This is a genomic window from Pseudomonas sp. A25(2017) (genome assembly GCF_002001065.1).
In the GTDB taxonomy this organism is placed as follows: Bacteria; Pseudomonadota; Gammaproteobacteria; order Pseudomonadales; family Pseudomonadaceae; genus Aquipseudomonas; species Aquipseudomonas kilonensis.
The window spans coordinates 1-47,219 of the sequence record NZ_MUOA01000070.1; the positions used below are offsets into that span (position 1 = coordinate 1).

General features: G+C 61.2%; 48 protein-coding genes. 24 read left to right on the forward strand and 24 right to left on the reverse strand.

The annotated features are described in order from the left end of the window. Positions 1-856, reverse strand: an 856-nt coding sequence (locus B0E42_RS17285) for a DUF808 domain-containing protein (protein ID WP_077506906.1), incomplete at its 3' end; no start/stop codon positions are given. 131 nt (positions 857-987) lie between these two features. Here B0E42_RS17285 and B0E42_RS17290 point away from each other — a divergent pair. Further along, the gene (locus B0E42_RS17290; RefSeq protein WP_046065644.1) at positions 988-1,596 is read left to right on the forward strand and encodes a TetR/AcrR family transcriptional regulator; all 609 of its coding nucleotides are present in this window, start codon (positions 988-990) and stop codon (positions 1,594-1,596) included. 133 nt (positions 1,597-1,729) lie between these two features. On the opposite strand, the gene B0E42_RS17295 is transcribed toward B0E42_RS17290, so the two are convergent. Next, a complete protein-coding gene (locus tag B0E42_RS17295; RefSeq protein ID WP_077506907.1) occupies positions 1,730-2,188 on the reverse strand; it encodes a transposase in 459 nt (152 codons plus the stop codon). Positions 2,189-2,403: 215 nt separating this feature from the next. Next, a complete protein-coding gene (locus B0E42_RS17300; RefSeq protein ID WP_077506908.1) occupies positions 2,404-2,838 on the reverse strand; it encodes a heme-binding protein in 435 nt (144 codons plus the stop codon). A gap of 268 nt (positions 2,839-3,106) precedes the next feature. Between B0E42_RS17300 and gcl the strand changes: the two genes are divergently transcribed. From gcl to B0E42_RS17345, 9 genes are all read left to right on the forward strand, one after another. Then, positions 3,107-4,882, forward strand: a complete 1,776-nt coding sequence (gene gcl / locus B0E42_RS17305; protein WP_018604654.1) for a glyoxylate carboligase — start codon at positions 3,107-3,109, stop codon at positions 4,880-4,882. A gap of 125 nt (positions 4,883-5,007) precedes the next feature. Continuing rightward, complete coding sequence (hyi, locus tag B0E42_RS17310) at positions 5,008-5,802, forward strand: hydroxypyruvate isomerase (RefSeq protein WP_077506909.1); 795 nt, start codon at positions 5,008-5,010, stop codon at positions 5,800-5,802. 116 nt (positions 5,803-5,918) lie between these two features. Next, complete coding sequence (locus B0E42_RS17315) at positions 5,919-6,809, forward strand: 2-hydroxy-3-oxopropionate reductase (protein ID WP_077506910.1); 891 nt, start codon at positions 5,919-5,921, stop codon at positions 6,807-6,809. Between the two features lie 151 nt (positions 6,810-6,960). Then, positions 6,961-8,241 carry a glycerate kinase gene (locus tag B0E42_RS17320; RefSeq protein WP_077506911.1) on the forward strand — a complete coding sequence of 427 codons (1,281 nt, stop codon included), beginning with the start codon at positions 6,961-6,963 and terminating at the stop codon, positions 8,239-8,241. Beyond that, positions 8,231-9,646, forward strand: a complete 1,416-nt coding sequence (pyk, locus tag B0E42_RS17325) for a pyruvate kinase (protein WP_077506912.1) — start codon at positions 8,231-8,233, stop codon at positions 9,644-9,646. The genes B0E42_RS17320 and pyk overlap by 11 nt, the downstream gene beginning before the upstream one ends. A 191-nt stretch (positions 9,647-9,837) precedes the next feature. Continuing rightward, complete coding sequence (locus B0E42_RS17330) at positions 9,838-10,752, forward strand: urea transporter (protein ID WP_077506913.1); 915 nt, start codon at positions 9,838-9,840, stop codon at positions 10,750-10,752. Between the two features lie 20 nt (positions 10,753-10,772). Further along, a complete protein-coding gene (locus B0E42_RS17335) occupies positions 10,773-11,597 on the forward strand; it encodes an ion transporter (RefSeq protein WP_077506914.1) in 825 nt (274 codons plus the stop codon). Positions 11,598-11,690: 93 nt separating this feature from the next. Then, entirely contained in the window at positions 11,691-12,689 is a 999-nt protein-coding gene (locus B0E42_RS17340) for a sulfate ABC transporter substrate-binding protein (RefSeq protein ID WP_053182310.1), read from the forward strand. A 306-nt stretch (positions 12,690-12,995) separates the two neighbouring features. Beyond that, positions 12,996-14,195: an MFS transporter gene (locus tag B0E42_RS17345; protein ID WP_018604668.1), complete on the forward strand. Its 1,200-nt coding sequence runs from the start codon at positions 12,996-12,998 to the stop codon at positions 14,193-14,195. 60 nt (positions 14,196-14,255) lie between these two features. Here the strand turns inward: B0E42_RS17345 and B0E42_RS17350 are convergent, their stop codons facing one another. From B0E42_RS17350 to B0E42_RS17365, 4 genes are all read right to left on the reverse strand, one after another. After that, positions 14,256-14,447, reverse strand: a complete 192-nt coding sequence (locus B0E42_RS17350; RefSeq protein ID WP_014339608.1) for a PLDc N-terminal domain-containing protein — start codon at positions 14,445-14,447, stop codon at positions 14,256-14,258. 71 nt (positions 14,448-14,518) lie between these two features. Then, entirely contained in the window at positions 14,519-15,049 is a 531-nt protein-coding gene (locus tag B0E42_RS17355) for a hypothetical protein (protein WP_018604671.1), read from the reverse strand. A gap of 191 nt (positions 15,050-15,240) precedes the next feature. Continuing rightward, positions 15,241-15,759, reverse strand: coding sequence for an ankyrin repeat domain-containing protein (locus B0E42_RS17360; protein ID WP_018604674.1), 519 nt, complete (start codon positions 15,757-15,759; stop codon positions 15,241-15,243). A 94-nt stretch (positions 15,760-15,853) separates the two neighbouring features. After that, on the reverse strand, positions 15,854-17,692 hold the full coding sequence (locus B0E42_RS17365; protein ID WP_077506915.1) for a long-chain-acyl-CoA synthetase: 1,839 nt from the start codon (positions 17,690-17,692) through the stop codon (positions 15,854-15,856). Between the two features lie 354 nt (positions 17,693-18,046). Here B0E42_RS17365 and B0E42_RS17370 point away from each other — a divergent pair, with 354 nt between their 5' ends. Further along, the gene (locus tag B0E42_RS17370) at positions 18,047-18,325 is read left to right on the forward strand and encodes a DUF3509 domain-containing protein (RefSeq protein WP_003204481.1); all 279 of its coding nucleotides are present in this window, start codon (positions 18,047-18,049) and stop codon (positions 18,323-18,325) included. Between the two features lie 911 nt (positions 18,326-19,236). Here the strand turns inward: B0E42_RS17370 and B0E42_RS17375 are convergent. Continuing rightward, entirely contained in the window at positions 19,237-19,890 is a 654-nt protein-coding gene (locus B0E42_RS17375; protein WP_018603135.1) for a thiopurine S-methyltransferase, read from the reverse strand. 104 nt (positions 19,891-19,994) lie between these two features. Between B0E42_RS17375 and B0E42_RS17380 the strand changes: the two genes are divergently transcribed. Further along, positions 19,995-20,762: a class III extradiol ring-cleavage dioxygenase gene (locus B0E42_RS17380; RefSeq protein ID WP_077506916.1), complete on the forward strand. Its 768-nt coding sequence runs from the start codon at positions 19,995-19,997 to the stop codon at positions 20,760-20,762. 184 nt (positions 20,763-20,946) lie between these two features. On the opposite strand, the gene B0E42_RS17385 is transcribed toward B0E42_RS17380, so the two are convergent. Continuing rightward, a complete protein-coding gene (locus tag B0E42_RS17385; RefSeq protein ID WP_014337279.1) occupies positions 20,947-22,620 on the reverse strand; it encodes a DEAD/DEAH box helicase in 1,674 nt (557 codons plus the stop codon). A 489-nt stretch (positions 22,621-23,109) separates the two neighbouring features. Then, positions 23,110-23,865, reverse strand: a complete 756-nt coding sequence (locus B0E42_RS17395; RefSeq protein WP_003199402.1) for a spermidine synthase — start codon at positions 23,863-23,865, stop codon at positions 23,110-23,112. Positions 23,866-24,007: 142 nt separating this feature from the next. On the opposite strand from B0E42_RS17395, the gene B0E42_RS17400 reads away from it, so the two are divergent. Continuing rightward, entirely contained in the window at positions 24,008-25,354 is a 1,347-nt protein-coding gene (locus B0E42_RS17400) for a class II 3-deoxy-7-phosphoheptulonate synthase (protein ID WP_003199400.1), read from the forward strand. A 133-nt stretch (positions 25,355-25,487) separates the two neighbouring features. On the opposite strand, the gene B0E42_RS17405 is transcribed toward B0E42_RS17400, so the two are convergent. Continuing rightward, the gene (locus B0E42_RS17405) at positions 25,488-26,717 is read right to left on the reverse strand and encodes a winged helix-turn-helix domain-containing protein (protein WP_077506917.1); all 1,230 of its coding nucleotides are present in this window, start codon (positions 26,715-26,717) and stop codon (positions 25,488-25,490) included. Between the two features lie 64 nt (positions 26,718-26,781). Beyond that, positions 26,782-27,000: a DUF1127 domain-containing protein gene (locus B0E42_RS17410; RefSeq protein ID WP_003199394.1), complete on the reverse strand. Its 219-nt coding sequence runs from the start codon at positions 26,998-27,000 to the stop codon at positions 26,782-26,784. A 97-nt stretch (positions 27,001-27,097) separates the two neighbouring features. Here B0E42_RS17410 and B0E42_RS17415 point away from each other — a divergent pair, with 97 nt between their 5' ends. Beyond that, the gene (locus B0E42_RS17415; protein ID WP_018603125.1) at positions 27,098-27,952 is read left to right on the forward strand and encodes a LysR substrate-binding domain-containing protein; all 855 of its coding nucleotides are present in this window, start codon (positions 27,098-27,100) and stop codon (positions 27,950-27,952) included. On the opposite strand, the gene B0E42_RS17420 is transcribed toward B0E42_RS17415, so the two are convergent. After that, entirely contained in the window at positions 27,942-28,691 is a 750-nt protein-coding gene (locus B0E42_RS17420) for a sulfite exporter TauE/SafE family protein (RefSeq protein WP_077506918.1), read from the reverse strand. The genes B0E42_RS17415 and B0E42_RS17420 overlap by 11 nt on opposite strands. A 144-nt stretch (positions 28,692-28,835) precedes the next feature. On the opposite strand from B0E42_RS17420, the gene B0E42_RS17425 reads away from it, so the two are divergent. From B0E42_RS17425 to B0E42_RS17435, 3 genes are all read left to right on the forward strand, one after another. Continuing rightward, on the forward strand, positions 28,836-29,297 hold the full coding sequence (locus tag B0E42_RS17425) for a MarR family winged helix-turn-helix transcriptional regulator (protein WP_077506919.1): 462 nt from the start codon (positions 28,836-28,838) through the stop codon (positions 29,295-29,297). Between the two features lie 381 nt (positions 29,298-29,678). Beyond that, positions 29,679-30,098: an organic hydroperoxide resistance protein gene (locus B0E42_RS17430; RefSeq protein ID WP_003199389.1), complete on the forward strand. Its 420-nt coding sequence runs from the start codon at positions 29,679-29,681 to the stop codon at positions 30,096-30,098. A gap of 35 nt (positions 30,099-30,133) precedes the next feature. After that, a complete protein-coding gene (locus tag B0E42_RS17435; RefSeq protein WP_077506920.1) occupies positions 30,134-31,147 on the forward strand; it encodes an alpha/beta hydrolase in 1,014 nt (337 codons plus the stop codon). Positions 31,148-31,365: 218 nt separating this feature from the next. Here the strand turns inward: B0E42_RS17435 and B0E42_RS17440 are convergent, their stop codons facing one another. Next, positions 31,366-31,935 carry an elongation factor P gene (locus B0E42_RS17440; RefSeq protein WP_018603118.1) on the reverse strand — a complete coding sequence of 190 codons (570 nt, stop codon included), beginning with the start codon at positions 31,933-31,935 and terminating at the stop codon, positions 31,366-31,368. Positions 31,936-31,983: 48 nt separating this feature from the next. Continuing rightward, the gene (gene earP, locus B0E42_RS17445; RefSeq protein WP_077506921.1) at positions 31,984-33,117 is read right to left on the reverse strand and encodes an elongation factor P maturation arginine rhamnosyltransferase EarP; all 1,134 of its coding nucleotides are present in this window, start codon (positions 33,115-33,117) and stop codon (positions 31,984-31,986) included. 121 nt (positions 33,118-33,238) lie between these two features. Between earP and B0E42_RS17450 the strand changes: the two genes are divergently transcribed. Next, positions 33,239-33,625, forward strand: a complete 387-nt coding sequence (locus tag B0E42_RS17450; protein WP_014337272.1) for a hypothetical protein — start codon at positions 33,239-33,241, stop codon at positions 33,623-33,625. Positions 33,626-33,627: 2 nt separating this feature from the next. Beyond that, positions 33,628-34,110, forward strand: a complete 483-nt coding sequence (locus tag B0E42_RS17455; protein WP_003199378.1) for a GreA/GreB family elongation factor — start codon at positions 33,628-33,630, stop codon at positions 34,108-34,110. Positions 34,111-34,117: 7 nt separating this feature from the next. Here the strand turns inward: B0E42_RS17455 and cysB are convergent, their stop codons facing one another. The 4 genes from cysB to B0E42_RS17475 form a co-directional block, all read right to left on the reverse strand. Further along, positions 34,118-35,092 (reverse strand): HTH-type transcriptional regulator CysB, encoded by a 975-nt coding sequence (cysB, locus tag B0E42_RS17460; protein ID WP_018603112.1) that lies wholly within the window; start codon positions 35,090-35,092, stop codon positions 34,118-34,120. 110 nt (positions 35,093-35,202) lie between these two features. Beyond that, positions 35,203-35,703 (reverse strand): universal stress protein, encoded by a 501-nt coding sequence (locus B0E42_RS17465; RefSeq protein WP_014337270.1) that lies wholly within the window; start codon positions 35,701-35,703, stop codon positions 35,203-35,205. 96 nt (positions 35,704-35,799) lie between these two features. Beyond that, positions 35,800-36,705, reverse strand: coding sequence for a 5'-nucleotidase (locus tag B0E42_RS17470; protein ID WP_003199368.1), 906 nt, complete (start codon positions 36,703-36,705; stop codon positions 35,800-35,802). Between the two features lie 20 nt (positions 36,706-36,725). After that, entirely contained in the window at positions 36,726-37,679 is a 954-nt protein-coding gene (locus B0E42_RS17475; RefSeq protein ID WP_053181590.1) for a putative 2-dehydropantoate 2-reductase, read from the reverse strand. 267 nt (positions 37,680-37,946) lie between these two features. On the opposite strand from B0E42_RS17475, the gene B0E42_RS17480 reads away from it, so the two are divergent. Beyond that, positions 37,947-39,023 carry a 3-deoxy-7-phosphoheptulonate synthase gene (locus B0E42_RS17480; protein ID WP_003199364.1) on the forward strand — a complete coding sequence of 359 codons (1,077 nt, stop codon included), beginning with the start codon at positions 37,947-37,949 and terminating at the stop codon, positions 39,021-39,023. Between the two features lie 175 nt (positions 39,024-39,198). On the opposite strand, the gene B0E42_RS17485 is transcribed toward B0E42_RS17480, so the two are convergent. Then, positions 39,199-39,480: a GNAT family N-acetyltransferase gene (locus B0E42_RS17485; protein ID WP_014337268.1), complete on the reverse strand. Its 282-nt coding sequence runs from the start codon at positions 39,478-39,480 to the stop codon at positions 39,199-39,201. Positions 39,481-40,112: 632 nt separating this feature from the next. Here B0E42_RS17485 and oprI point away from each other — a divergent pair. Then, complete coding sequence (oprI, locus tag B0E42_RS17490; protein WP_003183784.1) at positions 40,113-40,364, forward strand: outer membrane lipoprotei OprI; 252 nt, start codon at positions 40,113-40,115, stop codon at positions 40,362-40,364. 124 nt (positions 40,365-40,488) lie between these two features. Here the strand turns inward: oprI and B0E42_RS17495 are convergent, their stop codons facing one another. The 3 genes from B0E42_RS17495 to B0E42_RS17505 form a co-directional block, all read right to left on the reverse strand. Then, positions 40,489-41,460, reverse strand: coding sequence for a L,D-transpeptidase family protein (locus B0E42_RS17495; protein WP_014337267.1), 972 nt, complete (start codon positions 41,458-41,460; stop codon positions 40,489-40,491). Between the two features lie 226 nt (positions 41,461-41,686). Then, complete coding sequence (locus tag B0E42_RS17500; RefSeq protein WP_003199347.1) at positions 41,687-41,980, reverse strand: hypothetical protein; 294 nt, start codon at positions 41,978-41,980, stop codon at positions 41,687-41,689. Between the two features lie 56 nt (positions 41,981-42,036). Next, positions 42,037-42,642 carry an arylesterase gene (locus B0E42_RS17505; RefSeq protein ID WP_053181593.1) on the reverse strand — a complete coding sequence of 202 codons (606 nt, stop codon included), beginning with the start codon at positions 42,640-42,642 and terminating at the stop codon, positions 42,037-42,039. Positions 42,643-42,652: 10 nt separating this feature from the next. Between B0E42_RS17505 and B0E42_RS17510 the strand changes: the two genes are divergently transcribed. From B0E42_RS17510 to greB, 3 genes are read left to right on the forward strand one after another with little or no spacing between them, the layout of a single operon-like run. Next, on the forward strand, positions 42,653-43,336 hold the full coding sequence (locus B0E42_RS17510; RefSeq protein WP_018603081.1) for an ABC transporter ATP-binding protein: 684 nt from the start codon (positions 42,653-42,655) through the stop codon (positions 43,334-43,336). Beyond that, positions 43,336-45,840 carry an ABC transporter permease gene (locus tag B0E42_RS17515; RefSeq protein ID WP_053181596.1) on the forward strand — a complete coding sequence of 835 codons (2,505 nt, stop codon included), beginning with the start codon at positions 43,336-43,338 and terminating at the stop codon, positions 45,838-45,840. The genes B0E42_RS17510 and B0E42_RS17515 overlap by 1 nt, the downstream gene beginning before the upstream one ends. Positions 45,841-45,874: 34 nt before the next feature. Continuing rightward, entirely contained in the window at positions 45,875-46,372 is a 498-nt protein-coding gene (gene greB / locus B0E42_RS17520; RefSeq protein ID WP_003199337.1) for a transcription elongation factor GreB, read from the forward strand. Between the two features lie 8 nt (positions 46,373-46,380). Here the strand turns inward: greB and B0E42_RS17525 are convergent, their stop codons facing one another. Further along, positions 46,381-46,689 carry a hypothetical protein gene (locus B0E42_RS17525; protein WP_024618163.1) on the reverse strand — a complete coding sequence of 103 codons (309 nt, stop codon included), beginning with the start codon at positions 46,687-46,689 and terminating at the stop codon, positions 46,381-46,383. Positions 46,690-47,219: the final 530 nt, after the last annotated feature.

Here is a 47,219-nt window from a genome sequence, read left to right on the forward strand (position 1 = left end):
CCCCCGCGACAATCCCCGCCACCGCATTGAGCAACATCGGCACGATAAACCCGGCGCCACCGGCGCTGGCCGTCACGCCTTCGATCCAGTGATGCACCGCCGGCACGCCATGGGTCAGGATGCCACCGCCCACCAGGAACATCGCCGCGGTGCCGATCACCGACAAGCTTTTCATCATATAGGGCGCTGCGCGCAGGATGGCCCCGCCGATGCTTTTGGCTACCTGTCCTGGCTTCTGCGTCAACCAGAGCCCCAGGTCATCGAGCTTGACGATGCCTGCCACCAGGCCGTACACACCGACGGTCATGACAATCGCAATGCCCGACAGCACGATCACCTGTTGAGTCAGCGGCGCATCGGCGACGGTGCCGAGGGTGATGGCAATGATTTCCGCCGACAGAATGAAGTCGGTGCGCACCGCGCCCTTGATCTTGTCCTTTTCGAAGGCCACCAGATCGACCGCCGGATCGGCCACTGCCTCGACCAGTTGCGCATGTTCGGCCTGATCTTCGGCCTTGCTGTGAAGGAACTTGTGGGCCAGTTTTTCGAACCCTTCGAAACACAGGTAGGCGCCGCCCACCATCAACAACGGTGTCACCAACCAAGGAACGAAGGCGCTGATCGCCAGCGCCGACGGCACCAGGATCAATTTGTTGATGAACGACCCCTTGGCCACCGCCCACACCACCGGCAGTTCCCGCTCGGCACGCACACCTGACACCTGCTGGGCATTGAGCGCCAAGTCATCGCCGAGCACACCGGCGGTTTTCTTGGCGGCCATTTTGGTCATCAGCGCAACATCGTCGAGCACGGTGGCGATATCGTCGATCAGTACCAGCAAACTGCTTCCGGCCATGAAGGGGCTCCTTGAATAATGATGCCGCGAAGCATACCGCGAGCCGTGGTGCCTTGGGGCATTCTTGAGCGCCGCGCGAGGCCGGTGCTACCATGCGCCACCGCCAGAACAGGCAAGGAACCCCTGGGTTTATGAGCACTATCCGCGAGCGCAACAAAGAATTGATCCTGCGTGCCGCCAGCGAAGAATTTGCCGACAAGGGCTTCGCCGCGACCAAGACCAGCGACATCGCGGCCAAGGCAGGCCTGCCCAAACCCAACGTCTACTACTACTTCAAATCCAAGGAAAACCTCTACCGCGAGGTCCTGGAAAGCATCATCGAGCCGATTCTCCAGGCTTCGACACCGTTCAACGCCGACGGCGTGCCCGGTGAGGTGCTGAGCCACTACATCCGCTCCAAGATCCGCATCTCCCGCGACCTGCCCTTCGCCTCGAAAGTCTTCGCCAGCGAAATCATGCACGGCGCCCCCCACCTGAGCCCCGACCTGGTAGAACAACTCAACGCCCAGGCCCGGCACAACATCGACTGCATCCAGACCTGGATCGACCGCGGCCAGATCGCCCCCATCGATCCCAACCACCTGATGTTCAGCATCTGGGCCGCCACCCAGACCTATGCCGATTTCGACTGGCAGATCAGCGCCGTGACCGGCAAGGCCAAGCTTGATGAGGCGGATTACGAAGCGGCGGCGCAGACGATTATTCGGTTGGTGTTGAAGGGGTGTGAGGTGGATCGCTAGGCTCAGGACCGAGTCGCCGCCTTCGCGAGCAGGCTCGCTCCCACAGGGTTCTGCTGTGAATATAGATTCTGCGAGCAGCCTAAATTCCTTGTGGGAGCGAGCCTGCTCGCGAAAGCGGCAACTGGATTTCAAGTCAAACCCAAATGGCATCCCACAGCGGATAGTCGCCAAGCCGCTTCACCAGACCTGCCCGCAACGGGTTGGCGACGACATAGCGAGCCATTATTTTCAGATCTTCTTCCCGCCGCAGTGCTCGGTCATGAAATCCTTGCTGCCAAAGGCTGACTTTACTGTCCAGGCGCAGATTTACAGCCTTGGTACTCAATGATTTGGTCCTTTGCATCAGCTCACTCAGAGATCCCCTGCGCAACTCGATCAACCAATGGAAATGATCCGGCATAACAACCCAGGCCAATGAGTCGGCCCGGCCTTGTTCCTGAGCCTTTCGAAATTGCTCAACGACCAGTCTACCCAGGACAACGTCCTTAAAAACTGGTGCGCGGCTAAATGTGTTGGTGGACAGTAAATAGATCCGGCTGGACTCGGCATAGCGGCCGAGGCGCAGTCTATGTGAAGCAGGTGAAACAGGCATTCCTTGCCCCTTTGATGATTGAGTCATAAAGAAGGCTAGACCCGTGGATGCCTGGATGGGAGGCAGACTTTTAGCTGAATGTGTCTGCTAGATTGCTATCGCGAGCAGGCTCGCTCCCACAGTGTGAATTTGCAGTGTCTGCAGAATATGCCCCCACCGCCGCCCTCTTGTGGGAGCGAGCCTGCTCGCGATAGCAAAGGCTCAGTCAGTACAAATCAAGCCCCCGCATCCGCCCTCAACCGCAGCGCCTCCACCGCCCTGACCGCCACCTGCTCATCCACATCCGAAACATCACCACTGACACCAATCGCCCCCAGCACCTTCCCATCCTGATCCCTGATCAACACCCCACCCGGTGCCGGTACGACGTTGCCCTGCCCCAGCCCGTTCAATGCCGCGAAAAACGCCGGGCGTTGCTGGGCGTCCTGGGCCAGCAGGCGTGAGCCTTTGCCCAGGGCGATGGCGCCCCAGGCCTTGCCGATGGCGATCTGCGGGCGAAGCAGGCTGGCGCCGTCTTCGCGCTGCAAGGCAACCAGGTGCCCGCCGCTGTCCAGGACCGCGACGGTCAGGGGCGCAGCGCTGATTTCACGACCGGCGGCAAGGGCTTGCCCGGCCAGGTTGACGGCGATTTTCAAGGTTAGAACGCTCATGGGTGCTGTCCTTCTTTTGTTATGGGAGAGCCTTGTGGGCTTCACTTTCAGCAAAACCGAACACAACAAATAGAACACAACAATACATATTTTTGTATACAATAATTTTCACAAAGCACCTTAATCGATGGAAGGCCGTAGCAAAACCTGGCCTTCCGACGAATGAAACAGATGCTTGAGGAAATGGATTGACCTGCGCCGTTTACCGTGAATACACTCTGCGCAAAGCAATTTGTATACAATTACAAAACGTAATAGGCACAAAATAATGAGCAAAATGAGAGCAATCGAAGCCGCCGTTCTGGTAATGCGCCGTGAAGGCGTGGACACCGCCTTCGGTATCCCGGGTGCCGCGATCAACCCGCTGTACTCCGCCCTGCAGAAGGTGGGTGGCATCGATCACGTCCTTGCTCGCCACGTTGAAGGCGCCTCGCACATGGCTGAGGGCTACACCCGCACCAAGGCTGGCAATATCGGCGTGTGCATCGGCACCTCGGGCCCGGCCGGCACCGACATGGTGACCGGGCTCTACAGCGCCTCGGCCGATTCGATCCCGATCCTGTGCATCACCGGGCAAGCCCCCCGCGCCCGTCTGCACAAGGAAGACTTCCAGGCTGTGGATATCACCAGCATCGTCAAACCCGTGACCAAGTGGGCAACCACCGTGCTGGAGCCCGGCCAGGTGCCGTATGCCTTCCAGAAGGCGTTCTTTGAGATGCGCTCCGGCCGTCCGGGCCCGGTGCTGATCGACCTGCCGTTCGACGTGCAGATGGCCGAGATCGAATTCGACATCGACGCCTACCAGCCACTGCCCCTGGCCAAACCCGCGGCCAACCGCGTGCAGATCGAGAAAGCCCTGGCGATGCTCAATCAGGCTGAGCGTCCGTTGCTGGTGGCCGGTGGCGGCATCATCAACGCCGATGCCAGCGAACTGCTGGTGGAGTTCGCCGAACTGACCGGCATTCCCGTCATCCCTACCTTGATGGGCTGGGGCACCATCCCCGACGATCACCCACTGATGGTCGGCATGGTCGGCCTGCAAACCTCCCATCGCTACGGCAACGCCACCTTGCTCAAGTCGGACGTGGTGCTGGGCGTCGGCAACCGCTGGGCCAACCGTCATACCGGTTCGGTGGACGTCTACACCGAAGGCCGCACGTTCATTCACGTGGACATCGAGCCGACCCAGATCGGCCGCGTCTTCACGCCCGACCTGGGTATCGTCTCCGATGCCGCCTCGGCCCTGACGGTGTTCATCGAAGTGGCCCGTGAATGGCAAGCCGCCGGCAAGCTGAAAAACCGCGACGCCTGGTTGCAAGACTGCCAGCAACGCAAGGCCAGCCTGCAACGCAAGACGCATTTCGACAATGTGCCGGTCAAGCCACAGCGCGTGTACGAAGAAATGAACCAGGTGTTCGGCAAGGACACCTGCTACGTCAGCACCATTGGCCTGTCGCAGATCGCCGGGGCGCAGTTCCTCCACGTCTACAAGCCACGCCACTGGATCAACTGCGGCCAGGCCGGGCCGTTGGGCTGGACCATTCCGGCCGCGCTGGGGGTGGTCAAGGCCGATCCGAGCCGCAAGGTCGTGGCGCTGTCGGGCGACTATGACTTCCAGTTCATGATCGAAGAGCTGGCGGTGGGTGCGCAGTTCAAACTGCCCTACATCCATGTCGTGGTGAACAACTCCTACCTGGGCTTGATTCGCCAGGCCCAGCGCGGGTTCGACATGGACTACTGCGTGCAGCTGTCCTTCGACAACCTCAACGCCCCGGAACTCAACGGTTATGGCGTGGATCACGTTGCCGTGGCCGAAGGCCTGGGATGCAAGGCCCTGCGGGTGTTCGAACCGTCCGGCATCCAGCCGGCCCTGCGCCAGGCCCAGGCGATGATCGAGGAATTCAAGGTGCCGGTGATCGTCGAGATCATCCTGGAGCGGGTGACCAATATTTCCATGGGCACCGAGATCAACGCCGTCAATGAATTTGAAGATCTGGCGCTTGTGGGCAACGATGCACCGACTGCCATTTCGCTACTCGACTGACCTGTGGGAGCGGGCTTGCTCGCGAAGACGGCTTCAGATCCAACAAAGATGTCGGCTGATACACCGCTTTGGCGAGCAAGCCCGCTCCCACAGAGGGGTTTGCCAAATACTTACAGGAGACCACCATGCCGCGTTTCGCCGCCAACCTGTCCATGCTGTTCACCGAGCAGGATTTTCTCGCCCGTTTCGAAGCCGCCGCCAAGGCCGGTTTCAGTGGTGTCGAATACCTGTTTCCTTATGACTACAGCTCCGCCGAACTCAAGGCCTTGCTCGACGCCAACGGCCTGACCCAGGTGCTGTTCAACCTGCCGGCCGGTGACTGGGCCAAGGGCGAGCGCGGCATTGCCTGCCTGCCGGACCGGGTCGAGGAGTTCCGCGCCGGTGTCGACCTGGCCATCGCCTACGCCCAGGTGCTGGGCAACACCCAGGTCAACTGCCTGGCCGGGATTCGCCCGCAGAACTGCAGTGAAACCCTGGTGGAGAAAACCTTCGTCGCCAACCTGAAATACGCCGCCGAGAAGCTGCAGGCCAACGGCATCAAGCTGGTAATGGAAGCCATCAACACCCGTGACATTCCCGGCTTCTACCTGAACAACACCGCCCAGACCCTGTCGATCCGCGAGCAGGTGGGCAGCGCCAACCTGTTTCTGCAGTACGACATCTACCACATGCAAATCATGGAAGGTGACCTGGCCCGGACCCTGCAATCGCACCTGGGCGAGATCAACCACGTGCAACTGGCGGACAACCCAGGCCGCAACGAGCCGGGCACGGGCGAGATCAACTATCGCTTCCTGTTCGAACACCTTGACCGCATTGGCTACACGGGTTGGGTCGGCTGCGAATACAAGCCGCTGACCACCACCGAAGCGGGTCTGGGCTGGCTGAAAACCTTGTGGGAGCGAGCCTGCTCGCGATAGCGGAAGTCCAGCCAGCATCTTTGTTGAATGTAGAGCCGCCATCGCGAGCAGGCTCGCTCCCACAAAAAAACGTCTCCCATTTGCTTGAAGCAATACAAAAACAAGAGGATTTCCCCATGGCTAAAATCGGATTCATCGGCACCGGCATCATGGGCCACCCCATGGCACTGAACCTGCAAAAGGCCGGTCACAGTCTGTTCCTGTCCCAACACCATGACCCGGCCCCGACCGACTTGCTGGCGGGTGGTGCGGTGGCGCTGGCCAACCCGAAGGAAGTGGCCCAGGAAGCCGAGTTCATCATCGTCATGGTCCCGGACACGCCGCAGGTCGACGACGTGCTGTTCCGCGCCGACGGCGTGGCGGCGGGTGTGGGCGCGGGCAAGGTGGTGATCGACATGAGTTCGATCTCCCCCACCGCCACCAAGGTGTTCGCGGCGAAGATCAATGAAAAAGGCGCGCAGTACCTCGATGCACCGGTGTCCGGCGGAGAAGTCGGCGCCAAGGCCGCGACGCTGAGCATCATGGTCGGTGGCGACAGCGCCGCCTTCGAGCGTGCCCTGCCGCTGTTCCAGGCCATGGGCAAGAACATCACCCTGGTGGGCGGCAACGGCGATGGCCAGACCGCCAAAGTGGCGAACCAGATCATCGTTGCCTTGAACATCCAGGCGGTAGCCGAAGCGTTGTTGTTCGCCTCGAAAAACGGTGCCGACCCGGCCAAGGTCCGTGAAGCGCTGATGGGCGGTTTCGCTTCGTCGAAGATCCTCGAAGTGCACGGCGAACGCATGATCAAGGGCACCTTCGACCCGGGCTTCCGCATCAGCCTGCACCAGAAGGACCTGAACCTGGCCCTGCAAGGCGCCAGGGAACTGAACATCAACCTGCCCAACACCGCCAACGCCCAACAAGTGTTCAGCACCTGCGCGGCCATCGGCGGCAGCCACTGGGATCACTCGGCGCTGATCAAGGGGTTGGAGCACATGGCCAATTTCTCCATCCGCGACAACTGACACACCAAAACCCCCTTGTGGGAGCGAGCTTGCTCGCGAAAGTGATCGATCTGCCAATGAAGTATTGACTGACACACCGCCTTCGCGAGCAAGCCCGCTCCCACAGGGGTCTGCGTTGCCCTTCAAATAACAAGAATCCCGGGAGCCCGCCATGTCGGTCGATCCGCAACAACTGCTGCGCGAGCTGTTTGCCACAGCCATTGACGCGGCCCATCCGCAACACGTCCTTGAACGCTACCTGCCCAGCGACCGCAGCGGCCGAGTGATCGTCATCGGTGCCGGCAAGGCCGCGGCGGCCATGGCGCAAGTGGTCGAGCGCTGCTGGCAGGGCGAAGTCTCTGGCCTGGTGGTGACCCGCTACGGCCATGGCGCGCCCTGTCAGAAAATCGAAGTAGTGGAAGCCGCCCACCCGGTGCCTGATGCCGCCGGCCTGGCCGTGGCCCAGCGGGTGCTGGAAATGGTCAGCAACCTCAGCGAAGACGACCGGGTGATCTTCCTGCTGTCCGGCGGCGGTTCTGCCCTGCTCGCCTTGCCCGCCGAAGGCATCACCCTGGCCGACAAGCAATCGATCAACAAAGCCCTGCTCAAATCCGGCGCGACCATCGGCGAGATGAATTGCGTGCGCAAGCACCTCTCGGCGATCAAGGGCGGGCGCTTGGGCAAGGCCTGCTGGCCGGCGACGGTGTACACCTATGCGATCTCCGATGTGCCCGGGGATCTTGCCACGGTCATTGCCTCCGGCCCTACCGTGGCCGACCCCAGCACGTCGGCCAAAGCCCTGGCGATTCTCCAGCGCTACCAGATCGAGGTGCCAGCCTCGGTGCGCAACTGGTTGCACAGCCCGGCATCGGAAACCGTCAAGCCCGGCGACCCGAGCCTGGCCCGCAACCACTTCCAATTGATCGCCCGCCCCCAGCAGTCATTGGAGGCCGCGGCAGTGAAGGCGCGCCAGGCCGGTTTCAGCCCGTTGATCCTCGGCGACCTGGAAGGCGAATCCCGGGAGGTGGCGAAAGTCCACGCTGGCATCGCCCGGCAAATCGCCCTGCACGGCCAGCCACTGGCGGCGCCGTGCGTGATCCTCTCCGGCGGCGAAACCACCGTCACCGTGCGCGGCGACGGTCGTGGCGGGCGCAATGCAGAATTCCTGCTGAGCCTGACCGACAGCCTCAAGGGTCATCCCGGCATCTACGCGCTGGCCGGCGACACCGACGGCATCGACGGTTCCGAAGACAACGCCGGTGCCCTCATGACCCCGGACAGCTATCGCCGCGCCGCCGCGCTGGGCCTGTGCGCCAGCGACGAGTTGGACAACAACAATGGCTACGGCTACTTCGCCGCCCTGGATGCGCTGATCGTCACCGAACCGACCCGCACCAACGTCAATGACTTTCGCGCCATCCTGATCCTCGAGAACCCCGAACATGACGCCTGATAAAAAGGTCAAGATCCTCGCGACCCTCGGCCCCGCCACCCGCGGCATCGATGACATCCGCGCGCTGGTACAGGCCGGCGTGAACATCTTCCGCCTGAACTTCAGCCACGGCGAGCATGCCGACCACGCCCAGCGCTACCAGTGGATTCGCGAGGTCGAGCAGCAGCTCAATTACCCGCTGGGCATCCTGATGGACCTGCAAGGTCCGAAGCTGCGGGTCGGCCGGTTCGCCGACGGCAAGGTCCTGCTGCAACGGGGCCAGGCCCTGCGTCTGGACCTGGACCCGACGCCCGGCGATCAACGCCGGGTCAACCTGCCCCACCCGGAAATCATCGCGGCCCTGGCGCCCGGCATGGACCTGCTGCTGGACGACGGCAAGTTGCGCCTGCGTGTGACCGCCAGGCACAGCGACGCCATCGACACCGAGGTGCTCAACGGCGGCGAGCTGTCGGACCGCAAAGGCGTGAACGTGCCCCAGGCCGTGCTCGACTTGAGCCCGTTGACGGCCAAGGACCGGCGCGACTTGAGTTTCGGCCTGGAGCTGGGCGTGGACTGGGTGGCATTGTCGTTCGTCCAACGCCCCGAGGACATCCGCGAGGCCCGGGCGCTGATCGGCGACAAGGCGTTCCTGATGGCGAAAATCGAGAAACCGTCGGCGGTGGCCCAACTGCGGGAAATCGCCGAGTTGAGTGACGCGATCATGGTTGCTCGCGGTGACCTGGGTGTCGAAGTCCCGGCCGAGAGCGTGCCGCAGATTCAGAAGAACATCATCGGCACCTGCCGCGCCCTCGGCAAACCGGTGGTGGTGGCGACCCAGATGCTCGAGTCGATGCGCTTCTCCCCGGCGCCCACCCGCGCCGAAGTCACCGACGTGGCCAACGCCGTGGCCGAAGGAGCCGATGCGGTGATGCTGTCGGCGGAAACCGCTTCCGGGGATTACCCCCTCGAAGCCGTGCAGATGATGAGCAAGATCATCCGCCAAGTGGAAAACGGCCCCGACTACCAGGCGCAACTGGATGTCAGCCGGCCAAAAGCCGAGGCCACGGTGTCGGATGCGATCAGTTGCGCGATCCGTCGCATCAGCAACGTGCTGCCAGTGGCGGTGCTGGTGAACTACAGCGAATCGGGCAGCTCCAGTCTACGGGCGGCGCGGGAACGGCCGACGGTGCCGATCCTCAACCTCACACCGAACCTGCAGGCCGCTCGCCGCCTGACGGTGGCCTGGGGCGTGCACTCGGTGGTCAACGATCGGTTGAAGCAGGTGGATGAAGTCTGTTCCACCGCCCTGGAAATCGCCCAGGCCCAAGGCATGGCCCAGCGCGGCGATACCTTGCTGATCACCGCGGGCGTGCCGTTCGGGCAGCCGGGGTCGACCAATTCGTTGCGCATTGAGACGCTGATCTAATTTTCTGTGACCAGAGTTGTTTCTGTAGGAGCTGGCGAAGCCTGCGATCTTTTGATCTTGATCGTTCGCTCTCGACTCAATGGGTAGGGGGAAGATCGCAGCCTCGTTGCACTCGACAGCTCCTACACCGCTCCTACACAGCTCCTACGGGGCTATCTCTGGCCACAGTGCTCTCTTACCTCTGACCCATCATGCCCAACCATTCTTCCACCACCCACTGCCCCGACTGGGCCACCGCCCTGCTCAACGGCTTCAGCCAGATCTTCCTCCAGCGCCATCCGTTGTGCGGCCTGCTGTGCCTGCTGGCGATCCTGCTCACTGCGCCCGCCCTGTTCGGCGGTGCGTTGCTGGGCGGGGTGGCCGGGTTGCTCACGGCCCAGCGACGCGGTTACACCAAGGCCGACCGGCAAGCCGGGCTGTTCAGCTACAACGGCATCCTGCTGGGCTTGTTGCTGAGCCTCGCGTTGCCCTGGTCCGTCCTGTTGCCACCGTTGATCATCGCCGCAGGCGGTCTCAGCGCGATGCTGACCCAGCAATGGCTCAAGCGCAGCCGAGGCCCTCGATGCCTGCCCGCCTACACCGCGCCTTTTGTAGGGTTGGCTTGGCTGCTGATGAGTTTCACCCTGCCGCCGCCCCCAACCACCACGATTGAAATGACGATACCCAACCTGCTGACCGCGCATTTGAGCGGGCTGGGCCAGGTCATGTTTCTCGGCCATCCGGCGGCCGGTGCGCTGATCGCGGCGGGCCTGCTGCTGTCCGACCGTCGCGCTGCCGGTTGGGCATTGTTCGGTTCCGCCGCCGGCCTGGCCTTCGCCTTGTCGCAACATGAAAACGTAACCGCTCTTTGCGGCCTTGGCGGTTACAACCCAGTGTTGGTGGCCCTGGCCCTCAGCCAACAACGCCGCCAACCCTGGCTGCCACTGGCGGGCATTCTCCTGGCGGTCATGCTTGCCCCTGGTTTTATCGCCCTCGGCCTGCCTCCCCTGACGGCACCGTTCATCCTCGCGTGTTGGCTGATCCAGGCCAGCGGCCGGGCGTGGCGCCAGGCCAGCCTCGACAGCGCGCCTTGCGCTCTGCAGGGCAATCGCCCTAGGCTTCGCTGATTCCGGTTCAGGCGACGATTATGCAAAGCAGCAACAATTGGCGCGAACGCCTCTACGTGATCATTTTCCAGACCGACACCGTCGCCGGCCGGCGCTTCGACAGCACCTTGCTGTTGATCATCCTCGCCAGCCTGGTGATCGTGATGCTCGACAGCATCGACAGCGTGCACAAAAACTACGCGGCCCTGCTGGCCGCTATCGAGTGGGGCTTCACCTTCATCTTCATCGTCGAGTACGGCCTGCGCCTGTACTGCTCGCCCAAGCCGCTGCGCTATGCCTTCAGTTTCTACGGGCTGGTGGACCTGCTGGCGATCGTGCCAGGGATCCTGGCGCTGTACTACAGCGATGCCCAATACCTATTGATCATTCGGATCATCCGCATGCTGCGGATTTTCCGTGTGCTCAAGCTCAGCCCTTACCTCAAGCAGGCCAACTACTTGATGGCGGCGCTGCGGGGGAGCAAGCAGAAAATCATCGTGTTCCTGGTCAGCGTCTCGACCCTGGTAACGGTATTCGGCACGCTGATGTACGTCATCGAAGGCCCTGGGAATGGCTTTACCAGCATCCCCAAAGGCATCTATTGGGCTATCGTGACACTGACCACGGTGGGCTTCGGCGACATCGTGCCCAAGACGCCACTGGGCCAGGTGGTGTCATCCCTGGTGATGATCACCGGTTACTCGATCATCGCCGTGCCAACGGGTATTTTCACGGCTGAACTGGCCACGGCCATGCGCGGCGACCAGCTCCAGCACGATTGCCCGGTGTGCAGCAAAAACAACCACGAACACGGTGCCGCTTTCTGCTCCCGTTGTGGCAATGCGTTGTTTAAGAAATTGGAATAAGCAAAGCACTTTTTGATGCTTGAAGGTCTATAGGCTTGCAGCTAGTGTGCTGGCTAATTGCCCGGAACCCCCGTTGATAAAAAGGAATTCGCAGTGAAGAACTTCTTTGGCGCCTCTCTTCTCGCCGTCGGCCTGACCTTTGGCAGCCTGGCCCACGCCGCCCCGACCCTGCTCAACGTTTCCTACGACGTGATGCGCGATTTCTACAAGGACTACAACACCGCCTTCCAGAAACACTGGCAGGCCGAGCACAACGAAAACATCACCGTGCAGATGTCGTTCGGCGGCTCCAGCAAGCAGGCGCGTTCGGTGATCGACGGGCTGCCGGCGGATGTCATCACCATGAACATGGCCACCGACATCAACGCCCTGGCGGACAACGGCAAACTGGTGCCCGAGAACTGGGTCACCCGCTTGCCGAACAACAGCGCGCCGTTCACCTCGGCCACGGTGTTCATCGTGCGCAAAGGCAACCCGAAAACCTTGAAAGACTGGCCCGACCTGCTCAAGGACGGTGTGCAGGTGATCGTGCCCAACCCGAAAACCTCCGGCAACGGTCGCTACACCTACCTCTCGGCCTGGGGTTACGTGCTGAAAAATGGCGGTGACGAGAACAAGGCCAAGGCCTTCGTCGGCAAACTGTTCAAGCAGGCACCGGTACTGGACACCGGCGGTCGCGCCGCGACAACCACCTTCATGACCAATCAGATCGGCGACGTGCTGGTGACCTTTGAAAACGAAGCGGAGATGATCGCCCGCGAATTCGGCCGCGACCAGTTCGAAGTGATCTACCCGAGCGTGTCCGCCGAGGCCGAGCCACCGGTCAGCGTGGTCGACAAAGTCGTCGAGAAAAAAGGCTCCCGCGAAGCCGCCGAGGCCTACCTCAAGTACCTGTGGTCGCCCGAAGGCCAGGAAATCGCCGCTGCCAACTACCTGCGCCCACGGGACCCGGCGGTACTGGCCAAATACACCGACCGCTTCCCGAAAGTCGACTTCCTGTCCGTGGAAAAAACCTTCGGCGACTGGCGCACGGTGCAGAAGACTCACTTCAATGACGGTGGGGTTTTCGACCAGATCTACAGCGGGCAATAAGGTAGAACAAGCTGTACGCGAGCCTGTGGCAAGGGGATCTGTGGGAGCAAAGCTTGCTCGCGATGAAAACAGCACGGTGCCTCTGGAACCGAGGTGCCTGTATCGCGGGCAAGCCTTGCTCCCACACAGGCTGGCCCCGACCACCAAGCTTTGGTCCAGAGATCCCCTTGCCACAAAATCTTCCCAGCTTCCTTGTGCGCCCCATCATCAACTGCAAGCATGACTGATATCAATCGCAAGCCCTGTTCCAGGGCCCCCTAACGCTTTAGCCTCGCGCCATCTTTCCTGTTCACTGACGAGATTGCCATGAGTGCTCATTCCCCCACGCCCGGCAGCACCTTGACCCGCGGCATGGTCCTGCTCTTCGCCTTCTGCTGTGGCGCCATCGTCGCCAACATCTACTACGCCCAACCCATCATCGAACTGATCGCACCCGACGTCGGCCTGAGCAGCACCATGGCCAGCCTGATCGTCTCGCTGACCCAGATCGGTTATGCCCTGGGCCTGTTTTTCCTGGTGCCGTTGGGTGACTTGCTGGAAAACCGGCGGCTGATGATCATCACCACCGTGGTGGCGATCGCCAGTTTGTTAGGGGCAGCGTTCACCGATCAACCGAACGTATTCCTGCTGGTTTCGCTGTTGGTGGGGTTCAGCTCGGTGTCGGTGCAAGTCCTGATTCCGCTGGCTGCACACCTGGCGCCGGAGGAGACCCGGGGCCGGGTCGTGGGTGGGATCATGGGCGGCCTGCTGCTGGGGATCCTGCTGGCGCGGCCAGTCTCCAGCGTGGTGGCCGATCACTTCGGCTGGCGGGCCATGTTCATCATCGCCGCCGCGTTGATGGCCGCCATCAGCATCGTCCTGGCACTGACCGTGCCCAAGCGCCAGCCTGACCACAGTGCCTCTTATGGCCAACTGCTGGGCTCGCTCGGCACCCTGCTGCGCCAACAACCGCTGCTGCGGCAACGGGCGTTCTACCAGGCTTGCCTGTTCGCCACGTTCAGCCTGTTCTGGACCGCCGTGCCACTGGAACTGTCACGCAACCACGGCCTGTCCCAGACTGAAATCGCCTTGTTCGCCCTGGTCGGTGCCATTGGCGCCATCGCCGCCCCCATCGCCGGTCGCCTGGCGGATGCCGGCCATACCCGCAACGCCTCGTTGCTGGCGATGTTGTTCGCCAGCCTGAGTTTCCTGCCGGCGTTCATCCATCCGCTGTACAGCGTGATCGGCCTGGCAGTGACCGGCGTGGTCCTGGATTTTTGTGTGCAGATGAACATGGTCCTGGGCCAGCGCACCATCTATGCCCTCGATGCCAAGAGTCGCAGCCGGCTGAATGCGCTGTACATGACCAGCATCTTCGTCGGTGGCGCCTTCGGCTCATCGATTGCCAGTGCGGTGTACGAACACGGCGGCTGGTTGTGGGTGGTGATCGTCGGCAGTGCCTTCCCACTGTTGGCCTTGCTGCGCTTCTTGAGCACCTCGCGCAAGCCGTCCCTGGCCACGGCCTGAAGACCCCACGCCTAAAAAAGCCCGGTCGCCTTCAGCGCCCGGGCTTTTGGGTGGAGCGTGTCAAATCCGCACGTTGCCACGCGGTCCGGCAATCGCCCAGATGATCAGGCCCAGTACCGGCAACAGCAGGATCAGCAGCACCCAGAGGATTTTCATCCCGATTTGCGCGCCACTCTTGAGTACATTGATGATCGCCCAGATATCGAGCGCCAGGATGATCAGGCCGACCAGGCCGTTGAAAGTGGAACCCATGGTGTCGCTCCCAAATGGTGATGTGCACCCTTAGGATAGCGGGCGCCAGGCAAGGGTTCCGTTTTATTGCTTCAGACGTGGACCGCGACCTTGAGGGCTTCCAGGGCCGGCGCGGCGGTGATGCCGACTTCGGCACACAACTCCAGCACCCGCGGCACGTCGTTGCCGTACACCAGCACCATTTGCAATTCATCGTCGAGCAATTGGCTGAAGTTCATCAGCACGTAGCCGCCGTTTTCCTTGTTCAGGCTGCTCATCTGGATCTGGATGCGGTTCAGCGCGGTCAGGGCTTCGGTCTTCGCCAGTTGCTTGGGCTTGAGGTTGAACGCCACGCCGGGGCCGAACGAGGCGACGATCTGTTCGAACAGGTCCACGTAGGTGTCGGCCTGGAACAGCACGGTGTCCGGCAGGCTGCCCACCACTACCCACTCACCCAACGGGATGGGGAACGTGTCGTCGTAGTTGATATCGGGGTTGGCCGCCAGGAAAACCGTCGGATCGGCGTAGGCCTGGGCCGCTTCGTCAGCGATTTTCGCGATGTCCGCCTCGCCGAGGCAGCCAGAGCTGATTTTACCGATGAGTTCGATGAGGGCGGCTTTCATGGGGTGAATCCTGTGGCGAAGGGTGTTTTGAGGGCGGGCAGGATAGCGCATTCGCATGCAGATTAGGATTGGAGAAGGACCTGTGGTGAACGAGCATTTTGTGGGAGCAAGGCTTGCCCGCGATGAAAACAACGCGGTCTCTCTGGAACCGAGGTGCCTGTATCGCGAGCAAGCTTTGCTCCCACAGCCTTTCAGCCCAACAACTTTTCCAACTGCGCCGTGGTGTCCACCGCGCCCATGGTCTTGGCGGCATCGAGGGCCGAGACGCCGTTGGCATCCTTGGCTTTCGGGTCGGCGCCTTTGCCGATCAGGTAGTCGACGATTTCCACGCGGTTGAACATCGCCGCCATCATCAGCGCGGTACGGCCATCGAAAGAGGCGCCTTCCACTTGCGCGCCGCCATCCACCAACGCCGAAACCACTGCCAGGTCGCCCTTGAACGCCGCGCCGGCAATCGGGCTCTGGCCGTTGTCGTTGCGGATTTCCGGATCGGCCTTATGCTCCAGCAGCACTTTCACCGTTTCCACATGCCCGTGGTAAGCGGCCAGCATCAACAAGGTGTCGCCCTTGTGGTTACGCAGGTTGGGTGGCAGGCCCTTGCTCAGCAACGCGGCCATCATGGCCGCATCACCCTGGCGTGCGACGTTGAACACCTGCTCGGCAAACTCCGCAGCCTCTTCCGGGGTCATCTGGCGGCTTGTATCGGACATGGGAAACTCCACTCGGGTCTTCGCAAAGCGGCTAGTTTCCCGAGGGACCCGGGCGCTGTCATCCCTTTTTTCACTGTGCCCGTCATAGTCAGAATCAATAACGCAATTGTCCGCCCTGAATCCGAACGGCCAGCTGCCGATCCACCCGCACGTAAGTATCGGTGCCCGGCAGCCAGGCGAAGATCGGCTCATCCCCGGTGACGCATGGGTCGAACGCTTCGGCCTTGAGGCGAGTCTTCTGGTACTTGAAGGTGCCGGTGGTGTCCATTTTTACCTTGATACGCAGGAACAGCGGCACGGCATAGGCAGGCAGCTTGCCTTGCAAAAACTGCAACAACTCGCTGAAGTCCAGGGTCGCCAGGGATTCGGACGGAGTGATTGCCGCCATGCCGGCACGGCCATTGGTGCCATTGATCTCCACGCCATAAGCCACTGCCTCGGCCACCTGCGGATGTTGCAGCAGCACATTTTCGACTTCCGTGGTGGAGACGTTTTCGCCTTTCCAGCGATAGGTATCGCCGAGTCGATCAACGAACTGCCCATGCCCGAAACCAATGTTGCGCAACAGGTCTCCGGTATTGAAGTAACGATCACCCGGCGCAAAGACATCCCGGCAGATGGTTTTTTCGGTCAAGGCCTGATCGGTGTAGCCATCCAGCGGCGCCTTCTCGTCGATCCGCGCCAGCAACAGGCCCGGTTGGCCCCTGGGCACTTTTTGCATGCGACCTTGCAGGTTGCGCAACGGCAGGCCGCTGGCATGGTCGTACTGCACCAATTCCCAGCCCATCAGGGAAAACCCGACGGTGTTGTCGAAATTCAGGATATTGGTGAAACCGATATTGCCGTCGCTGGCCGCATACAGCTCACAGATGTGGTCGATGCCAAACCGGGTCTTGAAGGTCGACCAGGCACCGGGCCGCAGACCGTTGCCGATCATTTTCTTCACACCGTGGTGACGGTCATCGGCAGCGACAGGCTGGTCGATCAGGTAGCGGCACAACTCACCGACATACCCCAGCGTGGTCGCCCGATAACGGCGTACGTCGTTCCAGAACTGGCTGGCGCTGAACTTGCGCCGAATCGCGAAGCCCGATGCACCACAGATCGCTGCGCCCCAGCACACGCACAAGCCCGTGGCGTGGTACAGCGGCAACGTGCAATACACGACATCGTCGGGCTGCATGTCCAAGGCGATCAGGCCGAAGCTGGTGGACGTGCGCATCCAGCGACCATGGCGAAACACCCCAGCCTTGGGCAGCCCGGTGGTGCCCGAGGTGTAGAGATAAAAACACGGGTCGTTGCAGAACACCTGCTGGCTGCTCGCCGGGTTATCGCTTGGGTAATCTTCGCTGCCAGCCATCAAGTCGATGAAACCGGACGGGGCATCGGACGGGATATCGGCGCTGTCCTGATCCGCCAGCCACCAGGTCCTGCTGCTCGATAGAGTGGTTCGCTCTCGTATGTCGTTGAAGGCCGCGACCCGTTCATCCCCCACCACCACCGCGACCGGGTTGACCAGGGCCAGGCTGTGCACCAGCGCGTCGCCGGTTTGCGAGGTGTTGAGCATGGCACTGACCGCGCCAACCTTGGCCATCGCCAGCACGCTGATCAACAGCTGTGGCCGGTTCTCGATGAATATCGCCACGCAATCGCCCTTGCCGATGCCCTGGGCCAGCAGGTAATGGGCGATGCGATTGGCCTGCGCGTTGACCTGTGCATAACTCAACACCGTAGCGCCGCACAGCAGTGCCGGGCCCTGGGGATTGCGTTGCGTGGCCTGCTCGAAACACCAGCCCAGGCCGCAAGGCTGGGTCGGGTCCTGGACGTTGGCCAGCTTCATGCCTTTGACGATCCGGGGGACGGCTCTGGCAATGGCTGGCAGCTTGCGCAGCATCATGCCCCAGGTAATCGCGTCGCTGGGTGTACGACTCATGGTGATCTTCCCCGTTCGACCTCGTGGGTCTCGGTTCTTGTTATCGGGCAGGAGGTGATTTGGCTCGAAAGTACGCTGGCAATTGCGGCGCTGTACACGCGGTTTTTGCAATGTTTTGTATCCGCTGCCCGAGACAGGCGAAGCGTGAGCGCCGCAAAACGATTTGGTTCCAAAAATCATTGCCCGACCACGCAAAATGCAGGATGCACGATGGCGATTCATGCAAGATGCACGAAATCAAAAATACAGCAAAAACATAACTATCTGTTTTTAAAGGATTTTATATAAAGCCAAATGCTGGCACAGACAGTGCAACCTCTTCTCCACGGTTTGCCATACATGGAGCAGTCAACTATGAACATGATTCAAGAAAAGTTTGCGTCCCTGTTTTCCAACTACGAAGTGACCACCCAGCCCCGCCCGGATGGCGGCATTTTGCTGACCTTGCGTAATAGTGACGGCAAGCTGTTCAAACGCACGATTTCCTATGCTCAATTGCATGCGGGGGATCAGTTGTCCTGGGCGATCAGTGCGATTCGTCGTGACCTGGCTGAACAGGCTAGCGAGTTGCCACAGATCACCTTGTTGCAGAGCCAGCATCGGTTTGCTTTGCCGACTTACCATAGCGCGTGATTTTGCTGGAAAAACGCGGTGCTGCTTGCTAAAAAAAACGGCGCTTCTTTCAGAAATGGGAAGCGCCGTTTTTTTTTGCGCCTTCTTTTGGGGTGTGTATATCCGTTTCTTCGGTAACGGCTGCTGACGGTTCCGCTCTTACAGCGGCTCACTTTTGAGAAGCGCAAAAGTAAGCAAAACGCTCCTGCCCCACCACTCGGCACCTCGCCTAGGCTCGGTGTGCCCTCACTCCACAATGCCTGCGTTCGGCCAGCGTGGTTAACGGGGCGCCGAGATCAACGTCCACCGCGAGGCGGCCTAACAGCCGACCTGGCTCTCCCGGTCGTACACACGTTAGATCTGTGGGAGCAAAGCTTGCTCGCGATGGCGGTGGCTCAGTCACATGGATGTTGGGTTTGCTGGCCTCATCGCGAGCAAGCTTTGCTCCCACAGGGGATTTGGGTGTTCATGAGTCTTGTGTTCACTGCAGCCCCATTGTGGGAGCGAGCCTGCTCGCGATAGCGGTGGCTCAGCCACATAGATGCCGGCCTGAGCCCCCTGCTCTTGCTCTTGCTTTAGATCTTGATCTAGGGCGCCCCGTTAACCACGCTGGCCGAACGCAGGCATTGCGCAGTGGGCATCCCGGCATGGATGCCGGGATAGCCGCGCTGGGCCATGGATGGCCCTTCGCGGCGGGCCCACGGAGCAATGCCGGAGTGAGGGCATGCCGAGCCTAAGCGAGGCACCGAGTGGTGGGGCAAAAGCGTTTTGCTTACTTTTGCGCTTCTCAAAAGTGAGCCGCTGTAAGAGCGGAACCCTAAGCCGCCGTTACCGCAGCAACGGATATGTACTCGATCAACAAAATCCAGGCCACCTGTCAGGCCGCCATCGGGAGCGAGCATGCTCCCGATGGCGTCAGCACAACCACCGCTTCAACCTCTGGACAGCCGATAAACACGCTCATCCAACCGTTTCACACCCGCCTGCAAAAACTTCCAGCTCTCCCCCAGTACATCCTGCTCCTGCAACACCTCCAACTGCCAGACACCTCCCAGCAGCCGCTGCACCTCATCATCCCCGACGGAAAACGGCGGGCCAGGCATTTCATCCTGGTTGTAATCCAAGGTAATCAACAAGCCGACCCCATCGGGCAAGATCTTCTGCAGATGAGCCGCGTACCGTTCCCGCATCGGCACGGGCAACGCGATTAATGCAGCGCGGTCGTACAGAGCCGTGCAATCGGCCACATCCTGCGGGTCCAGGGCAAAGAAATCACCGCAGCGAATCTCGATATCACCGGCACGGAACACCCTGAAAGCGCCCTCTTCACTCACAACCGCCTCAAGCTGATGCTCAAGGAAAAAATCCGTGGCGGCTTTTTCCGACAATTCCACGCCCAACACCGAATAGCCCTGATGAGCAAGCCACAGCAGATCCAGGCTTTTGCCACACAACGGCACCAGCACCCGACTGCCCTGGGCCAAGCCCAATTGCGGCCAGAAACGTTGCAGGTAGGGGTTCACCTCTGGCAGGTGAAAACCAATCTGGTTCGATGACCAGCGCTTGTGCCAAAACTCGGGCTCCATGATTCGCTCCAAAAAAATCGATCAAAACGGGCTAAAACTTATATTAGATTTAGATCATTGACCTGACGGAAGATGACTCCATCTTAACGCTCAGGAGTCCCTTCATGCTGCCCAGCCTGTTTATCTCCCATGGCTCACCGATGCTCGCCCTGGAGCCCGGCGACAGTGGTCCGGCATTGGCTCGCCTGGCCGCTCAATTGCCCAAGCCCAAGGCCATCGTCATCGTGTCCGCCCACTGGGAAAGCAACGAACTGCTGGTCAGCGCCAATCCGCAGCCGCGCACCTGGCACGACTTCGGCGGCTTTCCACCAGCCCTGTATGAGGTGCAGTACCCCGCGCCTGGCGATCCTCAACTGGCCACGCAAGTCGCAGCCATGCTCAACACCGCGCATCTGCCGGCACGCCTCGACCCTCAACGGCCGTCCGACCATGGCGTCTGGGTGCCATTGTCTTTGATGTACCCCGAGGCCGACATCCCGGTGGTGCAGGTTTCCCTGCCCAGCCGCCAGGGACCGACGTTGCAGACACAGGTCGGCCAGGCCCTCGCGAGCCTGCGTCAGCAGGGCATCTTGCTGATCGGTTCCGGCAGCATCACCCATAACCTGCGCGACCTGGACTGGAACGCCGGCCCCAACAGCATTGAGCCCTGGGCCAAGGCCTTTCGCGATTGGATGGTTGAGACGCTGGCGGCCGACGACGAGGCCGCGCTGCATGATTACCGTCGCCAGGCGCCGAACGCCGTGCGCAGCCACCCCAGCGATGAGCACTTGCTGCCGCTGTATTTTGCCCGGGGTGCCGGGGGCAAGTTCAGCATTGCCCATGCGGGGTTCACGATGGGGACGCTGGGGATGGACATCTATCGGTTCGACTGACTGATGGACCGAGTCGCTTCAATCGCGAGCAAGCTCGCTCCCACATTGGATTTTCTGTGGGAGCGAGCTTGCTCGCGATTGGCCTCCACGCCACTATCCATGACAGAACACCAAACGACAGGCATAAAAAATCCCCGAACCAGTCGGGGATTTTTTATGTTCGATCAATCAGCCCAAGAGCCGATCAATCTTCGCGATAGCGACGCAGCTTGAGCTGCTTGCCAGCCACACGGGTATCTTTCAGCTTGGTCAGCAACTTCTCCAGACCATCTTCCGGCAGCTCTACCAGGCTGAAGCTATCACGCACCTGGATGCGGCCGATCGCTTCGCGGGCCAGGCCGCCTTCGTTGAGGATGGCACCCAGCAGGTTCTTGGCAGCGATGCCGTCACGGGCACCCAGCGCGGTACGGCAGCGAGCACGACCTTCGGCCAGCGGGATCGGAGCACGACGCTCGCGATCACCACGGTCCGGACGATCACCGGTGCGCTCAGGACGATCGCCACGCGGTGCGTTGTTCGGCACCAGGGGACGTTCCTTCTCGATTGCAGCCAGGTTCAGCGCTTGGCCATTGGTGGCCTTGCGCAGCAGTGCGGCGGCCAGGGCGCGTGGGGTGCAACCGATGTCGGCGGTCAGGCGATCAAGCAGATCACCGTGGGTCGATTCGGCGTCAGCCACCAGTGGCGACAGGCTGTTGGTCAGTTTCTTGATGCGAGCATCGAGAACGGCCTGGGCGTCCGGCAGGCGAACTTCAGCTACCTTCTGGCCAGTTACGCGCTCGATCACTTGCAGCATGCGACGCTCACGCGGGGTGACCAGCAGCAGCGCACGGCCTTCGCGACCGGCACGGCCAGTACGGCCGATACGGTGAACGTAGGATTCCGGATCGTACGGCATGTCCACGTTGAACACGTGGGTGATGCGCGGAACGTCCAGGCCACGGGCAGCAACGTCAGTCGCCACAACGATGTCCAGGCGGCCATCCTTGAGGGAGTCGATCACGCGCTCACGCTGGTTCTGGGCAATGTCACCGTTCAGCGCAGCGGCTTTGTAGCCTTTGGCTTCCAGGGCGCTGGCCAGGTCCAGGGTCGCTTGCTTGGTGCGCACGAACATGATCAGGGCGTCGAAGTCTTCCACTTCCAGCAAGCTGAGAACGGCAGACGTCTTCTGGTCAGCGTGAACCAACAGGTGAGCCTGTTCGATCGCGGTGACGGTCTGGGTCTTGGTCTGGATCTTCACGTGTTGCGGATCGCGCAGGTGGCGCTCGGCAATGGCACGGATCGATTGCGGCAGGGTGGCCGAGAACAATACAGTCTGGCGAGTCGCTGGCAGGGCCTTGAAGATGACTTCCAGGTCATCCATGAAACCCAGCTTGAGCATTTCGTCGGCTTCGTCGAGAACCAGGTGGTTCACGGTAGCCAGGACTTTTTCGTCACGACGCAGGTGATCGCACAGACGACCCGGAGTGGCGACAACGATCTGCGCGCCATTACGGATGGCTTTCAGTTGTGGGCCCATCGGGGCACCGCCGTAAACGGCCACAACGGTAACGCCAGGCATCTGCTTGGAATAGGTTTCGAAAGCGGTTGCTACTTGCAGCGCCAACTCACGAGTTGGCGCCAGGATCAGGGCTTGCGGTTCGCGCTTGGCAGGATCGATGCGATGCAGGATCGGCAGGGCGAACGCAGCGGTTTTACCCGTACCGGTTTGCGCCTGGCCAATCATGTCGTGGCCGGCCATGATGATCGGGATCGATTGCTGCTGAATCGCCGAAGGTTCTTCGTAGCCGGTCGCAGTGACGGCAGCAAGAATGTTCGGGTTGAGATTAAAAGCGGCGAAGCCGCCGGTTTCCTGGGTCATGGGTCTGCCTCTAAGTGCATCCGCAAAGACCCATGCTCCAAAGCTGCGCGTGCCGTGTTGAGACTCAAGAGTCGCCCTGGCTGCTTTGTCGGCGGGGATTTGCGAAAACGAATGAATGAAAAAGAACGTCGTGGAAGCATCCGTTGTGCGGACATGCAACCGAAGCTGACTTCGGGGAATTGCGCTACCTTGACGCGGCCCGGCTAAAGGCCGGCGCGCACTATACCGGAATTCGCCCAAAAAGGGAGCTTTTTTTATTGCCTGACCCCGTTATGGGGCTCGCTGTGACAAGGCCTTGGGGTTAACGGTACAACCGTTTGTTCTACAGAGGCCCAGCGTTGCGGGGATGGGTGCTAAAACGGTTCATCTTTACCTGTGGGAGCAAAGCTTGCTCGCGATGCAGACACCGCGATTTCCGCAAAGGTCTGAGTGGTGTTCATCGCGAGCAAGCTTTGCTCCCACAGGAGGTTGTCACACCTTGGACGGGGGTCAGGTTGCCGGGCGGATGGCCTTGATCAACGACTGCAACGAATAACCCAGCCTCGGCGCCAGCCCTTCAGCCCTGGCGACCAGTCCCTGCATGTCCAGCTCCTGATCCAGGTCCGCCGGCACGATCAGGATCACGTTGCCCTCCTTCACCGGCAGCTCCCAATAATGCCGGTGGTACAAGCCGCGCAACAGCGCCGCGCCCAATGGCTTGCCGTCATCCGTGGCCCACTGGTTGATCACCAGCCAGCCGCCCGGGTTGAGGCGTTTCTGGCAATTTTCCAGGAAGCCCCAGGCCAGGTGCCCGACGCCGGGACCGACATCGGTATAGAGGTCGACGAAAATCAGGTCCGCCGGCTCGGCGCTTTCAAGCAGTTCCAGTGCATCGCCGACGCGGATGTACAGGCGCGGATCGTCATCCAGCCCCAGGTATTCGATGGCCAGGCGCGGCACGTCGGGGCGCAATTCGATGGCCTCGACATCTTCCAACGGCAGGAACTTGAGGCAGGCCTGGGTCAACGTACCGGCGCCCAGCCCCAGGAACAGCGCACTTTCCGGCTGCTCGTGACACAACGCGCCGATGAGCATGGCGCGGGTATAGTCATATTCGAGCCAGCTCGGATCGGCTGTGAACACGCAACTCTGCTCGATGGCATCGCCAAACTCGAGAAACCGGTAATCGGCCACTTCGAATACGCGAATCATGCCGAACTCGTCGTGCACCTCGGCGAGCAAATGCTCGACGCGCTCCTCTGTCATTTCATCTCCTGATGGTGGCCGTGCCGGCTTGAGCCTGCGAATACGGGACAAAGGCGCGATTGTCCGCGAAGCGACCGGAGCAGGTCACGCACTAATTTGCTGATAACATGGCCGTCCGAGCGTAAATCACCTAGAGATCATGATGAGCCAACCCTGGAGCCCTGACAGCTGGCGCGCCCTGCCGATCCAGCAGCAACCCCGCTACCCCGACGCCGCGCACCTGTTGCAGGTGGAGCAGACCCTGGCCAGTTATCCGCCACTGGTGTTTGCCGGTGAAGCCCGGGAGTTGCGCCGTCAGTTCGCCGAGGTGACCCAGGGCCGGGCGTTCCTGCTGCAAGGCGGCGACTGCGCCGAAAGCTTTGCCGAGTTCTCGGCGGCCAAGATCCGCGACACCTTCAAGGTGCTCTTGCAGATGGCGATCGTCATGACCTTTGCCGCCGGCTGCCCGGTGGTCAAGGTCGGGCGCATGGCGGGGCAGTTCGCCAAGCCGCGCTCGGCCAACGACGAAACCATCGACGGCGTGACCCTGCCGGCCTACCGGGGCGATATCGTCAACGGTATCGGTTTCGACGAGAAAAGCCGCGTACCGGACCCGGAGCGGTTGCTGCAGTCCTACCACCAGTCCACCGCCACCTTGAACCTGCTGCGCGCCTTCGCCCAGGGCGGGTTCGCCGACCTGCACCAGGTGCACAAGTGGAACCTGGACTTCATCGCCAATTCGGCCCTGGCGGAAAAATACAGCCACCTGGCCGACCGCATCGACGAAACCCTGGCATTCATGCGCGCCTGCGGCATGGACAGCTCGCCGCAACTGCGCGAAACCAGCTTTTTCACTGCCCACGAAGCGTTGCTGCTCAACTACGAAGAAGCCTTCGTGCGCCGTGACAGCCTGACCAACGACTATTACGACTGCTCGGCCCACATGCTGTGGATCGGCGACCGCACCCGTCAGTTGGACGGCGCCCATGTCGAATTCCTGCGCGGGGTGAACAACCCGATCGGGGTCAAGGTCGGCCCGAGCATGGACCCGGACGATCTGATACGCCTGATCGACGTGCTCAACCCGCAGAACGACCCCGGCCGACTGAACCTGATCGCCCGGATGGGCGCTAACAAGGTCGGCGAACACTTGCCGCCGCTATTGCGCGCCGTGCAGCGTGAAGGCAAGCAAGTGCTGTGGAGCTCAGACCCGATGCATGGCAACACCATCAAGGCCAGCAGCGGCTACAAGACCCGCGACTTTGCGCAGATCCTCGGTGAGGTGAAGCAGTTCTTCCAGGTCCACGAAGCCGAAGGCACCTATGCCGGCGGGATTCACATCGAAATGACCGGGCAAAACGTCACCGAATGCATCGGCGGCGCACGCCCGATTACCGAGGACGGGCTGTCGGACCGCTACCACACCCACTGCGACCCGCGGATGAATGCCGATCAGTCGCTGGAATTGGCTTTCCTGATTGCTGAGACGTTGAAGCAGGTTCGGCGGTGAATCAGTAGATCCTTCTTCGCCGGTTCAATCGCCTCGCGAGCAGGCTCGCTCCCACAGGGATATGCGGTGACCACAGCTTTTGTGTCCACGGCAAATCAAATGTGGGAGCGAGCCTGCTCGCGATGAGGCCAGGTCAGTCACCACTTAATTGGGCCAACGCCACCGCCAACCGCCCCCCACTCACTCGCTGGCAATTGAGCTGCACCCGCTCCAGCCCCAGCCACCGGGCCATACGCCTCAGGTTCAGCGCCAGGGCCTGCATCCCCTCCTCGTCCAGCCCCGACGCATCCTCGTGCACGGCATGCACGGCCAACTGCCCCAAGGCCCGTTCTGCCCGCAGGTCCACCCGCGCGGCAATGCGTTCGTGGTGCAGGAACGGCAACACGTAATAGCCATACACCCGCTTGTGCACGGGGGTGTAGATCTCCAACCGGTAGCGAAAGTCGAACAACCGCTCGGTACGGCCGCGCTCCCAGACCAGCGAGTCGAACGGCGACAACAAGGCACTGGCGGCGACCTTGCGAGGAATTTTCGCCGCAGGTCGGCACCAGGCCGGTTGTTTCCAGCCTTGCACCTGGCAGCGCAGCAGTTCCCCGGCCTCCTCCAGCTCGGCCAGGCGCCCGCGACAGTCGGCCGGAGCGAGGCGAAAGTAGTCGCGCAGGTCTTTCTCGGTGGCAATGCCCAAGGCGTCGGCAGCATGCATCAGCAAGCCGCGTTGGGCATGGGCCTCGTCCGGCAACGGTTGCTGCAGGATCGCGGCCGGCAGTACCCGTTCCGGCAAGTCGTAGAGCCGCTCGAACCCGCGTCGCCCCGCCACCGTGACTTCGCCCGCGGCGAACAGCCACTCCAGCGCATGTTTCTCCGCGCTCCAGTCCCACCAAGGCCCGGCCTTTTCCTTGCGCGTAGACAAACTGCCCGCACCCAGGGCGCCCTGTTCCTGGACCGCGGCCAGGACGCGGCGGATGACATCCTGGCGTTCTTGGCCGAAACGCGCCAATTGCTGGTAGATCCCTTCGCCACCCGAAGCCCGATCCATGCGCCAGCGCATCAGCGGATACATCGACATCGGCAGCAGCGACGCTTCATGGCCCCAGTATTCGAACAGCGTGCGACGTCGGCCCTGGCTCCAGGCTGCTTGATCGAGCAAATCGCGATTGTAGTGACCGAGGCGGGAGAACAGCGGGAGGTAATGCGAGCGCACCAACGCATTGACTGAGTCGATCTGCAGGACGCCGAGGCGTTCGATCAGGCGGTTGAGGCGTGAGGGTTGCACCGAAGCTGGCGGTGAGCGCCCATCGAATCCTTGGGCGGCCAACGCCAGACGCCGGGCCTGTTTGAGGGTAAAGGACAGAGTCGCGGGCATGAAGATCTCCTTGTCTGCTCGCAACCTACCTCACCAGTAAGGGGTTTGTGTAGGAAAGGATGGCTCATTTGTGCATTGGGTCGTCCCAGAATGGCCGAACCACTTCCTGCTCCACGTCGGCACGACTCACACCGATGTCCTTGAGCGCCTCGTCGCTCATTCCGGCCAGCAGTTCACGCTCGTGGTGCAATTCGTACCAGCGGCTAAACTTGTGCAGCAGGGCGCTGACGGAAAAGCCGTGGGAGAGTTTGTCTATCAGTAGATAACCTTTTTGACCTTTCATCGTGATGTCCTCCGTTGGGGATGGATCAAGTCTCGCGCTAACGATAAGATCAATCCAACGAATGTTTCTTATGCAATACATCTCGGAGATTGATCAATTGTCGAGTTACCCGAGCATCGATACGGAAGTGCTGCGTACCTTTGTCGCCATCGCCGACCAGGGCGGGTTCACCCGGGCCGGGGAATTGGTCAATCGCACCCAGTCTGCCGTCAGCATGCAGATGAAGCGGCTGGAAGAAGACGTGTTGCAACGACGGCTGTTCGAGCGTGACGGGCGCCAGGTCAAGCTCACCGCCGAAGGCCAGGTGCTGCTGGGTTACGCGCGGCGGATCCTCAAGCTGCACAGCGAAGTGTTCAATACCCTGCGCGAACCGCACATGGTCGGCACGGTGCGCATCGGCACGCCGGACGATTACGTGATGCGCTTCCTGCCAGGCATCCTGCAGCGCTTCGCTCAGTTCTACCCGCTGATCGAAATTGAAGTGCACTGCGAATCGTCCAAGCAGTTGCTGTTGCGCCAGGACCTGGACCTGTCCATCGTCACCCGCAAACCGGGGGACGAAATCGGCCAGTTGCTGCGCAAGGAGCGCTTTGTCTGGGCCGAAGCCGCCTGCTTCAACGTCCACGAACAAACACCGCTGCCCCTGGCGATGTTCAACAGTGACTGTTTCTGCCGGCAATGGGCCTGCAATGCGCTGGATGCCATGGGCCGCGATTATCGCGTGGCGTACAACAGCTCGAGCCTGTCGGCGCTCATGGCGGTGGTGGGCGCCGGCCTGGCAATCACGGCGCAACTGGAAAGCCTGCTGACCCCGGACATGCGCGTGCTGGGCGAAGCTGAAGACCTGCCGGAACTGCCCGAGGCCAGCATCATGCTGATCCGTAACCTGCATAACCCCTCGCCGATCACCGAGTGCCTGGCCGAGCACATCATCGAAGGCTTCAAACTTTAAAGGCGAGCAGCACCGCGCACAGCACCAGGAAACCGCAGAACAGCCCGCGCAACAGCCGCTCCGGCAAGGCGTGGGCGACCTTCACCCCCCAACTGATGCTCAGCAGGCCACCGACGGCCAGCGGCAGGCCGATGCTCCAGTCCACCTCACGGTGAAACGCATAGGTGGCGAGGGTCACGCCGGTACTGGGCAAGGCCAGTGCCAGGGATAACCCTTGGGCGACCACCTGGCTGGTGCCAAAGATGCTGGTCAGGATCGGCGTCGCGACCACGGCCCCGCCAACACCGAACAAACCACCCATGGTCCCGGATGCCGCCCCCAACACGGCGAGCCATGGCCAGCCATAACGCATCTGCGCCGACGCCGGTGCGGTGGCGGCGAACATGCGGGCCAGGTTGTAGAGGGTCAGCGCGATCAGGAACGCGACGAAGCCGATCCGCATGCTGTTCGCGTCGATCCCCACGGCCCAGATCGAACCCAGCCAGGCAAAGCAGAAACCCATGGAAGCCAACGGCAGGACATGGCGCAATTCGATGCGATTGCGCTGGTGATAGCGCCACAACGCGAGCATCACGTTGGGTACCACCATGACCAGCGCCGTACCTTGGGCCAGTTGCTGGTCGAGGCCGAACCAGACGCCCAGCACCGGAATGGCAATCAAGCCGCCGCCGATCCCGAACAATCCCCCCAGGGTGCCCAACACGGCACCAAACACCAAAAACTGCACAAATTCGAACAAGACGATTCCCCTTTCATCAGGGTGCTTATCCTACGCAGTCGGCGCCAGCGGGGAAACGTAACATCTCTCATGACGTCAGAATTATCTGGCGCATTAAAGATTCGCCCGCTAGATTCGTATCGATCATTGATTGAAGGTTTTGCCATGAACACCCTGCGTGACACCCCCGAAGCTTGCGAAGCCCTGTTGCTCGACAACCAGGTCTGTTTCGCCTTGCACTCCACGTCGCTGCTGATGACCAAAGTCTATAAGCCGCTGCTACAGGCCTTGGGCCTGACGTATCCGCAATACCTGGCGATGATGGTGTTGTGGGAAAAGGACGGATTGACCGTCGGTGAAATCAGCACACGCTTGCTGACAGACCCCGGCTCGCTGACGCCACTGCTCAAGCGCCTGGAAGCCGAAGGCCTGTTGAGCCGCACCCGCAGCCGTGAAGACGAACGCGTGGTGATTGTCGAACTCACCGAACAGGGCCGCACCCTGCGCGAAAAAGCCCTCGACATCCCCCAATGCATCCTCGCCGCCAGCGGCCTGACCCTGGAGCAGTTGAAGAAGCTGCAACTTGACCTGCAGGCACTGCGCGGGCATTTACAGGACAGCCTCTGACCTCTCCTGTGGGAGCGGGCTTGCTCGCGAAGGCGCCGGCACATCCAATACCCCCACCAACTGATCCACCGCTATCGCGAGCAGGCTCGCTCCCACAGTGGTTCTGTGTCGGACATGAATTTTGTGTTCACAGGAGATCCAGTGTGGGAGCGAGCCTGCTCGCGATAGCGGCAGCCCTGTCTACCCTGCCCTCCTCAAAAAATTTTTACGCTCAATAACCGCTCTAGCTAAAGGCTTTCAGGCCTTTTCAGATTGCCGATTCCATCTCGCCTCGAAAATTTATCTTGCGCGCAAAATATTAGCGCTATACATTCGCTTCACACCTACTTAGCGCGCAAACATTTAGCGCAACAACACCAACCCAGAAGCGAGGCTCTCATCATGCAAACTCTCTACACCGCAATCGCAACCTCCACCGGCGGCCGTGATGGTCGTGCGATCTCCAGCGACAACATCCTCGACGTCAAACTCGCCACGCCCAAGGAACTCGGTGGTGCAGGCGGTGCGGCGACCAACCCTGAGCAACTGTTCGCCGCCGGCTACTCGGCCTGCTTCATCGGCGCACTGAAATTCGTGGCCAGCCAGAGCAAACGCAAGATCCCGGACGACGCCTCGATTACCGCCCATGTCGGCATCGGCCAGATCCCCGGCGGTTTCGGCCTCGACATCGACCTGCACATCAGCCTGCCAGGGCTGGACCAGGCCGACGCGCAAAGCCTGGTGGATGCGGCTCACCAAGTCTGCCCGTACTCCAACGCCACCCGCGGCAACGTTGATGTGCGCCTGCACGTCACCGTCTGACAACCGACCCTGGACCCAAACCTAAGGAGATGCACATGAACACGCCCAGCAAAGCCTTGACCGCCACCCTTCTCGCCCTCAGCGTCAGCAGTGCCTTCGCCGACGGCATCGTCGAACACAACACCCAGGCGTTTCTCGACGCGCTGAATGCCGGCACCGGCAAGCCCCTGGAGCAACTGTCGCCCAAGGACGCCCGCGCCGTATTGGTGGGCGCCCAAGCAGGGGTAAAACTGACCCTGCCCAAGGCCGACGTCAGCGAGAAAACCATCCAGGTCGATGGCCAGCCGATCAGCCTGACCATCGTTCGCCCAGCCGGGGTCAAGGGTGAGTTGCCGGTGTTCATGTTCTTCCACGGCGGTGGCTGGGTATTGGGCGACTTCCCAACCCACGAACGCCTGGTCCGGGATCTGGTGGCGGGCTCGGGCGCTGTCGCGGTGTTCGTCAACTACACGCCCTCACCCGAGGCGCATTACCCGGTGGCGATCAACCAGGCCTACGCCGCCACGAAATGGGTGGCCGAACACGGCAAGCAGATCAACGTCGACGGCAAGCGCCTGGCCGTGGTGGGCAACAGCGTCGGCGGCAACATGGCGGCGGTCGTGGCCTTGATGGCGAAGGACAAAGGCACGCCGGCGATCCGTTTCCAGGCGTTGCTGTGGCCGGTGACCGATGCCAGCTTCGAGACGGCGTCCTACAACCAGTTCGCCGAGGGGCACTTCCTCAGTAAAAACATGATGAAGTGGTTCTGGGACAACTACACCACCGATGCCGGGCAACGCAGCGAGATCTATGCCTCGCCGTTACGCGCCAGCACCGCACAACTCAAGGGCCTGCCGCCCGCGCTGGTACAAACCGCCGAGGCCGACGTCTTGCGTGATGAAGGTGAAGCCTATGCCCGCAAGCTGGACGCGGCCGGTGTACCCGTCACGGCCGTACGCTACAACGGCATGATCCACGACTATGGTTTGCTCAACGTGGTCAGCCAGGTGCCCGCGGTGCGTTCGGCAATGCTGCAGGCGTCGCAGGAGCTCAAGCAACACTTGAAGTGATTTGTGGTGAAACACTGTGGGAGCAAGGCTTGCCCGCGATGAGAACAGTGCGGTGTATCTGGAACCGAGGCGTCTGTATCGCGAGCAAGCTTTGCTCCCACAGGGCAGGGATAAATCCCCTCACCACAGATCCCATCCGGTCCCTCGGTCTGAACATGATCCGCAGGCATAAAAAAGCCCGACTCAATGGTCGGGCTTTTTCATACACAAGGCTTCGCTTATTTAGCGCGGCCTTTGTAGGAACCGCCTTCGCGGGTATCGATCTCGATCTTGTCACCGATTTCGATGAAGTCAGCAACTTGCAGCTCAGTACCGTTGCTCAGTTTGGCAGGCTTCATGACCTTGCCGGAAGTGTCGCCGCGAGCGGAACCTTCAGTGTAGTCAACGACACGCACGATAGTGGTCGGCAGTTCTACGGAAACCAGGCGCTCTTCGAAGAACACGGCTTCGCAGACGTCGGTCATGCCTTCTTCGATGAATGGCAGAACGCTTTCGATGTCTTCGGCGTTCAGCTCGTACATGGTGTAGTCAGTGGTGTCCATGAACGTGTAGGTGTCGCCGCTGATGAAGGACAGGGTCGCTTCTTTGCGGTCGAGGATCACGTCGTCCAGTTTGTCGTCGGCGCTGTAGACGATCTCGGTCTTGTAACCGGTCAGCAGGTTCTTCAGCTTGGTCTTCATGATCGCGCTGTTACGACCCGACTTGGTGAACTCAGCTTTCTGAACCAGCCAAGGATCGTTTTCGAGACGGATCACGGTCCCGGGTTTCAGTTCTTTACCAGTTTTCATTGCGAATATCCGAATTTGGATGGGATTTACAAAAATCTAGGCCGCGTATCATATCCAATTTACATAAAACTTCACCAGCGCTGCGGCAAGATCGGCTCGCGAGGCCTGTTCCAGACACCACGCCTGGGCATGTTCGGCCAGTTCCTGCGGCTGTTCACGGCTGGCTTTCCAATGTTCGGTCATGTCCTGGCCGGCATTCCAGGCCCGCCAAAGACCGCTGGTCGCTTTTTGCGCCGCCGGCGAAAGCCCCTGATTGTAGAGCCTGAGAAACGCCTCGAGTTTTTCCAGGTGGACGTCTTCTTCCTGCTGGTAGATATGCCAAAGCAACGGCCGGCCAGCCCATTGGGCGCGCACGAAAGAGTCTTCGCCACGCACGGCGTTGAAATCGCAGCACCATAGCAGTTGGTCGTACTGGTCCTGGCGAATGAACGGCAACACCTGCACCGTCAGTGCGCCGCGTCGATGTACCGCACCGACCGCCAGGTCATCGACCCCAAGCCAACGCTCGACATCACCCAGCACCCGCCCCTCGGGAACCAACACATGAAACGCCTGGGCATCGGCGGCCATTGCGTCAAACCAGCTCGCCAACCCGGCGTTCTCGTAGGCAAACAGCGAGATCAGGCAGGCCTGCGGCGCCCGTTCGACGCCCAATCCTTGCAGGAAAACGCGTTGTGCTTCGGCGTCCTGCTGAAATTGCCGACGGCGTTCCAGAAGACCCGCCTCACGCAGCAGGCCGCCGGTTCCCTCCTGGAAGCCCGGGAAAAAGAAATATTTCTGCACATGCTTGTATTTCACCGACGGCAAGCCGTGGCAACCGATCACCCAGTCCTCGGCGCTCAAATAATCGAGGTTCATCCACAGGGGTGTGGCCTGGCGCGCGGCCATCGCATCCATGTAGGCGCTCGGCAGCTGACAGGCAAACGCAGCGATCACCACGTCGGCGGCTTCGGTGGCCGCCCACTCCCCGGACCAGTGACGCACTTGCACGCCCTGCTGCCATTGCTCGGACAGGGTGATGTCGATTTCCGGGCACAGTCGTTCGAAGGCACGCAAGTCGTCGACCCATAGCCGCACCGCGCATCGATGCTCGGACACCAACTGCCGAGCCAGGCGCCACGTGACACCAATGTCGCCAAAGTTATCGACGACGGTGCAAAAAATATCCCAACGCACGGTCATTCCCGACTCCCTGTGGCAAAGGCCTGATTGTCCCGAATAAACCGATCACGCAGAAGAGCCGACGGCGATTAATCTTCATGCGACAATCATCGCCTGCCCATGACCCTGCCAGGAAGCAGCCATGCCCGACCACTCGACACCCTCGCGCCTCACGGCTTTGCAATTGACCTTCAGCATCGCCCTGGGCCTGTGGCTGGGGTTCCTCGCCATCGTGTTGACGGGCTGGCTGCTGTCCAGATTTCTGTTCAACGAACAACTGGCACCCGTGGCCGCCGCCGTCCATCAACTGGCGCAACCACCGGCGGTGCAACCACCCCCAGAGCCGCCCACACCGATGTTCGAGCAGTACCAGCAGAACTTGCAGAGGAACGAGCAGCGCCAAGCGCTCGATCAGGCCCGCAACAATCCGCGCAACCTGTCCAACCCCAAGTGCCAGTTCTGGCTGCAACAGGACCAGAATGCGCCCAGTGAAAAAAGCCGCGCCAACGTCCTGCAATTCTGCGAATGACCATGAACAAACAGACCGTCCACCAGCTGATTCTCGACAAGCTCAAGATTGATCTCGACATCGCCGAACGCGCCGCGCAGACCGCCTACGAAACCGCGACCCACGAAGAAAACATCGCCGAGAACAAGTACGACACCCTGGGCCTCGAGGCGTCCTACCTCGCCGCCGGACAAGCCAGGCGCGTGGAAGAAATCCGCCAGGCCCTCACCCTCTGCCAGAACCTGACGCTAAGGCCTTACGACGAACAGCGCGGTATTCAGGTCGGCACCTTGATCGGGCTGGAAGATGAGGACGGTCGCCAGCAATGGCTCTTCCTGGGGCCGGATGCGGCGGGCTTGAAGGTCTCGCTGGTGGGCCAGCCGATCACCGTCATCACCCCTCGCTCACCGCTGGGCCGCGGCCTTCTGGGCAAGTTCGAAGGGGATGAAGTAGAGATCGTGGTAGCGGGCGCCCGGCAACAGTTCGCTGTCACCGAGGCGATCTAGAAGGGTCTTAGTGCACCGGTAGTTCGACGCCGTCGAACAACTCTTCGAGTTCTTGCTTGTTGTGGCACTGAATGGCCTTGGCCATGACTTCCCGGGTCAGGTGCGGTGCAAATTTCTCGATGAAATCGCACATGAAACCCCGCAGGAACGTGCCACGACGGAAGCCGATCTTGGTCACGCTGGATTCGAACAACTCGCTGGCATCCAGCACCACCAGGTCACCGTCGAGCTTGGTATCGACGGCCATCTTCGCGACGATGCCCACGCCCAACCCCAGGCGAACGTAAGTCTTGATCACGTCGGCGTCGGCGGCGGTGAACACCACTTTCGGCGTCAGGCCACGATGGCTGAAGGCTTCGTCGAGCTTGGAACGACCGGTGAAACCGAAGACGTAGGTCACGATCGGGTATTCGGCCAGGGCTTCGAGGGTCAGCTTCGGCAGCTTGGTCAACGGATGGCCCTGGGGCACGACCACGCAGCGGTTCCAGCGATAGCACGGCATCATCACCAGGTCCCCGAACAACTCCAGGGCCTCGGTGGCGATGGCGAAATCCACTGTGCCATCGGCGGCCATCTCGGCGATCTGCATCGGCGAACCCTGGTGCATGTGCAGCGCCACGTCGGGGTATTGCTTGATGAAATTGCTGATCACCGGCGGCAGCGCGTAGCGGGCCTGGGTGTGGGTGGTGGCGATCGACAGGGTGCCTTTTTTCTCGTTGGAGAATTCCTGGGCGATCTGCTTGATGCTTTCGACCTTGCGCAGAATCTCGCCAGCCGTAGTGATGATGCGCTCACCAGCCGGAGTCACGCGGGTCAGGTGTTTGCCACTGCGGGCGAAGACTTCGACGCCCAGTTCATCTTCCAACAGGCGGATCTGCTTGCTGATGCCGGGTTGCGATGTGTAGAGGCTTTGGGCAGTAGCGGAAACGTTGAGGTCGTGGTGCGCCACTTCCCAGATGTAGCGCAGTTGTTGAAGCTTCATATGTATCCCTCAAAGCAGTTGGACGCCACGGGCATCAGCGACGGTATATAACTATATGAAAGGTTTCGACAATAAATCTAGAACTTTTTATAAAAAGCCATCGTTTCGCCTCAGGCCTCTCCCTGGCGTCGGCGCTGTACCAGCGGTACCAGGTAGACCGGTACCCGGGATAACTGCAATACCCGTGCAGCGGTTCGGCCCAAGGGGGTTTCACCGCTTGCCCCTTGGCAATGACTGCCTACGATCAGCAAGTCGACGGAGAGTTTCGCAGCCTGCTCCAGGATGACTTGGGAAGGATCGCCCTGGTACACCCTGACCGACTTGATCAGTTTCAAGTCCTGCTGCCCTTCCCCCAACTCCTCGCGAAAACTGTCGAGCACCCGCTGTTCGATATTGGCCATCACCGTATTCAGACCCTGGCGGTGGAATTCGTTCAGCGCCTGCTCGTCAAGATAGCTTTGCAACACCGACTCGGCGAACAACCCCATCGGTTCTACCGCATGCACCACATACAACTCGGCTTCAAACGTCCGTGCTAACGCCAAGGCATGCTGCATCACATAAGGGGCATAGAGGCCCAGGTCTGTGGCGTACAGCATCGAACGAATCATGTGACCTCCTCGCGTGCCAAAATGGCGGAGATTGATTCAGCTTAGCAGCGCCTCGGGGACTGCGACGTGCGGCTTGACGTCCCGGACCAAGGGCAGTCAGGGCTTCATTTCATTACTGATACCGTGGGGCACGTGGCCGGTGGCAACCACCTCACGAGCCAGTTCGCAGTGGCCGGTCTGGTCATCGAAAAAAACATCGGCGGCGAAGGCTTCGAGGAAAGCCGATTTGGTCAGGCCGCCCAGGAACAGCGACTCGTCCAGGCGAATATCCCACTCACGCAAGGTCCGGATAACCCGCTCGTGAGCCGGTGCCGAACGGGCCGTCACCAGCGCCGTACGAATGGGGCAGGCGTCCTCGGGAAACTCGCGCTGCAGTGCATTGAGCGCCGCCAGGAAGCCCTTGAACGGCCCGCCTCGCAGCGGCTCGCGGGCGGCCTGTCGTTCGCTGGCCTGGAAAGCTTCCAACCCATCGGCCTGATAGACGCGCTCCGATTCATCGGAAAACAGCACGGCGTCGCCATCGAAGGCAATGCGCAGTTCCTCGCTGGCCGCGCGACTGGCACCACCCGACAGGATGGTCGCGGCGGCAAATCCGGCGTCCAGGGCGCTGCGCACGTCTTCAGCGTGGGTGGACAGAAAGAGATCGCAACCGAATGCCTTGAGGTAAGGGTAAGGACTGCGGCCACCAACGAAGGCAGCGCGGGAAATCGCCAGCCCATAATGATGAATCGAGTTGAACACTCGAAGGCCGGTGTCGGCGCTGTTGCGCGAAACGAGAATTACCTCGACCCGGGCACGCCCCAGGTGCTCGTTGAGGTTCAGCAGCTTTTGTACGAGGGCGAAGGCATCACCGGGTGCCAGGACTTCGTCTTCATGCTCGATCTGGTATTGCCGATAGGCTTCGACGCCACTCGACAAGTACACCTTGTGGCTTTCCCGCAGGTCGAACAGCGCCCGCGACGAAATCGCCAGCACCAGTTTGTCGTCGATGTTGTTTGCCATGCCGCTCCCCTTTCGCCCGCTCAGCGGTTATATCGGTCCACGAACGCCAACGCCTGGTACAAGGCTTCGATTTTCGGCAGCTCACACCCTGCCGCTTTCGCTGCCGCCAACGGCCGGCCGTAGATCGCGTCCAGCTCCAGCGCACGCTTGTGGGAATAATCGTGGTACATGCTCGGCCAGTAGTCGGGCATCTTCTCGGTCATCGTGAACAGATACTCGGCATAACCCGGCGCGATGTGATGCCCGCAGGCTTGCGCACCGCGGACCACCTCCCCCATCAGTGCCTGGATCAATTCGCGGCTATGGTCGTTGGCCATCAACGGCGTGGTACTGGCGCCCAACAGAACCGAAAGACCGTTGTATGGCACATTCCACACCAGCTTCTGCCAGCGGGCCTGTTGCAGGCCCGGCATGGCCTGGGCGTCGATACCGGCGCTGCGGAACAACGTCGCCGCCTCTTCGACGATCACCATGCGTTGTGCCTGATCGGCGCAAGGACCGCTGTGATAGCCGACGTTGACCGCACCAAGGGCCTGGTGGGTGACGACACCAGGGCCGACGCGATGCACGCAGATCAGGCACAGGCCACCCAACAGGTGCAACGAGTCGGGCAACAAAGGTCGAAGATCGTCTTCGACATCCAGGCCGTTCTGCAGCAACAGGACTTTTGCACCATCAGCGGCAGCCTGGGTAATGGCCGGGGCAAGCTCGGCATTGCTGGTGGTCTTGGCGCCGACCAGCAGCCAGTCGCAGGGCGGCATGTCGGCTGCCGAGCGATACGCCTGGACGGGGTTGAGGGCCAGCGCACCGTGAACCGCGCTGTCGATCCGCAAACCGGCTTCGGCCACGGCAGCAAATTCGCTGCGCAGTAAAAAGTGCACGTCAAAACCGGCACGCGCCAGCATCACGCCGTAGAACCCACCGATCGCCCCGGTGCCGATCATCCCGATCCGCGGTTTCACGCCTGCCTGCATCGTTGCAACTCTCCAGGTAAAAGTCCCTGCACACTATCAGCGCGAGCGGCATGGCATGCAATCTTCATTACATCTGCTCACGAATCTGTTGCAGAGCCATCTCCAAGGCCTTTTCCCCAGCCTATAGGGCATTAAACCCGTCCCAGCCCATTGTCGAGCAGCCTCGTAACGCGATAAGGTTCGGCTCCCCGACGCGCTTAAAATCCGCTGTGCACCGCCGCGCGGGGATCGCTGGCGGCCGGCACCCGTGACCTGACGAGTAACACGATGGCTGATTTACCGATCAACGACCTTAACGTCGCCTCCAACGAGACCCTCATCACGCCTGACCAGCTCAAGCGCGATATTCCCCTGAGCGACGCTGCCCTGCGCACCGTGACCAAGGGCCGGGAAGTCATCCGCAACATCCTGGACGGCACCGATCATCGCCTGTTCGTGGTCATCGGGCCCTGCTCGATCCATGACATCAAGGCCGCCCACGAATACGCCGAGCGCCTCAAAGTGCTGGCTGCGGAAGTCTCCGACACCTTGTACCTGGTCATGCGGGTGTATTTCGAGAAGCCTCGGACCACCGTCGGCTGGAAAGGCCTGATCAACGACCCGTACCTGGACGACTCCTTCAAGATCCAGGATGGCCTGCACATCGGTCGCCAATTGCTGCTGGACCTGGCGGAAATGGGCCTGCCCACGGCCACCGAAGCCCTGGACCCAATCTCGCCGCAATACTTGCAGGACCTGATCAGCTGGTCGGCCATCGGCGCGCGCACCACCGAATCCCAGACCCACCGCGAAATGGCCTCCGGCCTATCGTCGGCAGTGGGCTTCAAGAACGGCACCGACGGTGGTCTCACCGTGGCGATCAACGCCTTGCAGTCGGTCTCCAGCCCACACCGTTTCCTGGGCATCAACCAGGAAGGTGGCGTGTCGATCGTCACCACCAAGGGCAACGCCTACGGTCACGTGGTGCTGCGCGGTGGCAACGGCAAGCCGAACTACGATTCGGTCAGCGTCGCGCTGTGTGAACAGGCGCTGAACAAAGCCAAGATCAAGCCGAACATCATGGTCGACTGCAGCCACGCCAACTCCAACAAGGACCCGGCACTGCAACCGCTGGTGATGGAGAACGTGGCCAACCAGATCCTGGAAGGCAACCAGTCGATTATCGGCCTGATGGTCGAAAGCCACTTGAACTGGGGCTGCCAGGCGATCCCGAAAGACCTCGCCGACTTGCAGTACGGCGTCTCCATCACCGATGCCTGCATCGACTGGAGCGCGACCGAGAACACCCTGCGCAGCATGCATGCCAAGCTCAAGGATGTATTGCCGAAGCGGCAGCGCGGCTGAAAAAGATCGCAGCCTCGTTTCACTCGACAGCTCCTACACAGCTCCTACGCAGCTCCTGCACATATTTGGAGCGGGGATGTAGGAGCTGGCGAAGCCTGCGATCTTTTACTTTCCTCAAGCCATAAAAAAACGCCGGGCTTTTCAGCCCGGCGTTTTTTTATGGGAATCCGTTTTCTCAGAGTTTCGCCGCGTGCCGCTGGTGACGCTCCATGTAGCGCTCCACGTAGGAGCAGGACGGGATCACCGTGTAGCCCATTTCTTCGGCGTACTGCAGCGCCCGTTCGGTCAACGCGGCTGCGATGCCCCGGCCACGCAAGGCATTAGGCACGAAGGTACGATAGATGTCCAAGGTCTGCTTGCCCAGGTCCATATAGGTCAGATAGGCACGATGACCGTCCACATTGGTCTCGAACTGATGACCAGCCTGGTCATGGTGGATGGAAACCGCCTCGCTCATCACTACTCCTCGCGGGTCTGAATGCCGACCCCTACCTTACCGATGTTTTTCCGGCGAAGGAACATCTACGCCACCCCGTGCCTTCCTGGTCACCGAGCGCCAAACCGATCCGCTCAAACCCGAGCACGTCGTGAATAGTAGGCACCAATGACGCAAATGCTCAAGGCACGCCTGTCATCGAAGGGGTAACCTGGTCGGGTTTATCGATTGAGCGCCATCGTCGCGCTGTAGTCGGTCACGGTGCAATAGCTGAACATCGCCAGTTGTTGAGTCTTGAGACGAGCACGCGTAGTTAAAGTCACCGCCAATACCAATAAAGATGCCTGGGGCATTGCACAAAAAATGTACAAAAGTGTAGGTGAATCAATAAACAACGACGTTAGCGAGGGCTGCAAGAGTTCGCCCCGCTGCGGAACTTTTTTCCGCCAGCACGCCCCAGCCATGGGCTTGGGCCTGTATATTTTTTAAACAATCCGAAGAAAAGTTGCTCGAAAAAGAATCACCGCCTACAATTTTTTTGCTTCTTGCGCTACGTCAGTTTACTTACTACAAGTAATGGGTAGTATGTACGCCGGCTAACTCCTCAGTCTGGGGAGACAGTCACTAATAGAAAGTCCTTGAAGGGGAAACCGATGAACAACGTTCTGAAATTCTCTGCTCTGGCCCTGGCCGCAGTTCTGGCTACCGGTTGCAGCAGCGCATCGAAAGAAACCGAAGCACGTCTGACTGCTACCGAAGACGCAGCAGCTCGCTCCCAGGCTCGTGCAGACGAAGCTTACCGTAAAGCTGATGAAGCTCTGGCTGCTGCTCAAAAAGCACAACAGACTGCTGACGAAGCTAACGAGCGTGCTCTGCGCATGCTGGAAAAAGCTAGCCGCAAGTAATAGTCCTTCGGGATTGTTATCGAGCCGACCCATTTTTGGGTCGGCTTTTTTATTGCTTGAGTTTTAGCAGGCAATAAAAAACCCGCCGACATCGCGAAACGTCGGCGGGTTGTTTTCGAGTTTTTTACTGCTGCAAGTCGATCGGCGCGCTCGTGACCATCGGTGCCGAGGTGTTCGGAATAGCGATTTCCACCGGCAGGCCATCTTCGGCCGCCACCACGTCCCGCACCACGTCCCAGTTCATACGCAGGTTGCTGGTGATGTCTTCACGCTTGAGCATCGCGTTGATCACTGCGGTGTGCTTGTCCACCACCGACGGGTTGCCCTTGTCGTCCAGCGGCGTATGCGCTTCCAGGTACACCTTGCCACCGCTCAAGCCCAGCTTGTAGGGGTCATTGATGATCCGCACCGATGTACCCACCGGCACCATGCCGGCCATTTCCAGGACGTTGTTGTTGAACATCCGGAAGCAGCCGTGACTGGTCCGCATGCCGATGCCGAACTTCTTGTTCGAACCATGGATCAGGTAGCCCGGGGTACCCAGGGTGAACTTGAACGGCCCCAGCGGGTTATCGGGACCGGCCGGCACGACATTTGGCAGCGGGTCGCCGTCGGCAGCGTGTTCGGCCTTGATCGATGCCGGCGGGGTCCAGGTCGGGTTCGGTGTCTTGGCGATGATGCTGGTGTGGGCGATCGGCGATCCCCAGCCCTCACGCCCAATCCCCAGCGGGAAGGTGTAGACCACGTTCCGCCCCTTGGGGAAATAGTAGAGGCGGTACTCGGCCAGGTTGATCACGATGCCCTCGCGCGGACCCGGTGGCAGGATGAAGCGAGTTGGCAGCACGATCTCGGTGCCAGCGCCCGGCAACCAGGGATCGACCCCCGGGTTGGCGGCGACCATCTCGCTGTAGCCCAGGTCATAGGTGGTGCCCAGGTCAGCGAAGGTGTCTTCGTATTTGGCCTTGATGACCTGCACCTGGCCAATGATGTCTTCACCCGGCGGTGGCAGAGGCAGCTCCAGGGCGGCAACGGGGCCCGCCATACACAGGGCGGCAAGAGACAGGCAGCGGGCGACGGCAGGCAAGCGCGGCAACATCCGGGAAATCCTTCGCAGATCGAACAGGGTATGAAAACGGCGATTGTACACTGCCACCTGTTATTTCGGGGAGAGCGGTACAAAGGCGTCCGATGTGCAACATGCCTGGAAGTTGAAGTGCCCCCTGTGGGAGCGAGCTTGCTCGCGATAGCGGTGGACCTGCTCATCCTGTATTGGAGGTGCCGGCCCTATCGCGAGCAAGCTCGCTCCCACACTGGAACGGGGACTACAACTCGAACCGCAACTCCGGCCAGATCGGCGAAGTGCCGCGCTTCTGGGACTCCAGGATCGCCCGGCACAGCGAGCACAGGCGATGATCCTGGAAAATCTTGCGATCGACGCTCGACCAGCGCGGCTGGGCCGGCAGCAGGCTGCCGCAGAGGGTCCGGTCGGCCGAGCCACCGAGTTCCAACTGCCGGGTCACCAGGTGCACCCGTACTTCCTGGCAGGCGAACAGATCCAGCTGCTCGTCAGGCTCGATCAGTTGGTAGGCAAACAGGGACCAGGCGGGACGCGGCATCGGGGGCTCCAAATCGGGGGCGCCACATTAGCCGAAAGCCCGCCCTTAGAAAAGCGTCAAAGCAGCGGTTTCAGCGTCGGCCAGACATTTTCCAGCAACTGACCCTGGGCCGCGACGGACGGGTGCAATCCGTCGCCTTGCATCATGGTCGGGACGCCACCGACGTCCTTGAGGAAAAACGGCACCAACGGGACTTTTTTCTCCTCGGCCAGGGTGCTGTAGACCCGGGTAAAGGCCTCGGTGTAGCGCCGCCCGTAATTGGGCGGCAGTTGCATGCCCAGCAAAAGCACCTTGGCTCCGCTGGCGCGGGCGCTGTCGATCATCGCTGCAAGGTTTTGTTGCAATTGTGTTGGCGGCTGTCCGCGCAAGCCATCGTTGCCACCCAGTTCCAGGATCACCAGGTCCGGCTTATGGGCTGCAAGCAGCGCCGGCAGCCGCGCCTGGCCTCCGGCACTGGTGTCGCCACTGATGGACGCATTGACCACTTTATCGTCAAAACCCTCGGCCTTGAGCCGTTGTTCGAGCAACGACACCCACCCTTGCCGGGTATCCAGGCCGAAAGCCGCGCTGATACTATCGCCAACGATCAGGACTGTACCCGCCGCTGCGTTCTGGGCCATGCACATCAAGGCCAGGCCGGCACTCAAAAACCACACACGCATCGGACTCTCCATGGGCTCAAGCATTCTCACCGCGACGGACCTTAGCAAAGTGGTCTCCAGCGCGGAAGGTGAACTGACCATCCTGCACGAACTCAGCCTCGAACTGAATAGAGGCGACAGCCTGGCCATCGTTGGCGCATCCGGTTCCGGCAAATCCACCCTCCTGGGTCTGCTGGCCGGCCTCGACCTGCCCAGCAGCGGCGAAGTGACGCTCGCCGGCCAGGCCCTCAGCGCACTGGATGAAGACCAGCGCGCGCGGATCCGCGCCGAGCATGTCGGTTTCGTCTTCCAGTCGTTCCAGTTGCTCGACAGCCTCAACGCACTGGAAAACGTCATGCTGCCGCTGGAACTGGACGGGCGCAAGGATGCCCGAGAACGTGCCACGCAATTGTTGCAGCGCGTTGGCCTGGGCCAGCGCTTGACCCACTCGCCGCGCCAGCTCTCCGGTGGCGAACAGCAACGGGTGGCGATTGCCCGCGCCTTTGCCGCCGAGCCCGACGTGCTGTTTGCCGACGAACCCACCGGCAACCTCGACAGCCACACCGGCGAGCGCATCAGCGACCTGCTGTTCGAATTGAACAAGGAACGCGGCACGACCCTGGTGCTGGTGACCCATGATGAACGCCTGGCACATCGCTGCCGGCGCCTGATCCGACTTGAAGCCGGCGAGATGGTCGCCCCTCTGGAGCCTTGATGGCACGCTTGCCGCTGTTGCGCCTGTTCAGTCTCGCTGTCCGTCAATTGCTTCGCGATGCCCGCGCCGGTGAGTTGCGGGTGTTGTTCTTCGCCCTGCTGGTGGCGGTGGCGGCAAGTACCGCCATCGGTTACTTCGGCGCACGCCTCAACGGCGCGATGATGATGCGCGCCACCGAGTTCCTCGGTGCCGACCTGCTGCTCGAAGGCAGCTCCCCCGCCCGCCCGGAGCAGATCCGCAGCGGCACCGAACTGGGCCTGGAACACGCCCGGGTCGTGGAGTTCTCCAGTGTCGTGGCCACCGACAACGGCATCCAGCTGTCCAGCGTCAAGGCGGCCGATGACAGCTACCCATTGCGCGGCGAACTGAAAAGCACCCCAACCCCGTTCGCCCCGGAAGAAATCGGCGGACGTCCGAACCCTGGCGAGGCCTGGGTCGAAGCACGACTGCTGACGGCACTGGACCTGAAGATCGGCGACAGCATCGACGTCGGCAACCAGACCTTGCGCCTGAGCCGCGTACTGACTTACGAGCCCGATCGCGCCGGCAACTTCTACAGCCTCACCCCGCGGGTGCTGATCAACCTCAAGGACCTGGAAGCCACCGGCGTGGTCCAGCCGGGCAGCCGTGTCAGCTATCGAGACCTGTGGCGTGGCCCTGCGCCGGCGCTGCAAACCTACCGTGACCTGGTCAAGCCGGGCCTTGAAGCCAACCAACGCCTGCAGGATGCCCGCGACGGCAACCGGCAGATCGGTGGGGCCCTGGGCAAGGCCGAACGCTACCTGAACATGGCCAGCCTGGTAGCGGTGTTGCTGTCCGGTGTCGCCGTCGCGCTCTCGGCCAACCGCTTTGCCACCCGACGTTTCGATGCCAGCGCGCTGCTACGCTGCCTGGGCCTGTCACGCCGGGAAACCATGGTGCTGTTCAGCCTGCAATTGACGGTGCTGGGCCTGCTCGCCAGCATCAGTGGCGCCCTGCTCGGCTGGATCGCCCAACTGGGCCTGTTCGCCCTGCTGCATGACCTGCTACCCACCACCGTTCCGCCGGGTGGCCTGCTGCCGGCGATCGCCGGGATCGGCACCGGGCTGGTGGCGCTGGCAGGGTTCGCCCTGCCGCCACTGGCTGCGCTGGGCCGGGTACCACCGTTGCGCGTACTGCGCCGGGACATGCTGCCGATCCCCTCCAGCTCCTGGGTGATCTACGGTGCTGCGTTGGGTGCCTTGGGCCTGATCATGTGGCGCCTGAGCCTGGACCTGGTCCTCACCTTCGCCCTGCTCGGTGGTGGCGTCGTCGCCGCACTGGTGCTTGGCAGCTTGTTGTTGCTGCTGCTCCAGAGCCTGCGTCGCCTGCTGGCCCGCGCCGCCTTGCCCTGGCGGCTGGGCCTCGGCCAATTGCTGCGCCATCCCTTGGCGGCGGCAGGCCAGGCCCTGGCGTTCGGCCTGATCCTGCTGTCCATGGCGCTGATCGCGCTGTTGCGCGGTGAACTACTGGACACCTGGCAAAACCAGTTGCCAAAAAACGCCCCGAACTATTTCGCCCTGAATATCCTGCCCAACGACAAGCAGGCCTTCACCGACAAGCTGCTGGCATTGTCGGCGCAATCGGCCCCGCTCTACCCCGTGGTACCCGGGCGTCTCATCAGCATCAATGGCGAGCCGGCCACAGAGTTCGTCACCAAGGAATCGGCCGGTGACCGGGCGCTGCAACGTGACCTGAGCCTGACCTGGGCCGAAGACCTGCCGGCGGGCAACATCGTCACCGCAGGGACCTGGTGGCCACAGCAGCCACCGGACGATATCCCCGGGGTTTCGGTGGAAGGCAAAGTGGCCGAGAACCTCAATATCAAACTGGGCGACCGTCTGGTGTTCAGCGTGGGGGGTGTCAACCGTGAAGCGAAGGTCACCAGCCTGCGGGAGATCAACTGGGACAATTTCCAGCCCAACTTCTTCATGATCTTCCAGCCCGGCACATTGAAGGATCTGCCGGCGACCTATCTCACCAGTTTCTACCTGGCGCCGGGCCACGACCAACAGATCGTCGACCTGTCCCGGGCCTTTCCGGCGGTGACGATCCTGCAAGTCGAAGCCCTGCTCGAGCAGCTGCGCAGCATTCTGGCCCAGGTGACCCTGGCGGTGGAGTACGTGCTGCTGTTTGTGCTGGCGGCGGGGATGGCGGTGCTGTTTTCCGGCCTGCAGGCGACCCTCGACGAGAGGATTCACCAAGGCGCGCTGTTGCGCGCACTGGGCGCCGAACGGCCTCTGCTGGTCAAGGCCCGGCGCATCGAGTTCGGCCTGCTGGGCGCGGTCAGCGGCCTGCTCGCGGCCCTGGGTTCGGAGCTGGTGAGCCTGGTGCTTTACCGATACGCCTTCGACCTGCCCTGGCATCCGCATCCATGGCTGTTGGCATTGCCGCTGCTGGGGGCCTTGTTGATCGGTGCGGCCGGGGTATTTGGCACCCGTCGAGCGCTCAACGCCAGCCCGCTGACAGTATTGCGCGAGGGTTGATAGACTCCCGGCTTCGCTATTACAAGAAGTTGCCATGAGCCGTTATCGCCCACCCCGCACCGCCGGCACCGCGCTGATCACCCCCGAGGGTGAAGCGCGGATGCGCGCCGAGTTCCATGAGCTGTGGCATGTGCGCCGTCCCCAGGTGACCCAGGCGGTCAGCGAGGCGGCGGCCCAGGGTGACCGTTCGGAAAATGCCGAATACACCTACGGCAAGAAAATGCTGCGGGAAATCGACAGTCGCGTGCGCTTCCTCACCAAGCGCCTTGAAGCGCTCAAAGTGGTCAGTGAAAAACCCAGCGATCCGAACAAGGTGTACTTCGGTGCCTGGGTGACGGTCGAAGATGAGGATGGCAAGGAATCACGCTATCGCATCGTCGGCCCGGACGAGCTGGACCTGAAGCAGAACCTGATCAGTATCGACTCACCGTTGGCCCGGGCCCTGATCGGCAAGGCCCTGGATGCCGAGGTCAGCGTCCAGACGCCTACCGGCGAGAAACGGGTCTACATCGTGGACATCGCGTATCCGTAATCCTCGCCTCAGCGGCGCGTGATCAAGCCCTGCCGGGCGACACGGGTCAACTGCCGGATCATTTCAGGAGCGTCCGCCGCACTGGGGGACTGGATGACGGCCAGGTCGAAACTGTCATTGGCGAACCGCGCCAGTGACTCGCCGTCTTCGACAAACTGGATCAGGAAAGCAGCGGGCCCATGGTTACGACGCGGCCAGCCGTCGAGATAGCGCAAGAGCGTTGGCTGGTGAGTGCCGCCCAGGAGAATTTTCGGGTTGCGTTGCACAAGGTTCGCCGTGATCGGCGCAAGACGTACTAGGGGGCTGGGTGCGTTCATCGTGTCGTGTCTCTGCCTCAAAAGTCTGCATGGCAGGTGAGAGGCAACACCGAACCAGCGCTTTAGCGGTATTTCGAAGCCTTGTCTTCCGGCTTCTATCGGCGACTGGATTGAGTCACCTGGCGCCCCGCAAGTAGCTGTTTAAATCGGCGCATGAGCGGCATCCTAGAGAAGCTGACTGGCCAGTGTCAAGAATCACTCCGCATAAAAAGGCCCGTAGAAGACGGTAATGCTGTTTTCTGATTATCTGTTCCGAGAGGCGTGGGTTGGTGTGTGTATCCGTTTCTGCGGTAACGGCTACTTATGGTTCCGCTCTTACAGCGGGTCACTTTTGGAAGAGCGCCAAAAGTAACCAAAAGCGCTTTGCCCCACCACTCGGTGCCTCGCCTAGGCTCGGCATGCCCTCACTCCGGCATTGCTCCGTGGGCCGCCGCGAAGGGCCATCCATGGCCCAGCGCGGCTACCTCGGCATCCATGCCGAGGTGCCCACTGCGCAATGCCTGCGTTCGGCCAGCGTGGTTAACGGGGCG

Coding starts and splice junctions, on each gene's coding strand:
- B0E42_RS17290 (WP_046065644.1), top strand. CDS start 988: ATGAGCACTATCCGCGAGCGCAACAAAGAATTGATCCTGCGTGCCGCC.
- B0E42_RS17295 (WP_077506907.1), bottom strand. CDS start 2,188: ATGCCTGTTTCACCTGCTTCACATAGACTGCGCCTCGGCCGCTATGCC.
- B0E42_RS17300 (WP_077506908.1), bottom strand. CDS start 2,838: ATGAGCGTTCTAACCTTGAAAATCGCCGTCAACCTGGCCGGGCAAGCC.
- gcl (WP_018604654.1), top strand. CDS start 3,107: ATGAGCAAAATGAGAGCAATCGAAGCCGCCGTTCTGGTAATGCGCCGT.
- hyi (WP_077506909.1), top strand. CDS start 5,008: ATGCCGCGTTTCGCCGCCAACCTGTCCATGCTGTTCACCGAGCAGGAT.
- B0E42_RS17315 (WP_077506910.1), top strand. CDS start 5,919: ATGGCTAAAATCGGATTCATCGGCACCGGCATCATGGGCCACCCCATG.
- B0E42_RS17320 (WP_077506911.1), top strand. CDS start 6,961: ATGTCGGTCGATCCGCAACAACTGCTGCGCGAGCTGTTTGCCACAGCC.
- pyk (WP_077506912.1), top strand. CDS start 8,231: ATGACGCCTGATAAAAAGGTCAAGATCCTCGCGACCCTCGGCCCCGCC.
- B0E42_RS17330 (WP_077506913.1), top strand. CDS start 9,838: ATGCCCAACCATTCTTCCACCACCCACTGCCCCGACTGGGCCACCGCC.
- B0E42_RS17335 (WP_077506914.1), top strand. CDS start 10,773: ATGCAAAGCAGCAACAATTGGCGCGAACGCCTCTACGTGATCATTTTC.
- B0E42_RS17345 (WP_018604668.1), top strand. CDS start 12,996: ATGAGTGCTCATTCCCCCACGCCCGGCAGCACCTTGACCCGCGGCATG.
- B0E42_RS17350 (WP_014339608.1), bottom strand. CDS start 14,447: ATGGGTTCCACTTTCAACGGCCTGGTCGGCCTGATCATCCTGGCGCTC.
- B0E42_RS17355 (WP_018604671.1), bottom strand. CDS start 15,049: ATGAAAGCCGCCCTCATCGAACTCATCGGTAAAATCAGCTCTGGCTGC.
- B0E42_RS17360 (WP_018604674.1), bottom strand. CDS start 15,759: ATGTCCGATACAAGCCGCCAGATGACCCCGGAAGAGGCTGCGGAGTTT.
- B0E42_RS17365 (WP_077506915.1), bottom strand. CDS start 17,692: ATGAGTCGTACACCCAGCGACGCGATTACCTGGGGCATGATGCTGCGC.
- B0E42_RS17370 (WP_003204481.1), top strand. CDS start 18,047: ATGAACATGATTCAAGAAAAGTTTGCGTCCCTGTTTTCCAACTACGAA.
- B0E42_RS17375 (WP_018603135.1), bottom strand. CDS start 19,890: ATGGAGCCCGAGTTTTGGCACAAGCGCTGGTCATCGAACCAGATTGGT.
- B0E42_RS17380 (WP_077506916.1), top strand. CDS start 19,995: ATGCTGCCCAGCCTGTTTATCTCCCATGGCTCACCGATGCTCGCCCTG.
- B0E42_RS17385 (WP_014337279.1), bottom strand. CDS start 22,620: ATGACCCAGGAAACCGGCGGCTTCGCCGCTTTTAATCTCAACCCGAAC.
- B0E42_RS17395 (WP_003199402.1), bottom strand. CDS start 23,865: ATGACAGAGGAGCGCGTCGAGCATTTGCTCGCCGAGGTGCACGACGAG.
- B0E42_RS17400 (WP_003199400.1), top strand. CDS start 24,008: ATGAGCCAACCCTGGAGCCCTGACAGCTGGCGCGCCCTGCCGATCCAG.
- B0E42_RS17405 (WP_077506917.1), bottom strand. CDS start 26,717: ATGCCCGCGACTCTGTCCTTTACCCTCAAACAGGCCCGGCGTCTGGCG.
- B0E42_RS17410 (WP_003199394.1), bottom strand. CDS start 27,000: ATGAAAGGTCAAAAAGGTTATCTACTGATAGACAAACTCTCCCACGGC.
- B0E42_RS17425 (WP_077506919.1), top strand. CDS start 28,836: ATGAACACCCTGCGTGACACCCCCGAAGCTTGCGAAGCCCTGTTGCTC.
- B0E42_RS17430 (WP_003199389.1), top strand. CDS start 29,679: ATGCAAACTCTCTACACCGCAATCGCAACCTCCACCGGCGGCCGTGAT.
- B0E42_RS17435 (WP_077506920.1), top strand. CDS start 30,134: ATGAACACGCCCAGCAAAGCCTTGACCGCCACCCTTCTCGCCCTCAGC.
- B0E42_RS17440 (WP_018603118.1), bottom strand. CDS start 31,935: ATGAAAACTGGTAAAGAACTGAAACCCGGGACCGTGATCCGTCTCGAA.
- earP (WP_077506921.1), bottom strand. CDS start 33,117: ATGACCGTGCGTTGGGATATTTTTTGCACCGTCGTCGATAACTTTGGC.
- B0E42_RS17450 (WP_014337272.1), top strand. CDS start 33,239: ATGCCCGACCACTCGACACCCTCGCGCCTCACGGCTTTGCAATTGACC.
- B0E42_RS17455 (WP_003199378.1), top strand. CDS start 33,628: ATGAACAAACAGACCGTCCACCAGCTGATTCTCGACAAGCTCAAGATT.
- cysB (WP_018603112.1), bottom strand. CDS start 35,092: ATGAAGCTTCAACAACTGCGCTACATCTGGGAAGTGGCGCACCACGAC.
- B0E42_RS17465 (WP_014337270.1), bottom strand. CDS start 35,703: ATGATTCGTTCGATGCTGTACGCCACAGACCTGGGCCTCTATGCCCCT.
- B0E42_RS17470 (WP_003199368.1), bottom strand. CDS start 36,705: ATGGCAAACAACATCGACGACAAACTGGTGCTGGCGATTTCGTCGCGG.
- B0E42_RS17475 (WP_053181590.1), bottom strand. CDS start 37,679: ATGCAGGCAGGCGTGAAACCGCGGATCGGGATGATCGGCACCGGGGCG.
- B0E42_RS17480 (WP_003199364.1), top strand. CDS start 37,947: ATGGCTGATTTACCGATCAACGACCTTAACGTCGCCTCCAACGAGACC.
- B0E42_RS17485 (WP_014337268.1), bottom strand. CDS start 39,480: ATGAGCGAGGCGGTTTCCATCCACCATGACCAGGCTGGTCATCAGTTC.
- oprI (WP_003183784.1), top strand. CDS start 40,113: ATGAACAACGTTCTGAAATTCTCTGCTCTGGCCCTGGCCGCAGTTCTG.
- B0E42_RS17495 (WP_014337267.1), bottom strand. CDS start 41,460: ATGTTGCCGCGCTTGCCTGCCGTCGCCCGCTGCCTGTCTCTTGCCGCC.
- B0E42_RS17500 (WP_003199347.1), bottom strand. CDS start 41,980: ATGCCGCGTCCCGCCTGGTCCCTGTTTGCCTACCAACTGATCGAGCCT.
- B0E42_RS17505 (WP_053181593.1), bottom strand. CDS start 42,642: ATGCGTGTGTGGTTTTTGAGTGCCGGCCTGGCCTTGATGTGCATGGCC.
- B0E42_RS17510 (WP_018603081.1), top strand. CDS start 42,653: ATGGGCTCAAGCATTCTCACCGCGACGGACCTTAGCAAAGTGGTCTCC.
- B0E42_RS17515 (WP_053181596.1), top strand. CDS start 43,336: ATGGCACGCTTGCCGCTGTTGCGCCTGTTCAGTCTCGCTGTCCGTCAA.
- greB (WP_003199337.1), top strand. CDS start 45,875: ATGAGCCGTTATCGCCCACCCCGCACCGCCGGCACCGCGCTGATCACC.
- B0E42_RS17525 (WP_024618163.1), bottom strand. CDS start 46,689: ATGAACGCACCCAGCCCCCTAGTACGTCTTGCGCCGATCACGGCGAAC.